Here is a 57,671-nt window from a genome sequence, read left to right as displayed (position 1 = left end):
CGGTCTTCTAAACCGTAGGTCGAGAGTTCGAATCTCTCCCGAATCACTTATTTTAATTTTGAGCCTTAGATGAAAGTTGCCCAGCTTTTATCTAAGGCTTTTTTGTGTTTGCCTGATCTATCAATCCATTCAAGGATTCTTTCTTTTTATACCTATATACAATAATTATTATGACGATTAAATAGGCACTAATATTGATTAAACTACAGTCAATACCGTATTCCCCACCCGTAAGTAACCGATTATTATTTTTTAGGGCCAACTGCATAAACCAATCTGGGCTTATGCGGCTACCTATGGGAACCAAGCTCCCCATCATATTGTACAAAGCATGAACAGTAAAGCTAGTCCAGATGGTTTTTTCTTTGATATATATAGTATTTAGAAGCATTCCCATTACTGTTCCAGCAATGACGAGTTGAATTGCACTTATCCAGTCCAAACTACCATTCATTAGGTGAACTGCTCCAAATATAAGCGCTGAGCCCCACAACCCTACTTTCAAGTTATAGTGCTTAGTGAGCTGTGTGAAAATCACCCCCCGAAAAACCACTTCTTCAATCAATGGTGCAATGATTATCGCGCCTAACAACGATGCCCCATTTTGAGCTAACAGATATCCATCTATTTTTGGAAAAACAAATCGCACTCCTAGTAACAAAAAACCTCCGTAAGATAATCCGAGTAGTAACCCTGCATAGCCAAAGTAATCTTTTCGGAATGCGGGAGGAAATTTAATTGTCTGAAATTCATCATGATACAGCCTTTTTTTCAAAAATTCAGGTAAGAAGTTTCATAACACAAAAAAGCTTTAAGCAAGGAAAGGTTATCCCTGCTTAAAGCTTCTCTATTATCTACTTAATAAATTACTATATTTCCTTCAAACCAGCTTTTTTCCGGCCCCGGTTGAACCATGGGGACACAGTGAAGGCTAAAATATCGTTGGCAACATAGATTAAAGAATTGATTGCCATCGCTAATGTAGCATCTCCTTGGGCAAATGTCACGCCCCATAGAATCAATTGAAAAATCCCCGAAGCTAACCACCAAAAATATTGGTTGCTGTAACGCAAGAAACACATGATACCAGCAGTCAAGGAAATTGCAAAGCTAATCGCATCAATCCATGGACGAGGATCATTGGTATAATGCCCAATCAAGAACCCTGAAACAACATATACGATTACTGTACCGATAATTGCAACCAACCATTCTTTTCCGCCGAACTTCCGTAAATTATTCTTAGTATCATCATTCCATGAATTAATCGCAATGATAACCGGTAAGTCTAAGGTGATAATGTAGGCAACTTGTTCAAAAATTGCAAGATAGTTTTTGGCTGCCCAGCTGGCATAGATGAAGCATGCTGCAGAAATCAATCCTAACCAGCCATTAATTGCCTTAGTAGCATTGATGGCTAGCACACAAGCTGTCCCTAACATTGTCCCAATAAATGTAACCACAGTTACTGTGGTAAATGGTTGGCTAACCAATAACGCCAACTGAAATCCAAAAGCAAAAAACCATAACATGTAGTTTTGGACTGGCCATCCCTTTAACTGATTCCAAAGCCACACAAAATAATTTTCTTGAATATTGCGCTCACTTTTCACAAGTAATCAACCTCTCTCTCTAAAATATGACCTACCTATAATACCACTATATATGGCATTGTCAATACACCGAATCACTATATATTGTTATATAATAAAAATGACGGTCTAATCTAAAGCTGTTAGATCAGTCCCGCCATTAAATATCGTTTACAGATTTTTTAGTCGGTCAAAAAAAGAACCCTTTTCATTTGCTGGCTTAAAACCAGAAGCTTCAGCAAAAGCCTTCAATGCTAACTTTTGCTTCTTGTTTAGTTTCTTTGGTGTCTCAATCGTTACAGTGACTTTTTCATCACCGTTCCCTTTACCACGCAAACGTGGAGCTCCTTTCCCACGTAATCTGAATACAGTTCCTGTCTGTGTCCCCGCAGGGATTTTCATATCGACATCACCATGGACGGTTTTAACTCGAATCTCGTCTCCCAGAGCAGCCTGCACGAAACTGATTGGCTGTTCATAGTAAATATCGGCTCCGTCCCGTTCGAAAATCTTACTTGGTTCAACTACAAAGATGATATAAAGATCACCATAAGGACCACCATTAATTCCTGCTTCACCTTGACCTTGTAACCGCATCTGGTTACCGTTCTCAATCCCAGCAGGAATAGTGACTTCAACTTCATGTTGTTCGGAAACATGTCCAACCCCATGACAAACTTCACATTTTTCTTTGATCTCTTTACCAGTACCATGACAAACATCACATTCCTGTTGTGTCATCACCCGTCCCAACGGTGTTTGCCGTTGTACTTGGATAAAGCCACGACCGCCACACTTAGAACATGTGACAGGTGAAGTGCCTGCCTTAGCACCTGAACCATGACAAGTTTTACATTCTGCTTGGCGGCTATACTTGATAGTTTCTTTTTTACCAAAGATAGCTTCTTCAAACTTTAAATTCAAAGTATATTGGAGATCACGTCCCTGTCGTGGTGCTGTTCGTGATTGCGTCCGGCCACCACCAAAGAATGAACTAAAGATGTCACCCATATCGCCAAAGCCACCAAAGCCGTCAAAACCGCCAGCATTGCCATACCCACCGGCACCACCGAAGCCTTGACCGCCAGTAGAACCGAACTGGTCATACTGAGCTTTCTTTTGTGGATCTTTGAGAATATCATAAGCATCATTAACCTGCTTAAACTTTTCTTCTGCCCCTGCCTCATGGTTAAGATCAGGGTGGTACTTTTTAGATAAGTGCCGATATGCTTTCTTAATATCTGCATCAGACGCATCTTTAGAAACGCCCAAAACTTTATATGGATCAATCTGTTCTGCCATAATTACCCTCCAACCTTACGGACAAAATACTATCAAAAGACTAGCATATTTAAAAATAAAAAGTCAAAGCCCACCGACTGGCCTTGACTTTCTATCAATAATTATTTAACTAATTACTTTTTGTCGTCTGGGTTAACTTCTTTGAAATCACCATCAACAGTATTGTCATCATTATTTGTTGTGTTATTACCATTAGCTTGTGCATCATTTTGTGCTTGTTGAGCTTGTTGGTATAACTTGACGGAGAGTTCTTGAATGACATTGTTCAATTCATCTTTCTTCGTCTTCATTGCTTCAAGATCGTTGGCTTCTTGAGCTTTCTTCAATGCATCCCGTGCATCTTCAGCCTTCTTTACTTCATCAGCTGAAACCTTGCCGTCCAATTCCTTGAGCGTCTTTTCAGTAGTGAAGAGTAATTGATCTACTTCATTGCGCAAATCAACTTCTTCCTTGCGCTTCTTGTCAGAAGCTTCGTTTTCCTTAGCTTCTTTTACCATCCGTTCGATTTCTTCATCTGAAAGACCTGAGGAACTCTTGATAGTAATCTTTTGTTCCTTGTTAGTGCCCATATCCTTAGCTGATACATTAACAATACCATTCTTATCAATATCAAATGTCACTTGAATTTGTGGCACACCACGTGGTGCAGGTGGAATATCCGTCAATTGGAACCGACCCAAAGTCTTGTTATCAGCAGCCATTGGCCGTTCACCCTGGAGAACGTGAATATCCACAGCAGGTTGGTTGTCAGCTGCAGTAGAGAATACTTGGCTCTTAGAAGTTGGGATTGTGGTATTCCGGTCAATCAACTTAGTGAAGACACCACCCATTGTTTCGATCCCTAATGACAATGGTGTAACATCCAACAAGACAACGTCTTTAACATCACCAGTAATCACACCACCTTGAATAGCAGCCCCTAAAGCTACGGCTTCATCAGGGTTAATTGAGTGGTTAGGTTCCTTACCCATTAAGTTCTTAACCATTTCTTGAACAGCAGGAATCCGAGTTGAACCACCATTCAAAATCACTTCATCAATATCAGAAGCAGATAAGCCCGCATCACTTAATGCGTTCATAACTGGTGCCTTAGTCCGTTCAACTAAGTCAGCAGTTAATTCATTGAACTTAGCCCGAGTTAAAGTAGTCTCTAAGTGCAATGGTCCATTAGCACCAGCAGTGATAAATGGTAGTGAGATTTGTGCTGATTGAATCCCAGAAAGATCCTTCTTTGCCTTTTCAGCTGCATCCTTCAACCGTTGCATTGCCATTTTATCTTGAGAAAGATCAATGCCATTATCACGCTTAAACTCAGCAACCAACCAATCAATAATTGCTTGGTCAAAGTCATTACCACCAAGGTGAGTATCCCCATTAGTAGACAATACTTGGAATACACCGTCCCCTAATTCAAGAATAGAAACGTCAAAAGTACCCCCGCCAAGGTCATAAACTAAAATCTTTTCATCTTTATCTTGCTTATCCAAGCCATAAGCCAAAGAAGCTGCAGTTGGTTCGTTAATGATCCGCTTAACATCTAAACCAGCAATCTTCCCAGCATCCTTAGTTGCTTGCCGTTGTGCGTCATTAAAGTAAGCTGGAACAGTAATAACAGCTTCAGTAACTTTTTCTCCCAAATATGATTCTGCATAATCCTTAATGTATTGTAAAATCATTGCAGAAATTTCTTGAGGAGTGTAATCTTTGCCAGCCACATTCACTTTGTAGCCTGCTTCACCCATGTGACTCTTAATGGATGAAACTGTATCGGGGTTAGTGATAGCTTGCCGCTTAGCCACTTCCCCTACTTGGTGTTCACCATTCTTGAAAGAAACAACGGAAGGAGTAGTCCGATTTCCTTCTGGATTAGTAATAATTTTTGGATCCTTACCTTCAAGGACAGCTACTGCAGAGTTAGTTGTCCCTAAGTCAATACCAATAATCTTTGACATATGCTTTCTACCTCTCTCGTAATTTATTGTGCCACAACAACCATTGCTGGTCTCAATACGCGGTCTCTCAGTAAGTAACCTTCTTGATACACTTCAATGACATGATCTTTTTGATCTTCATTTTCAGCCGGAACAGTTTTAACTGCCTGGTGAAATTGTGGATCAAAAGGTTGATTCAAGGCATCAATTTGAGTGATTTTATTATCTTTCAATGCCTTCTCTAAGTCTTTTGCTACCAACTCAATTCCATGCTTAAGTTGGCGCGAAGCATCGTCATCTGCTTCAGTTAAGAGTGCACGTTGCAAGTTATCGACCACAGGAAGAATATCCCGCGCTAGTGCTTGACCCTCGTATCTAAGCAACTGTTCTTGCTCTTTTTTGAAACGCCGGGTCATATTTTGAATCTCCGCAGCTGCACGCAGATACTTATTTTCTAGTTCTTCATTCTTTTGCTGCAATTCTGCTAACAGTTTTGCAGTATCATCTTGCTCTTTCTGTGCAGCAGTAGCAGTTTCTTTTTTCTCATCAACTGTTGTTTCCACTGATTTAGCTTGCTTATCTTTCTCAGTCAAACCAACACCCCTTTTCTAACTATCAAGATTACGATAATAATCGATCAAGCGTTGGGTCAATTCCTGTCTGAACACTCCTAACAAGCCAATCAGCTTCGAGTATGGCATATTAGTTGGCCCCAATAATGCAATGATCCCTTGCCCATGGTTTTCAATATTGTAATGAGCAGAAATCAAACTATAATTCCCTGGTTGGTTCTGTAGCTCGTCACCAAACTTGACAGTAATATCATTCGGTCCAACATCACCTAACAAAGCACTGATATCTTGCGAATGATCAACTAGTGAATATAATGCTTTGACTTGATCAACATTATCACTATCAATAAAGTTCAGTAAGTTCATCTTGCCACCAACATAAAATTGACTTTGGAGCGACTTATCCAAAGCCCGACCAAATACATCAAGAAAGCCTTCTGGTTGCCGTAGATACTTGGTCAGCAAAACGATACTCTCTTGTAAGCGGTCAGCAATCTGACTAAGTGGATAGCCAACTACCTGGTCATTAATAATTCTTATCACTGGTTCCAAAACCTCCCCAGTGATACCTTCAGGTAAGGAGAAAATCTGACTTTCCACCGAACCATCACTCGTGACCAAAATCACCATCACCTGTTGCTCACCAAAAGGAATCATCCGAAAACCTTCCAAACGGACTTCTTTTGAATCCGGCTTCAATGAGATAGCAGTATAATTAGTGATCTCTGATAAAACACGAGCTGAAGTAGCAACAATTTCGTCCACCTTTTGAAATTCACTTCCAAACGATGCTCTAATCCCTTGAATATCCTCTTTGTTAATCTTTTCTGGTTTAACCAGGTGGTCAACATAGAAACGATACCCCTTTAGAGATGGATAACGACCAGAACTAGAATGCTCTTTAATTAAGTATCCTAATTTTTCTAAAGTCGCCATCTCATTACGAATAGTCGCTGAACTTACATGAACTGGTAATTGATTCTGCAACGTCTTTGAGCCAATAGGCTGACCTGCACTTGTGTAATCTCGAATTATTGCTTCCAAAATTAACAACTGCCGTTTCGTTAACATCATCATCACCTCTTTTTAGCACTTAAATAGATCAAGTGCTAAATTACATTATCAAATATACCTTCATTTAGCAGTGTTGTCAAGCGAGTGCTAAGAAATATTCAAACATTCTTCCTAATTAATTTTTCAAAAAAAAACGGTCTGTGCCTAAAAAACACAAACCGTCTTATAAATTCTTAATTAGAACAAGCTTAACTGATTAGCGTCAGGTAAATCTGCTAGAACATTATTGGTATCCATAAAGTCAATCAAAGTTTGCGAAACTTTGCCCCGCTGTGCAAGATCTTCTTTAGATAAGAATGGTTTTTCTTCCCGCGCAGCAACAATTTGCTTAGCTACGTTTAAACCTAAGCCCGGAATAGCTGAGAATGGGGCAATCAAATTTTTACCGTCAATCAACCAATCAGCAGCATCCGACTTATCCAAATCAACCATCTTGAAACTAAAACCGCGTTCAAGCATTTCATTAGCTAGTTCCAACACTGTCAACAGATTTTTCTCTTTAGCAGATGCATCGTTCCCTTTATCATTAATTTCCTTCATTGCTTCTTTAACTGCTTCTTTCCCACGAGACATAGCCACAAGGTCAAAATCGTCAGCCCGAACTGAGAAGTAAGCTGCATAATACACAATTGGGAAATAAACTTTAAAATATGCAATCCGCAAGGCCATCATAATGTACGCTGTCGCATGGGCCTTAGGAAACATGTACTTAATTTTCAAGCAAGCATCAATATACCAATCAGGAACATTCTTCTTCATTTCTTCTTGCCACTCATCTGGAATCCCCCGTCCCTTCCGAACGTGTTCCATGATCTTAAAGGACAAATCATTTGGCATTCCATAGTGAATCAAATCCATCATGATATCATCACGACAACCGATAACATTTTCAATCGTCACTGTCCCGTTTTTAATCAGATCTTGAGCGTTACCTAACCACACATCTGTCCCGTGTGACAAACCAGAGATCTTTAATAAGGAAGCAAAAGTGTCTGGATGCGTTTGATCTAACATTTCACGCACAAATCGTGTTCCAAATTCTGGCACACCGAGTGTTCCTGTCTTTGACTGAATCTGTTCAGGTGTTACCCCCAGAACATCTGTCCCAGAAAAGAGCTTCATCACTCCCGGATCATCCATTGGAATAGTTTTAGGATCAATTCCCGAAAGATCTTGCAACATTCTGATCATCGTCGGATCATCGTGGCCTAAAATATCTAATTTCAGGATATTATCGTGAATAGAGTGGAAGTCAAAGTGCGTTGTCTTCCAAGCTGCTGTCTGATCATCGGCTGGGTATTGGATAGGAGTAAAATCATAAATATCCATATAATCAGGTACAACCAGAATTCCGGCTGGGTGTTGCCCCGTAGTCCGTTTGACCCCTGTTGTTCCTTTGGCCAAACGATCAATCTCCGCATTACGTAAATGCAATCCTTTATCACGCTCATATGCCTTAACATAGCCATATGCTGTTTTATCTGCAATAGTACCGATTGTTCCTGCCCGAAAAACATTGTTTTCTCCGAACAAAACTTTAGTATAATTATGGGCAATCGGCTGGTAATCCCCAGAGAAATTCAAATCGATATCAGGAACCTTATTCCCTTTGAATCCTAAGAAGGTTTCGAAAGGAATATCCTGCCCGTCCTTAATCAAGTGGGCACCACACTCGGGACAATCTTTATCTGGCAAGTCATATCCAGAACCATATTCTCCTTTGACATAGAAATGAGACCACTTACACTGTGGGCACCGGTAATGTGGTGGCAAAGGGTTAACTTCTGTAATCCCTGTCATTGTAGCCACTAGACTTGAACCGACAGATCCCCGTGAACCAACCAGGTATCCATCCTTATTGGATTTAAACACTAACATTTGCGAAATCAGATAAATCACTGAGAACCCATTCCCAATGATCGACTTCAATTCTTTTTGCAGCCGTTGATCTACGATCTCCGGCAAGGGATCACCGTACCATTCATGGGCTGTATTCATTGTCAGATTGCGAATATTGTCTTCCGCTCCCTCCATTTTAGGCGTGTACAATTTATCCTTAACTGGAGAGATCTCATCTACCATATCGGCTACCTTGTTAGGATTATCGATCACTATTTCTTGCGCCGTTTCCTGACCTAAGAAGGCAAAGTCTGCCAGCATTTCATCAGTTGTTCGGAAATGAGCGTCAGGCAATTGTCGTAGCCGATTTAAAGGATTGGCTCCTCCCTGTGAGTTAATCAATACTTCCCGATAAATACTGTCTTCTTTGTTCATGAAATGAACATCACCCGTAGCAACTACTGGTTTTCCTAGTTCGTGCCCCAGTTCTACCATATTAGCAATGATTTCCTCAAGGTTATGCTCATCTCTCACTAATTCTTGTTCAATTAATGGCTGATACAAGGCTTTAGGCTGAACTTCCAAATAGTCATAGAAAGCAGCTTTTTCCTTTGCATCCTGATAACCCTTTTGCATCATCGCAGTAAATACTTCGCCTTCAGCGCATGCACTCCCGACCAAAAGCCCTTCCCGGTATTTCTGCAACAAAGAACGGGGAATGCGTGGCACACGATAAAAATAATTAACCATTGACTCAGAAGCCAATTTAAAGAGGTTTTTCAAACCAGCTTGTGTTTGCGCCAAAATTATGGCATGGCTAGGATGTTCATGCTTATAGGCATCATTTTCACCAATATGTTCATTAAACTGATCATGATACTGAATTTCAAACCTAGTTTCAGCATCTTTAAGCATCGCATAGTAAATGTACCCGGTAGCTTCAGCATCATAAATCGCGCGGTGATGGTGTTCCAAAGTTACATTCAATTTCTTGGCTAAAGTATTTAATCTAAAGCCCCGCATTTCTGGATAAAGGAAACGGGCCAGTGGTAAAGTATCGATCCACGGTTCTGTAATAGGATCCATCCCATGCCGCTGATATCCGACGTTCATGAAATCCACGTCAAAAGTTGCATTATGTCCAACAATCACTGCGTCACGACAGAAGTCTTTAAACATCCGAAAGACTTCTTCTTCCGTTTTTGACCCTCTTACCATCTCATCGGTAATACTTGTCAAATTGATCGTCGTCTGTGATAGCGGATGGCCTGGATCAATAAATTCATCGAAACGGTCAATTACAGTTCCACCCTGCATCTTTACAGCAGCCAATTCAATCACTTTGTCATAGCGTGCAGATAAACCCGTCGTTTCTGTATCAAAGATTACATACGTTGTTTCTTTTAAGTTCCGATGCACCTCATTATATGCAATTGGAATCCCGTCATCTACTAGGTTGGCTTCAACCCCATACAGGATCTTAATATCTTTTCCATTAGCAGCATTATGTGCTTCAGGAAATGCCTGCAGAGTACCATGATCGGTAATTGCAATTGCTTTATGCCCCCATTTGAGTGCTTGTTTGACATAAGCCCCAATGCTAGTAGTGGCATCCATCATACTCATATTGGAGTGGAGGTGAAGCTCGACTCTCTTACCGGTCTGACTTGTATCCTGACGACTAGCATGTTCAACTTGTTGAATTCCTTTAGCGGTAATAGTCAAATCATGGCTATAATCATCTTCTTGCACACTTCCCCGAACTTTGACCCATTGTCCGGTTTCAATCGTAGCAAACAGTGCCTCGTCATCTTCACCCCGTGAAAACATTTTGACGATCATTGACGAGCTATAATCAGTGACTTTTATCAAGAGAAGTTGTCGCCCTGAACGAAACTTTCGAATTTCTTTGTCAAAGATGTATCCCTGAACAACTACCATCCGCTCTTCTTCCTGGATCGTAATCATTTGCCGAATCGGTTCCGTATCTTTTATCTGTGTCCCTAACTGGGTAGGTCCGGAAACACTATTTTGTGGCTTAGCTGCTTTTGGATGTTGCTGATTTTGTTTCTTAATAGCTTCCATCGCTCGGCGCGCCAACTCTTGGTCGTTTTTTGCTTTTTCTGAGCGTAACTGTTGGATCTTCTCTTGCGATTTAGTCTGGTCAACTAAGGTCTTAATAGAAAAGCGCGGAAAGCCCACTCGCTGATATGCTTCTTCAATTGGACCTAAAGCTTGATTCACAAGAAAATTCTTGATCACATCATTTTCAACAGTTATAAATACCCGCTTTTCTTCTAGGTATGGAGCTTGACTTCGACCAATTTCAGCCAGTAATGGGGAATTGAGTCCCGTATTGGCAATGACCCATGGCCAATAATCTCCTAAATCAGGTGTAGTTACCTGCGCACTACGAGCTTGAATGAACAAGCGCACCGGTGCAATATGTGCGAATGCCTTGCTAATACTTTGTTCAAAGCGTAAAAAAGTCGCGTATGGAAGAATATCATCAAGAGTGATATGAAAATCCCAACGTTGCGACTGCGTATGCACATCCACTTCATCAATCGTCGCATCCGCAAATACTCCCCGTTCATCCTGTGACCATGCAATCTGATCTAACAAATTATGAAACAGTGTCTTTTTATCTTCTGCCACAGTCTATCTCCTTTCACTATCATTTTGAGCGTTTAAAAATCCTCTACCACGTATCGTTATACATGATAGAGGACCCTTGTACCAGATTATTGCTTATCTTTTAATAAAATTGCTAATGAGTTGAGTAATTCATCAGTCTTGACTTCTAATGTTTCACCCGTTTTACGCAACTTAATCTCAACGATTCCTTCACTGGCTTTCTTACCAACAGTGATACGCACAGGCAAACCAATCAAGTCAGCATCAGCAAACTTAACTCCTGCCCGTTCCTTACGGTCATCTTCCAATACTCGGTAACCTTGTGCTTCCAAGTCAGCAGTGATTTGTTCCGCTAATTCTCTCTGTTCAGCTTTCTTAACGTTGACTGGAATCACATGAATATCATATGGTGCAATTGATCGTGGCCATGTGATCCCGTTTTCATCACTGTATTGCTCAACAATTGCAGATAGGAGCCGTGAAACCCCAATCCCATATGATCCCATCTTAACTGGCAACTGACGGCCGTTTTCATCCAATACCAATGCCTTCATTGAGTCAGAGTACCTGGTCCCCAGTTCAAAAATGTGTCCAATTTCAATTCCACGAGTGAATTGCAGTTTACCTTCACCATCAGGAGATAATTCTCCCTCTTGAACTGTCCGCAAATCAGCAAATTCATCAACTGTGAAGTCACGGTCAAGGTTGGCATTCAAGTAATGGAATCCATTTTCGTTAGCACCAACGGCAATATTAACCATTTTTTCAATGTCCAAGTCCGCCAAGGTCTTAACTCCTGACACACCTACTGGGCCTAAGGAACCAAAGTCAGCTCCTAAATAAGTAACTGCTTCTTCATCAGTTGCAGGCCGTAAATTATTTGCGTGCAGAGTATTTTTTAATTTAACTTCATTTACTTGATCATTGCCCCGCATCAAAACCAGTACCGGTTCGTCATCAGCTACAAACAATAACGTCTTGATCATGTTTCCCGTATCTAGGTCCAAGAACTGAGCCACTTCATCAATAGTCTTAGCTCCTGGTGTTGGCACCTTCTTTAGCTCACTTGGTTGCTCGTGTGATTGCTGTAATGTCCGCAAGTTCTTAGCCATTTCAATATTAGCAGCATAATCACTCTGGTCAGAATAAACAATAATATCTTCACCAATATCAGCAATTGCTTGGAATTCTTTGGAATGGCTACCACCCATAGCGCCGGCATCGCCAATGATTCCCCGATAATCTAGACCACACCGGTCAAATATTGTTTGATAAGCTTTATCCATTTGCATGAAGATTTGATCTAAACTCTCATCATCTGTACTAAATGAATAAGCATCTTGCATCAGAAATTCACGTCCCCGCAAAAGACCGTTCCGAGGCCGCTTTTCATCCCGGTATTTCATCTGAATTTGATAGAGAACTAATGGCAACTTCTTATAGGATTTAATTGTATCCCGAATTAACGTTGTGAATGTTTCTTCGTGAGTTGGTCCCAAAATAAAGTCCCGGTCATGGCGGTCTTTAAACTTATATAATTCAGGCCCGTATGTATCATATCGTCCTGATTCTTGCCAAAGTTCTGCTGGAATCACATCTGGCATTAGCATTTCAATGGCATCAATCTTTTCCATTTCTTCACGGATAATCTTTTCAATATTCTGTAAAACTTTATACCCTAATGGCAGATATGCATATACACCTGCAGAAACTTGTTTAATATAGCCGGCACGCAACATCAACTGATGGCTGATAGTTTCTGCGTCACTTGGTACCTCTTTCAACGTTGGTATCAGTACTTTGGATTGCTTCATTATCTGAACAAATCCCCTTTCAAATTATCAATTATTTTTTAATGCAGGAAAAACCGTTGGAAATCATTCCATGTAACAAAAATCATCAATAGCAACAAGAACCCAAAGCCAATCATAGTGATTAGGCCTTCTTTTTCCGGATCAAGTGGTTTTCCCCGGACACCTTCAATAATATTCAACAATATTTTACCACCATCTAGTGCTGGAATGGGCAAAAGATTGACTACTCCTAAATTAACTGACAAAACAGCCAACAAACCAACTACACTCAACACCCCATATTGGGCTGCTTCCGAAGTATAGGAATACATTGCGACTGGTCCCCCAAAGTCGTTTAGACTTACTCCATGGGTGAACATCCGCCCCAATGCACTAAAGATTGTTGCAACCATCGTAGCAGTTTCCTTAAAACCATAACCTATAATTGCTCCCGGTGACCGATCATATTCCAGTTTAGCAGTGATTCCAATGATCCCTGTTTTGCGTCCGTTTTCTATTTTAACTTGCGGGGTCATGGCGATTTCATGTGTATCATGCTTGCGCTGAACAGTGATTGTAATTTTTTTACCAGGATGGTTGCCAATAGCTGTGGCCACTTGGTCCCAAGTTGCTGTCCTATCACCATTAATTCTTATAATTCGATCATTGGCCTTAATCCCTGCATCGGCAGCAACCGAATGAGGCATCACCTTAGCGACTTGATTGGTGCTACTAGCTACGCCCCCTTGAAGGACCGCGATTAAAAAGAAAGCAATAATCGCAAGTAAGAAGTTATTAAACGCACCGGCTGCATTGGTGATTATCCGCTTCATGACGCTTGCGGATTGAAACTGCACATCTAATGGTGCAATCTGTAACTCGGTTCCATCAGCTTCAATAATCGTAGCGTCATGATCAACTGATAACCGGCGCAAATCATTTTCTTCACTATCAGTGTACCCCTCAAGCCATAATTCTTTTTCTAAATCCCAAGCAGTCACTTCAAGTGGCATCCCAGTCATCAAGTGGTGCTTCTTTGAAGCATCAATTCGCACAACGTGGTTATTATCGTCCAGTGCCACTACAATCGGCATTCCTTTTTGAAGGTAATCCTGATCATCTTCCAGTCCCGCTAAACGCACATATCCCCCTAGGGGCAAAATCCGAATGGTAAATGTCGTTGAACCACGGCGAAAAGCAAATAACTTCGGTCCCACTCCGATGGAGAATTCACGTACCAAAATACCAGCTCGCCGCGCAAAGAAATAATGCCCAAATTCATGGACAAAGACCAGAACGCCAAAAATAATGATAAATGCAATAACTGTTTTAACCAAACTCTGGCCCCTTTCATTTACATACTAAATTACATTTAGCAAAAACATAATCGGTAAAATAAACATGATCGAGTCAAAACGATCTAAAATCCCCCCGTGGCCAGGAAGAATCTTTCCTGAATCTTTAACTCCATAATGGCGTTTCAAAGCAGATTCTACTAGATCGCCTAACTGTCCACCAACTGAGAAAATCAATGTCAACAACAACATCATTGAATATGAGTACCGTTGTGGGAAGAAATACAAGTAAACAGCTAACACAAGCACTGCTAGTACTGTTCCACCAATTGAACCTTCCCACGTTTTATTGGGGCTAACATGTGGGGCTAATTTATGTTTACCAATTTTTCTTCCAATTAAATAAGCACCTGAATCGGTTAACCAAACAATCAAAAAAGCGTACAAAATTGTCAAAAGACCTGCATCACGCGCCATAATCATATAATGGAAACCCATTCCGACATATAAGGAACCTAAAATCAATACCCCCGCATCATCAAAACTGAAACGATTCTTAGAGGTAACAGTTAACAATAGCATGCATAAAGAACAGATCGATAATACAGCGGTACGATCAATATGTCCCAACATTGGTACGGGCTCTACCAGTGTAAAGGTCATTAAGAAAGCCAAAATCGCTTCTGGCGAAACCAATAACTTCTTTTTCATGACTAAAATTTCTGAAATTCCAATCAACCCTAAAAGAGTTGCTAAAATTGCAAATGGCATTCCGCCTACATACAGTAATGGAATAAAAATAATTAATGCAATTACTGCAGTAATAACTCTTTGTTTCATTTATTCGCTCTCCTTTTCTTGTACACCACCAAAGCGGCGGTCACGTTGCTGGTATTTAATTATAGCGTATTTAAGATCTTCAGCAGAATAGTCTGGCCATAAAACATCAGTGAATACCATCTCACTGTATGCTAATTGCCAGAGCAAAAAGTTAGAAATTCGTTCTTCACCACTCGTACGAATCAAAAGATCAGGATCAGCATATTGGCCCAAACTTCCGGTCATCAATGCCTGACTGACCACTTGTTCGTCAATATCAGCAACATCCATAGTCTTGGCAGCAACTTTTTGGGCAATATTTTGAACAGCTGAAACAATTTCTGCCCTTCCCCCATAATTAAGAGCAAAATTAAGTACCATTCCTGTATTGTTTGCTGTTTTAGCAATCGCATCCTTAACAGCTTGTTGTGTTTTTACAGGTAATTGATCAATATACCCCATAACATTCACACGCACATTTTGAGCGATTAATTCAGGTACAAATTTATTAAAGAAGGTCACGGGCAAACTCATCAAATAGTTGACTTCCTTTGATGGTCTTTTCCAGTTTTCAGTTGAAAATGCATAAAGAGTTAAAACTTTTACACCTAAGTCGTTTGCTGCCCGCGTAATCTTACGTACAGTTTCCATCCCTTCTTTATGACCAGCAATTCGTGGCAGAAATCTTTTTTTGGCCCATCTACCGTTGCCATCCATAATAATAGCCACATGAGCTGGCACTCGGTCCATAATAATTTCTTGATTATTGTCTACCATTATATCTATCCTTGCAATTTCATAAAATAAAAAAAGGCAAAACAGCAGTCAAGCTACCTGGGATTGCCTTTTTATGTCCTCTTTGCTTACTAAATTAGCCTTCCAGAATTTCTTTTTCCTTTTCGGCACGGATGGCATCGATATTCTTAATTGATTGATCAGTAACCTTTTGTGCTACATCTTCTAAATCGTGCAAATCATCCTCAGTTAATTCACCGTCTTTTTCACTCTTCTTCAAAGCATCCATGATATCACGCCGGATATTCCGAATTGCAACCTTAGCTTCTTCGGCCTTGGCTTTAACTTCCTTAGCAATTTCTTTCCGCCGTTCTTCTGTTAATTGTGGAATAACTAGACGAATAACATCACCATCATTCGCTGGGGAAATACCTAAGTTAGCAGCTAACAAAGCATGTTCCACATCTTTCAATGATGACTTGTCGTATGGGTTAACCAATAGCACTCGTGCTTCAGGAACCGTGATCTGTGCCATCTGATTTAATGGAGTTGGAGCTCCATAATAGTTAACCATTACTTGATTTAACAGACTGGCATTAGCCCGTCCAGCACGGATTTTACCTAATTCACGCCGTAAAGCGTCTTCGGTCTTGGCCATGCGTTCTTGGTTTTCTTTAATCATTGGATCATTTACTTGCATAATTATTTTCCTTCCACTGTTGTTCCGATATTCTTACCTTCAACTACTTCTTTAATGTTGCCATGTTGATTCATATTAAAGACAACCAACGGAATATCATTATCCATTGATAATGATGAAGCAGTTGTGTCCATCACTGACAGACCCTTATTAATAATATCCATATGGGTTAATTTATCAAATTTAACCGCTGAAGCATCTTTCTTTGGATCAGCTGAATAAATTCCATCCACACCATTTTTAGCCATTAAAATTACATCAGCATTAATTTCTGAAGCCCGTAATGCTGCTGTGGTATCAGTTGAGAAATATGGTGACCCAGTTCCAGCCGCAAAAATGACAATCCGACCCTTTTCTAAGTGGCGCATTGCCTTTCTTCTAATATATGGTTCAGCGATTTGGCGCATTTCAATCGCTGTCTGTACCCGTGTTGGAGCTCCAATTGCTTCAAGACTATCTTGGAGGGCTAAAGCGTTCATAACTGTCCCTAACATCCCAATGTAGTCAGCTTGGGCTCTTTCCATACCGATCTTAGCACCAGTGACACCCCGCCACATGTTGCCACCGCCAACAACGATTGCAATCTGAACACCTAAATCATGAACTTCTTTAATTTCTTCAGCAACTTTTTTGATTTCTAGGGGGTTAATTCCCTTTTCATTTTCTCCTGCCAATGCTTCCCCACTTAGTTTAAGCAGGACACGTTTGTATTTGATATTATCCGCTACCATAATCTTCCTCCTAAGTTGCTAAGATATTACAGTATCTTATTCTTAACCATTTGGTTTTATAGTACCATAAATTCCCCAGACCTTGGTAGACCAACAGCTAAAATAGCAAAAATTATTTTGCTGTCCAACTTTCAATTAACCCTGGTAACCCAAGTTTGTATAGTAATTCTGTACTTTCATGTCACAATATTCTTTCAAATCATGCACATCACTAATGAAGAATACTGCATTCAATGTTTCTATCCAAAAATCAAGGCAATAGTCTGGTTGAGGATCCTTTACTTGTTGATGTTTCTGCCAACAAATACGATCAATGCGGTCACAGTAATAAATAAAATCGTTCCCCGTAAGATTGGGCATTTTAAATGCTTGGTTGAGCACGCGCCCTAAGCGCTTCGCTTCATTATCAAATAATGGCTGTTGGATATGAAGAATTAGCTCCTCCAGATTGCCAAAAAATTCTGCAACCTGTAACTCATAATCTGGATGGCGCATGGCACTCACCAAAAGATCACTTGCATGAGCAAGAGCATGTCCCCAACCATTGGTCGAATCATAACCGCGAAAATCTTTTTCTGCAAAAATATATGTATTGGCCAGTTTGAAGAAATAAGCTACTTGTTCGTTATTAAAAAAACGTGTCCTTGCATCGTCTTTCAAAATTATACTGATCAAAAGGGCTGTAAAACTGCGCAAATATACTTTGTCTGATTTTTCATTAATTGCTTGAAAAAGACAATTGTTATCAATTAGATACTAAATGATTTGCTTTTTTTGTTTGTCTGTCAGAATATGCTCTTCAAAGCCACGGGCAAATAAAGCTGTGACCAACTCATCACGAACTGCCCCATCCTCATCCCCCAGATGTTTCAGCATCCACATCAGAGCAACTGATGTGAAACCAGCAATATTCTCTTGGAGCCTAAGTGTTTCTAATTCATTCTTCATTTCGCACCTCCTACTCTAAAACTGCTGAATACGATATGTATTAGTTATGTATATTACAGAATACTTTTAAATTTTAGAAAAATAAAAAAGCCTGTGCTTTAAAACACAGACTTTAATATGACATTATTACTTGTCACGACGCTTTTCAGCGATACGAGCAGCCTTACCATTACGTTCACGTAAGTAGTAGAGCTTAGCACGGCGTACACGACCATGGCGTACGACTTCAATCTTTTCAACACGTGGTGTGTGAACAGGGAAAGTACGTTCAACACCAACGCCACTACTCATCTTACGAACTGTATAAGTTTCACTTACACCTTCGCCCCGACGCTTGATAACAACGCCTTCGAAGATCTGAACACGTTCACGCTTACCTTCAACGATTAAAGCGTGAACCCGTACTGTATCACCAGGACGGAAATCTGGAATATCATCACGTAATTGTGATTGGGTAATCTTTTCGATTAATGGATTAACTGACATAAATCTATTTCTTCCTTTCTCCGACATTCTTGTCCAGTTGCAGCGGAATATCGTTTTTGTGGCAATAGCCAAATAATACTTTACAATAACTGCTCAGACTTGTAAAGCAAATCAAGCATTTAATTTTCATCTTTATTAGTCATAGTTGCAAATTCACGCAGCCATTTACGATCCTGATCATCCAATGTTACATTTTTCAATAAATCTGGACGCCGTAAAAATGTCCGCCGCAATGATTCTTTTCGTCGCCATTCAGCAATCTTTTGGTGATTACCACTGGTCAATACTGCTGGTACTTTAAGACCCCGAAAATCAGCCGGACGAGTATACTGTGGATATTCTAATAAACCATTAGAAAAAGAATCTCCTGCAGCTGAAGCGGCGTTACCCAAAACGTTTGGCAATAAGCGCACCGTCGCATCTAACACAACCATCGCTCCAAGCTCGCCCCCTGTTAACACGAAATCACCTAGGGAGATTTCATCTGTTACTCGTGTCCGGATACGTTCATCATAACCTTCATAATGTCCGCAAATAAAGGTTAAATGATCTTCCTGGGATAGTTCTTCCGCTACTTCCTGTGTGAACTGTCTTCCCGCTGGATCTAATAGGATAACTCGTCCCAAACCACCTTTTTTGGCTTCAATCGCATCTAAGGCATCAAAAATTGGTTGAGCTTGTAGCAACATTCCAGCTCCACCACCGTATGGTTCATCATCAACATGGTGCTGTTTGTTAGTTGTGTAATCTCTAAAATCGGTCACTTCGACATCCAACAAGTCTTTTTCAATTGCTTTACCAATAATCGACTCCGTTAGTGTTCCTGAAAACATTTCTGGAAAAAGACTTAAAATATCTATCTGCATTAATCATCCAGTCCTTCCAATAAATCAACCGTAACCTTTTGCGCTGCCAAATCAACCTCTTTCACAACGTCATCAATAACTGGTAATAGTAGATCTTTTTGGCCTATACGTTGCACTACCCATACATCATTTGCTCCGTTAGTAGGGATAATTTCTTTGATTTTTCCTAATTCTTCACCGGCAAGTGTTTCTACTACTAAACCAATGATTTGGTCATAGTAATATGTTCCTTCTTCCAGTTCTTGATGCTGTGTGCTGTCGACTTTAATTGCCGCACCCTTAAATTGTTCGACATCGTTAATATTTTCCATCCCCACAAAAGTTAGCAGTTCAAAATTTTTGTGCCTGCGGTGGCGGGCAATCTCAACTGCAACCGGGCTTGTTGCCCCCTGCGGAAATAAATACACTGTGTTCCCCGGTTGGAAACGTTCATCAGCAAAGTCCGATGTCACCATTACCCTAACTTCGCCTCTAATGCCGTGAGTATTTACAATAGTACCAACATTATAAAATTCCATCGAATTCTCCCTTCTTTTATTAAACTTACAAAAAAGGCTCTTGGCAAACATAAAGTTTACACAAGAGTCTTTTTAATCGTCCACAATATTTAAACGAATCTCTTTTGGTTCGTCCAAACGTACACTATAAATGATGGTCCGAATAGCCGAAGCCACCCGCCCATGCTTTCCAATCACCCGACCAATATCTTCCGGGGCGACAAATAAGTTTAATTTCAGATAAAACTCGTCCTGATCAATAGTAACCTTAACCTGCTCAGGTGCAGTGACTAACGGCTCTACAATGGTTTGTAGCAATTGCTTGACGTCTGCTTGAGTCATCTTAACTTACCTTATTTCTTAGAAAACTTAGCTTCGTGGAACTTCTTCATAACGCCTTGACGAGAAAGAATGTTACGAACTGTATCTGATGGTTGAGCACCGTTGTTCAACCAGCCCAAAATGCTTTCTTCTTCAAGAGTTACTGTTTCTGGTTCTGTTAATGGATTATAAGTACCTACAGATTCGATGAAACGGCCATCACGTGGTGAACGTGAATCAGCAACAACAATACGGTAAAATGGACGCTTCTTAGAACCCATACGCTTTAAACGAATCTTAACTGACATGTGTTTCCACCTCCTATTATTCTTCTCAACGATAAATAATATACCAGGAAATTTATTCGGTGTAAAGGATAAATTCTTGACAGGGTGATTTTTTTATCGCCGTCCCTTACGCCGTAGTTGTTTCATCCGCTTTTGCTTTAACTTTTTTTGTTTTCTTACCATTCTATTCATTGACATCTTAGCTAAGCGGCCACCCATTCCATTACCAAACATCTGCTCCATGCCCCCAAAGTTACCCTTGGAAACTTTACTCATCATATCACGCATCTGTTTGAATTGCTTAATCATTCTGTTTACTTCTTGAATAGGACGTCCTGAACCAGCAGCAATCCGCCGCCGCCGACTTGGGTTCAACAAATCAGGATTTTCCCGTTCTGCTTTTGTCATGGAGTAAACAATTGCTTTTGTCCGCTCCATATCCTTGGGATCGATATTAGCATTCTTCAAGGCCGGATTATTAGCTAACCCCGGGATCATTTTAATAATATCTTGCAGAGATCCCATGTTTTGAATCTGATTCATTTGGTCTAAGAAATCGTTAAAGTCAAAGGTGTTTTCCCGCATCTTTTCTTCTAATTTCTTAGCTTTTTCGGCGTCATAATCACGCTGAGCTTTTTCAATCAAAGTCAGCATATCACCCATCCCGAGAATCCGTGAAGCCATCCGGTCAGGATAGAAGACGTCAAGATCATCCATCTTTTCGCCTTGTCCAATGAACTTAATTGGCTTACCAGTAACCGCGCGAATGGATAAAGCAGCCCCACCACGAGTGTCACCATCCAACTTGGTCAAAACAACCCCAGTGATATTCAACTGATCATTAAAGCCTTGTGCCACTTCCACAGCATTTTGCCCTGTCATAGCATCAACTGTGAGTAGAATTTCATCCGGTTGCGCTAGCTCTTCTATCTGAGCTAACTCTGCCATCAATTTCTCATCAATTTGCAGTCGACCGGCCGTATCAATAAAAACATAGTCATTTTTATTTGCAGTTGCTTGGGCTAAACCTTGCCGAACAATTTCAACCGGTGATACATCCGTTCCCATTTCAAAAACTGGAATATCATTTTCTTTGCCCAAAATCTTTAATTGTTCAATTGCGGCTGGCCGGTACACATCGGCTGCAATCATCAGTGGCCGCGCTTTATTCTCACGTTTCAGTTTGGCAGCCAACTTGCTAGCAGTGGTCGTTTTACCTGCCCCTTGTAAACCCACCATCATAATAATAGTAGGAATCTTCTTAGAGTGATTAAGCGGGACAGCTTCATCCCCCATCACCTTGATCAACTCTTCGTTAACAATTTTAACGATTTGCTGTGCAGGCGTTAATGATTCCAACACTTCCGAACCAACTGCTCGTGTTCGAACTTGTTTTACAAAATCTTTAACAACTTTAAAGTTAACGTCGGCTTCAAGTAGCGCGAGGCGGATTTCCCGCATAACTTCTTTAACATCATTCTCGCTAATTTTTCCTTTCCGCCGTAATTTTGCGATTGCATTTTGTAGTCTTTCGGTCAAGCCTTCAAATGCCATATGGTCTTCACCAACCTATTCTTCTAGTTTTTCTAAATTTTGCACCAAAGTTTGTAATTCCTGGTCTGCAGGATAACGCGTCTGTACGTACTGATTGAGCTTGTCGACGTTGGTACTAATCTTAATAAAATTACTATATAAATGAAGCTTAGCTTCATATTCTTCTAAGATTTTCTCTGTTCGCCGAATATTATCATACACAGCTTGGCGGGAAACAGCATAATTTTCCGCTATTTCTCCCAGTGAATAGTCATCACGATAGTAAAGCGCAACATAATCTGTTTGTTTTTTGGTCAATAACGGCTCATAAAATTCAAACAGCGCATTAATCCGATTTGTTTTCGCAATCTCCATAAGTTTCACCTATTCAGAATCACTATCATCACTTGCTTCTGTTTTACTGTCTACTACTAGACCTTTAAACAAGCCATAAACAAATTCTTCAGGATTAAAGTCACGCAGATCATCCATTTGTTCACCCAAGCCAACTAATTTAACTGGAATATGCAACTCATTTCGAATAGCCAGTACAATGCCTCCCCGAGCCGTACCATCTAACTTAGTCAACACAATTCCCGTCACATTGGTTACTTCTTTAAATTGTTTGGCCTGTGTCAATGCATTTTGACCAGTAGTAGCATCCAAAGCTAATAGAACTTCATGTGGGGCCTCAGGAATCTCCCGCGCGATAACCCGCGCCATTTTTTCTAATTCCTTCATTAAATTAACTTTGTTTTGTAGACGTCCAGCCGTATCTACAAGTAAAATGTCATAATCTTCTTGTTTAGCCTTTTGAACTGCATCATATACTACTGCTGCCGGATCACTATTAGGCCCCTTGCTGACAACTGGAACACCAACTCTTTCGCCCCATTTTTCAAGTTGCTGAATCGCACCAGCACGAAATGTGTCAGCTGCTGCTAGTAAAACTTTTTGTCCTTGTTCTTGATAACGATGTGCTAACTTACCGATCGTTGTCGTTTTACCGACCCCATTAACCCCAACAAAGAAATAGACAGTTGGGCCAGCAGCTGCAGTCTGCAACCGCCGATCTTCATCTTTTCCTTCTTCTTCATAAATCTCTACTAACTTATTGATGATAACGTTAGAAACTTCTTCTTTAGATTTAGCATTTTCCAACTTAACTTCATCACGCAAAGCATCACTGATTTTTAGCGCAATATCATAGCCAACATCAGCTTCAATTAAAGTTTCCTCTAAATCATCAAAGAAATCTTCATCCACAGTTCGAAAATTAGCAAATAAGGCGTTCAGTTTGGCCCCAAAGCCCTGCCGACTCTTCTTCAAGCCATTCTCATAGTGAGTTTCTTCTTTACTAGGCGCTTGTTGTTCACCTGTGAAGGCTCGTTTAATTTTGTCAAATAAGCCCATTCTCAATTCACTCCCGCTTCGTTACATTTACTTATTATTTTAACAAACTTAATCTGCTTTTGGTATTAAACTCCCCAAAGCAAGCGAAACCACTTGGGACACACCTGACTCCTGCATCGTAACTCCATACAAAACATTAGCTTGCAGCATTGTTCCTTTACGGTGCGTGATCACAATAAATTGCGTATCTTTATCTAACTTCTGCAAATAACGCGAGTAGCGTTCAATATTTGCATCATCAAGAGCCGCTTCCGCTTCATCTAAGATTGCAAACGGTACTGGTTTTACCTGTAAGATGGCAAATAATAGTGTAATTGCAACCAGTGACCGTTCACCACCCGATAATAAACTCAACTGGCGAAACTTTTTACCAGGTGGTTGTGCCATGATATCAATGCCAGTATGAAGCATATCCTCAGGATCAGTCAGGATCAGTTCTGCCCTACCACCACCAAAAATTTGTGGGAAAATGGCTGTAAACTTGGCCTGCACTGCTGCAAATGCATCCGCAAACCGCGTAGTCACTTCATCATCCATCTCGGCCATAGTGTTTTCTAACTGGGCTTTAGCCGCTAATAGGTCATCTTGCTGTTCCAGTAAAAATTGATACCGTTTATCGACTTCTTTAAACTCTTCAATTGCGTGGACATTAACAGTCCCTAGTTCAGCTAAGCCACGGTGAAGCATCCGCAATTGACGTTCAACTTCTTCCAGGTTATCCTCCTGGTTGTCGCGAGCTGCTTGCTCATAGCTAATGCTGAACTTTGCTTGTAGTTCTTGCAAGGCGGTATCTAGTTTTTCTTCCGTCCGCTGTTTTTGACTATCAATATCCTTACGGTTCAGTTTAGCTCCATTTAAGCGCTCACTAGCTTGTTGATAATCACGCTCATTTTCATCGCGCTTTTGACGCCAGTTTTGCCGTTGTGCTTGTAATTTCTTTAGTTTCTGCTGTAATTGCTGATAATTTTCCTCAGTTGCAATTTGTTTTTGTTTTAGCTCCTGGGCTTGTTGTGAGCTGACATTTTTCTGTGCTCGAATCTTCTTCAGCGCAGCTTGATCGCTTGCAACCACAGTTTGTAATCTTTCCTGCTGGTTAACAACTTCTTTTTGTTGAACTTTTAACGCTTGGATCCGTTCCGTTAGCGCAACAATTTTTTCATTTAATTGTTGCTTTTGGACTTGCGTTGCTTGTTTGTTTACTTGGTGCGCAGTAATTTGTTTCTCTAACCGCTTTTGAGCTTGTTCATTGACGACAAGTGCTTGCTCAACCTGACGCAACTTCTTTACGATTGTTCCTAATTGGGTGGCAATTTTCCTTTCTTTATCATCAGCTGTTGCATTACGTGCGCGAACCCGTGCTACTTCTTCTTGAATCTGGACAACTTTTGCCGCAAGGATTGCATACTGTCCTCGTTTTTCTTGTTCATCTTGCTGCAGCTCTTGTAGGTCTGTTTGGACTTTAGTTACCTGGGTGGCAACATCTTGGCACTGTTTTTGTGCCTCCGTTTTTTGCTGAACAATTACAGCTAATTTGGCTTGCATATCCTTGATTTGTTGGCTTAAAGCAGTGATTTCTTGACTCTGCCCTAAGACTCCATTATTCTCCTTACGATATGCTCCCCCAGTGAAAGATCCACCAGTGCTAATGACATCGCCAGCTAGGGTGACTATTTTTCTACTATAATGTAACCTCTGTGCGATTACTGTTGCTGCTTCCATCGTAGTTGCAATAATTGTTGTCCCTAACAGGCGTTGAATAATATTAGCATCTTGCTTAGGATAACCAACCAATTCACTAGCAATCCCTACTAAACCTGGCATTTGAGCAATTTGCTGCTTTTGACTAATGGAGAGTTGATAGGGCTGTACTGTTGTTCGGGGAAGAAAAGTTGCTCGCCCTAACCGCTTGGACCGTAAATAGTTGATGCCTCTTTGAGCGGCTTGTTCATCGGTCACAATTATATTTTGAGCCTGACTCCCCAAAGCAGTTGAAATCGCAGTGAGGTATTGCTGTGATACCTCAATTGTTTCTGCCACAGAGCCAATAATTCCTGCTAACTGATTTTTGTTGCGTAATACTTCGCGAGCTCCTTGATAATACCCACTGTATTTAGCATTAATATTTACTAAGGTATCATAGTGAGTCTGTGCCCGCTGCAACACTTGATTTCCCTTTTGCCACTGGTCAGTAGTGTTTTGTACTCGTAACTTTTGCTTTTGATATACAGTCTCTAATTGTTCTAATTGCTCACGGCCGGCCGCAATCGCAGTTTCTAGCTCTTCTATTTTATGCGTGGCTAATTGAGCTTCATGTTGTAATGATTCAAGTTGTCCTATGACAGCTACCTGCTCATCACGATCCTTAGTATGTTGCTGCACACTATCAGTTTGCTCTTGGGTAAGATACTTTTTTTCACTTTGGAGTTGGGCTTGTTGTTGCAACAATTTTACTTGTTGAGCTTGTTGTTGCTTCAATTCTGCCACTACATTATCTTGTTCAGCCACTCCATTAGCTATTTCTTGCTTACTATTTTCAGCAGCTATCAATTGCTTTTGCCACTGGATAATCTGCTGGACTAACTCTTGTGCATGTTCCTTAGTTTCAACCAAAGTTGCTCGATTAGCTGAAATTTGTTGGGCTAATTCATCTTGGCGCACAGCAGTATAGTGTGCTTGCTGATCAATAACTTGTGTTTGCCCCGCAAAATATTCCCTTTGAGTTGCATAGACCTGGACTTGATGTTGCACTTGATCAATCTGCTCATCAAGCTGCTCTTGTTTTTCCTTGGTTGTAGCTAGCAAATTACTTAATTTTTCTACTTGTCCCGCATATTTGATCACAGCCTGTTCACAGAGGGTTAGTTCGTGATCAATATTCTGACTACGCTGCATTCCCGCTTGAATTTGTAATACCAAATGACTCTTTTTGTAATAGTCAAATTTGCGTTTCTGCTCCAAATAGTCACGTGCAATACTTGCTTGTTCTTCTAGCGGATCACGGCGTCGACGTAACTCAATAACAATGTCATTTAACCGCTCTAAGTGAGCAGTAGTATCGACCAATTTATTTTCAGCTTGCTGTTTCTCTTTCTTGTACTTTAAGACACCTGCAACTTCTTCAATGTACATTCGCCGGTCAAGCGGCTTACTATTGAAAATTGCTTCTACTTTGCCTTGCGAAATAATGGAAAAAGATTCTTTTCCTAGACCAGTATCAATAAATAAATCACTGATATCACGCAACCTTACCCGGTTATGATTAATGAGATATTCGCTATCGCCATTCCGGTAAATACGCCTAGTAATAGCCACCTCATCAGTAGCAATTGCCAAAAAACGGTCACTATTATCCAGCACCAGCTCAACTTCTGCACGGTTCAATGGGGACCTTGTCTGCGAACCAGCAAAAATCACATCATTCATCTTGCCTCCCCGCAGGTTCTTGGCAGATTGTTCTCCTAACACCCATTGCAGGGCTTCAATGATATTACTCTTGCCACTCCCATTGGGGCCAACAATTCCAGTGATCCCTTCAAAAAAATCAATCTTGGTTTTGTCGGCAAATGATTTAAAGCCGCTTATGGTCAACGATTTTAATTTCATTGGCTACGCACAATTCCTCTCATCATTATCCTCTTAGCTCTTTTAGTGCCTGGAAGGCAGCTGCTTGTTCCGCAGCTTTCTTAGAATGTCCCTCACCTTTGCCAATCACTTTGCCATCGACACTAACTTCCATAGCATAGTGTTTGTCATTATCTGGGCCAGTTTCACCGATTTCCTTATAAACAATAGTACGTTCCCCGGATTGCTGCAGAAATTCTTGCAGTTCAGTCTTATGATCCAAAAGTTGATCATACCATCCCATATCCAATTTAGGGAAAACTACCCGTTGAATAAACCGTACTACTTCATCTTTACCCTGATCCAGATACAATGCTCCTATAAACGCTTCAAAAATATCACATAATAAAGCTGGCCGTTGCCGTGCATTCGACTTTTCTTCACCTTTACCTAAACGAATATATTCATCAAAATGACATTCCACAGCAAATTTACTAAAACTTTCTTCCCGAACCATTGCTGCCCGCAAACGGGAGAGCTTTCCTTCTGGCATCAGTGGATACCGTTTGAATAAATACTCCGAAACGCACAGTTGCATAACCGCATCACCCAAAAATTCAATTCTTTCATAATATTTCAAGTGTTCACGTTTATGTTCGTTAGCATATGAAGCGTGGGTAAAGGCCTCATCTAACAAATCTGGATTGTGAAAATCAATTCCAAAATCATCATGCAACATCTGTGTTAATCCTATAATCACTGTCTAACCCCTCTTCACTATCAATTTACTTTCGTCAAAAAAAGCCGGCATCTCTGCCAGCCCTAATCATTAGTTTTGGTGCGCTAAAATATATTGAACCGCATCGCCAACTGTGGCAAGCTTTTCTGCATCCTCGTCAGAAATTTCCGCCCCAAACTCATCTTCTAACTCTAACACAAATTCAACTTTATCGATTGAATCCGCATCTAAATCAGTTTGAAAATTAAGCTCGTTGGTAATTTTATCTGTGGCAATATTGAAGTGCTTTTCAATCAATGCCGCGATCTTCGTAAATACTTCTTGTTCAGTCATGTTTCTTTCCTCCACAACTTACAGTTAACATTCCCATTGTAACCGTATTTCATATAAAAGTCTAGCTATCTTCCCGGCTTTGCTGAGTAGCTAAATAAGCTGTAAATTTAGGAATCATCTGCCCTGCTACCATTGCCCGGATCTGCTTTACAGTATAATATACTGTTCGGGCATCACTAGCACCATGTGCTTTAACAACCGGTGCTTTGGCTCCCAAAAGGACTGCTCCACCGTAGGTTGATTGATCCATTCGTTGTTTTAATTTCATGAGACTAGGTTTAAGGAGCAAGGCACCCAACTTTCCTTTAACCCCGCTTGTCATAATGGCATCTTTAAGCATAGTCATAATTCCCTTGGCAGTTCCTTCCATGGACTTAAGGGCCGCATTTCCGGTAAAGCCGTCAGCAACAATTACATCACAGCTTCCATTAGCCATATCACGTGCTTCAACATTCCCTACAAAATTCAAACTTGGATCCGCACTGATCAACTGGTGCGCTGCTACCGTTAACTTGCTCCCCTTATGCGGTTCAGTCCCATTGTTAAGCAACCCAATCCGGGGGTTATCAATTCCCCGAACACTCTCAGCATAATATTTTCCAAGTAGAGCATATTGGTAGAGGTGCTCAGGTTTTCCGTCCGCATTAGCTCCACTATCTAAGAGATTAAAAACTCCTTCTTGTCCAGAAATGATCGGCAAAGTTGACAGTAAGCCTGGGCGAGCAACACCTCGAATTCGTCCAATAATAAACAATCCGGCAGCCAATAAAGCTCCTGTATTGCCACATGAAAATAGCGCATCTGCTACCCCATCTTTAACCGCTTGGGCTGCCCGCACCAATGAGGAATCTTTCTTCTTGCGAATAGCCTTAACTGGTTCATCGTTCATTGTAATTAACTCAGTAGTTGGAATAATCGTAAGCCGTTCTTTGTCTTTGATCAATTCAGTAAGCTGAGCCTGATTTCCAAAGAGTAAAAACTCAACATCCTTAAATTCGTCACGGGCCCGCTCAACCCCTGCTACAACACTTTGTGGCGCATAATCGCCACCCATTGCATCGACTGCAATCTTCATCATCAATCCTTCTTTCTTAACTAGGCTCGAGATCCATTATCAATCTGCTGGTGCAAGTATTCAATTAAGACTCGATTTTCGTTGTTAGTCGTATAATCATCAGCATTTATTATATCATGTGCGGCTTGTTGTGCTACTTGTAATATATTGAGATTAGTTACTGGATCACCAACTTTAAAACTTGGTAATCCTGACTGCTTTTTTCCTAACAGATCACCTTGTCCCCGCAATTCCAGGTCCTTTTGTGCAATGACAAAGCCATTGGTAGTTGCCACCATTGTTTCCATGCGTTTTTTACCAAAATCATTTTTAGGATCTGCTACCAACACACAATATGATTGTTGATCGCCTCGACCAACGCGCCCCCGTAACTGATGCAGTTGTGCTAAGCCAAATCGATCAGCATCTAAAATTACCATCACAGTTGCATTAGGAACATCCACCCCCACTTCGATCACTGTGGTCGAAGCCAGAATTGCTAGTTCACCTGCTTTAAAAGCTTGCATCACTTGATTCTTCTCGTCATTTGTCATGTTACCATGCAACAATCCTACTGAGTAACGTGGTTCAAAATGATCTTTGAGATTTTGATAAACTTCTTCGGCATTTTTGAGATCAATAACGGCGGATTTTTCAATTAATGGCGATATAACGTAAGCTTGAGCACCTTGGTCCAGTTGCTCTCGCAGCAATGACCGCACTTGTCCTACTTGTTTTTTGTTATACCATACAGTTTGGACCTGTTTTCGCCCGGCAGGCAACTCATCAATTACCGATAAGTCCATTTCTCCATATGTTGTAATTGCTAATGTCCGTGGGATTGGTGTAGCAGTCATTGTTAAGACATCTGGGTTACCCCCTTTCGCCAATAACGTTTGCCGCTGCTCTACCCCAAAACGGTGTTGCTCATCGATAATTACCAAGCCCAGCTGTGCAAAGTGCACCCGTTCTTGGATCAATGCCTGAGTTCCAATAATGATGTCCACATCTCCGTGTTCAATGTGGGTCAATAATTCGCGCCGTAGCCGGGGATTACGAACGGTGTTTCCGGTCACCAAAGCAACGTTAACTCCCATAGGACTCAACAATGTAGCCAGCTTATCAGCATGCTGCTCTGCTAAAATTTCCGTTGGCGCCATCAAGACACTTTGCCACCCTGCTGTTACCGCTGCATACATCGCAATTGTAGCCACAATGGTTTTTCCGGAACCAACATCTCCCTGAAGCAACCGATTCATATGTATTGGACGATGCATATCGGAGCAGATTTCATTGACTACACGCTTTTGAGCTTTTGTTAGCTCAAAGGGGATTTGCTGGATAAATTCCCGCAGCTTTTTATTATCATAGTCTATTTTTACCCCTTGCTGCTCTTGGCGACGCAGTTTACGTAATTCTTGTAGTCCGGCTTGAAATAAGAAAAATTCCTCAAAAATAGCTGTTCGCCGTGCCTGAGTTGCTTCTTCCGCATTCACAGGAAAGTGCATTCCTTTAATCATTTGCTCGCGTGAAAGTAAACGGAATTTTCGGCGCAAAGACCCCGGAATAATATCACGAATGCTTCCGTGGTAATTTTCATAAGCTTGATGAACCAATTTTTTAATTGTCCCAGCCTTGATTTCTTTAGATGAATTATATACACCAGTGAAATTATTCCGCTGGCTTGTATCTTCAGCAATGATCTTGATCCCTGAGAGACTTTGCCGAGCAACATCATACGTGCCGTATAAAATCACTTCTTCTCCCCGTTGTAATTTTTTACTTAAATACGGTTGGTTGAAAAAAGTTACCCGTACTACATTATGATCAATCAATAAATTAAAATTGAGCCGGCTCTTGTAGCGACCAAATCTGATCACCGTTGGATCAGTCGCCACTATACCTTTCAAAGCCACTTTTTGATGATCCTGAACTGCCGTCAAATCCTTGACACCAACATCCTCATAACGAAAGGGAAAATATGTCAGTAGATCATTAATTGTATTAATCCCTAATTTATTGAGCGCACTAGCTTTTCTTGGACCCACACCCTTAAGTTCTGTCACTGGTGTTGTTAAAATGTCTACCACTGTGCTACCTCCCTAACAAAAAAGACTGGTTCATAACCAGCCTTTAATATTATTCAACAGAAACCATGTATTGGTATACCGGTTGGTCTCCTTCGTATATTTCTACTTCTAAATCTTCATCAATAGCTAAAACTGCATCCTTGATTGCTTCAGCCTCTTGTTGACTGCCGTCAGCACCAAAGAGAATAGTAACTATTTCACTATCTTCATCAACCATCTTTTCAATCATTTTGACAGTTGCTTGTTGGACATTTTCAGCCACAATCTCGATTTTCTTGCCAATTATGCCCATAAACTGGCCATTTTTGATCTCTTTACCTTCAATCGTGGTATCACGCACGGCATTTGTTACTTTACCGAAAGTAACATCTTGCAAGCTATCGGTCATATCCTGGCGGTTCTCAGCCAGAGTTTTGGTCTTTTCAAAGGCTAACAGTGCTGTCATTGCTTCTGAAATGGAAGCTGTTGGTACCACAGCTACTTCAGCATCAACAACCGTTGCTGCTTGGTCAGCCGCTAACAAGATGTTCTTGTTATTTGGTAAGACAATTACTTTTTCAGCTTGAGTACTATTGATAGCATCAACAATATCCTTAGTAGATGGGTTCATAGTTTGCCCACCACTAAGAATGTAAGTCGCTCCAAGACTCTTGAGAATATCAGTGATCCCTGCACCTGAAGCAACCGCAACGATGCCATAGTCGCCAGCAATATCATTAGTAACCGGCTGCGCAGCTTCTGCTTCTTCCTTCTTATCATTGATGATAATTTCTTCTTGTTGCCAACGCATATTGTCAACTTTAACAGTTTGGAGGTCACCAAATTGTTGCCCCCATGACAACACTTTACCTGGGTATTCGGTGTGAACGTGAACTTTAACTACTTCATCATCGTTGATTACCAAAAGGCTGTCACCTAGGTCAGCCAAATAATTGTAGAAAGTATCATAGTCAAATTTCTGGGTTACTTGCTTTCCGCGTCCGATACGCACCATAATTTGTGTACAGTAACCATTTTTAATATCTTCAACGTTCAACTTAGATTGTGCATGTTCGGCCCCTACCATTTCTGGCATCTCACCTAGTGATGGGGTGTGTTTTTGTTCATCTTCTGGCCGAACATTACCAGAAAGAGCATCATAGAATCCTTGGTAAACAAAGACTAGCCCTTGACCACCCGAATCAACAACGCCTACTTCTTTCAAAACAGGCAGCAATTCTGGTGTCATTTTGAGGGCTTCTTCAGCCGCCTCATAAGCGACCTTCATAATTGCTACACAATCGTCCGTTTTTTTGACTTCTTTTCGCACTGCTTCAGCTGCTTTCCGAGCAACCGTCAAGATTGTCCCTTCTTGTGGCTTCATCACGGCCTTATAAGCCATTTTTACCCCAGAAGAAATCGCATCAGTCAGGTCTTGAGCTGATAACTGTTGCTTATCCCCAACTGACTTATGAAAACCACGGAAAATCTGTGAGAGAATAACACCAGAATTCCCCCGTGCTCCCATTAACAACCCCTTGGCTAATGCTGAAGCTAATTCACCAGTGCTTTCCGAATTAACATCACTCAGATATTTATATCCACTAGCGAAGGATAAACTCATATTTGTTCCCGTATCACCATCAGGCACGGGGAAAACATTCAGTCTGTTAATAAAATCCGCATTATCATTTAAGCGTTGAGAACTGACGCGGACCATCTTTTGAAATTCCGCTCCAGTAATCGTTGTAACTTTCACCTTGAAACTTCCTCCTTAGACCGCAGTCAGCTTAGTCAGCTGTCACTCGAACGCCTTGAACATAAACGTTCACGGAATGTGCGGTTACTCCTAACATGGATTTCAAATTATATTTAACTTTATCCTGTACATTATGGCAAACTTCAGAAATCTTTGTCCCATAACTAACAATTATGTAAAGATCAATCGCTACGCCTTCATCTTCTTGACGTACGACAACACCCTTAGAATAATTGTCACGCTTTAAAATTTCATTTAAATTGTCTTTAATTTGATTTTTGCTAGCCATACCAACGATTCCGAAAATTTCAGTTGCGGCACCACCGACAACAGTTGCAATAACTTCATTACTAATATCGATGTTACCGAACTTGCTTTGCATTTTTACAGCCATTTAATACAGCCTCCTTGAGTAATTACGACAATCTTATTGTAATTATAGCAAACAATGCTAGCAAAACAAAATACGCTTGTCAATTTCTTTCTCTACTGTTCCATTTAGTTTGGCTTAATTCGTTCAATTTAAGCTGTGAAGGAAAATTACTTTACAGATTATTCTTGCATTCTCTAAATAACTATGCTAATTTAATATAGTGAATTAGCGTAAGTGCTTGAAGTTTTTTGTTAAAGGAGGGTTTATTGAGATGGCAAAAGATTATATTACAGGCCGTAAGACATCCTTCGGTAAGAAGCGTTCTCACGCTTTGAACTCATCTAACCGTAGCTGGAAGCCAAACTTGCAAAAAGTTCGCATCCTGGTCGATGGTAAGCCAAAGAAGGTTTGGGTTTCTGCTAGAGCATTGAAGTCTGGTAAAGTTACTCGGGTCTAATAACCATTAAAACCAACTCGTTCCATTACGGTACGAGTTTTTTTATACAAAAATTAAAGAGGGAGAGTAACCTTCACTGACTTTCAGTGGGTTTACTCTCCCTCTTTTTAGTATATCAATCACAACTTTGAATCACCGCAACAACGCCACGGCTAAAAGTAAAATGCCCCTTATCCCCAATGAACTCATTGCTAGATAGTGATATTGGTAATAAAAAATCCGTTTTGGGTAACCGATATTTCTCATCCGGTAACTCTAAACCTTGCACTGGTGTTAAAGGAACAAATGCCAAATATTTCATCCCTTGTTCTTTTACCAAGGTGTACTGACCAGGACGGTAAAAAGAAACTGTATTATTCCGATCGTAGAGTTTTACCTTATCTAAAAAATACTCAAACTCTGGCTTTAAAACGAATAGAAGATTAGCTAATAGTTGATCCATCCGTGCTCCAGTCGCCCCAAATATATTAACTTGAGTCACCCCAGGAAAATAGTGACGAATATAACGCAAGGCCATTTCCGTATCCGTAATGTCATCCTTTTGGGGATCAATAACAGTCCGTTTAATCTGTTGTTGGACCATGGCTATTTCTTGCGCTGTCGATGAATCAAAATCCCCCACAGCAAGGCATGGTGTAATACCATGAGCCAGCAAGCGCACTGCTCCTTGGTCAGCTCCGACCCAATTGGGTTGGGTTTGTGCCCATTCATAGAAACCTGATGGCAAAACAGCCTCGGGTCCTCCAACCAATAAATTGATTAGCATTTATAGCGCTTCCTCAACTGTTGCTTGGCGTAACTTTTCAACTTGGACAGCTGGGTCACCCTTAAAAACAAAGGAGCCTGCTACTGCCACTGTAGCCCCTGCTTGTGCACACTGCTTAATTGTTTGGTCATTTACACCACCGTCAACTTGAATTTCATAATGGTAACCTTTTTCCTGCTTAATTTGAGCTAATTCGGCTACTTTATCCAACATCTCAGGCATGAATTTTTGTCCGCCAAAACCGGGATCAACAGTCATAACCAACACTTGGTCAACCATTGCCAATAATGAGCTAATTGCACTCACTGGTGTTCCGGGATTAATAACGATTTCAGCCAACTTGCCCTTTTTCTTGATCATGTCCAAAGCCCGATGAATATTAGGTGTTGATTCATACTGGACTCCAATTAAATCAGCCCCTGCGTCAGCGAATGCTTCTACATAGTTTTCTGGGTTTTCAATCATTAAATGGCAATCAAAAACAAGTTGTGAATGTGGGCGCAATGCTGCCACGACATTGGGTCCAAAAGTCAAATTAGGAACAAAGTGTCCATCCATCACATCAATGTGGAGCATATCCACCTGAGCTTGTTCAACTTTTTCAACGTCTGTTTGTAAATTTGCAAAATCAGCACTTAAAATCGATGGTGCTATCTTCATAATTTCCACCTCAAATATTAGCGATACTTCTTTTTCTCATCATCAACTACCATTTTATAGAATTGTAGGTAGTTTTCATAGCGACTGGACCATATTTTTTCACTTGCCACTGCATCCCGAACCGCACATTGTGGTTCTTTAATGTGAGAACATCCGCGGAACTTGCATGCGGTGGCATACTCTTGAAAATCTGGGTATAAACGTGGTAAGTCTTCTTTGGTTAAATTGCTAAGTTCAAATGATGAAAAGCCTGGTGTATCAGCAATTAAAGCTCCATGGATGTCCAATAGACTTACCTTTCTGGTAGTATGTTTCCCTCGGCTCAACGCTTTGGAAACTTCCCCAGTTTCAAGTTGGAGAGCTGGGTCAAGTTGGTTCAATAAAGTTGATTTTCCCGCACCAGTTTGCCCCATGACAACGCACACCTGTCCTTGAAGCTCAGAGAGAAGCTCCGCTTGCACTTGCTTTTGCTCTGCCGGTGTCTGAGGAATAAAAGTCGGATAATATTGACGATAGTATGTAGCGATCTCCGCCAATACTTGGCGCTGATCCGCTGTGCTGACTAAATCATATTTAGAAAAATAAATTAACGGTTCAATACCATTGGAAGCCAACATTACCAACTGGCGATCTAACAAGTTGGCCGAAAAATCTGGTTCAACACACGCTGTCACAACTACAGCCTTATCAACGTTGGCAACTGGTGGGCGCACCAACTGGTTCTTTCGCGATTGAATGCCTAAAATATAGCCTTCATCTGCTTTTTCAGCTTTAAAATCAACAAAATCCCCCACTAAAGGTGTCTGCTTTTTCTTACGAAAATTTCCCCGCGCCCGTGTCCGATACTCTTGGCCATCACTTGTCATCACATCATAATAGCCACTCAAAGATTGTCTAATCTGTCCGCGCATCATTCACCATCCTTTTCTGGAGCATACTTGCGCACATTATCATTCTTAAATAACAGTTTTCCATCTCTAACAAATTTAAATTTTCCAATATCATCAGGATGTAACACAAAGGGTAAAGTTACTGTCGTATCATGCTTGATATGCAAAGTTTTATACACTTCACTATAACTATGCTTAGAATCTCCCAAATAAACTTCTACCTTATTACTAGCTTTACTATTATCGTATGGGACTGTCACTGGAACACTGAATTCTATCAATTGCTCTGACGGATCTGTATTCCGGCCTTGACTCACCGTGAACATCACTGACGTTTGTTTGAAGGCCACTTTTTTATCCTGCATGATACTTTGATCAATGATCAGTCCTGGAGCATATTCCGTAGACATTCCCTTTTTCTGGTAGACTGTCACCCCTTGGGCTTCTAGCTTTCTTTTGACCGTTTGAAAATCCTGACCAACATAATTGCCAAAACGTTTCTTAGGTAATCCTTGCGAAACTGTTATGTTAATCGTTGATCTAGTCTGCGTTTTAGCACCCCCATTCGGGGTTGACTTGGTTACTTGGCCAGCCGTGTATTTATCACTATGCTCTTTGTTGATCTGTCCGATTTCTAGGTGGTTTTGCTTCAATAAACTGACCGCATCCGCCTTCGACATCCCTCTAACATCTGGAACCGTGATTACCCGTGGTGTGTGCAACACGGCAAAAATTGCCACACAAATCACTACTACTACAAAAACAATTGATCCAATAATAATTTCTTTTCGGCGTAAACTACCACGTTGGGCAGTCCGTAATCCCAATGCGGGTGCTGGTTGAGTCGCCTGGTGCTGATCAACATCCCGCTCATCTAACTGGCGCAAATCGGGCAGTTCTTTGGTCTTTTCCAGCTCATCTTTTTCAGCCAAAATTGGTCGGATATCTGGTAAAACCTTAGTCACTTCTTTTTCTTGTTCTGCTTCTGGCTCCCATTTTGGTTCTTGCATCCGTTCTGATGATAAAGCTGTCGTCAAATCTGCGATCATCTCATCAATGTTGCGATAACGCATATGTGGATCCTTGGCCGTTGCATGATAGACTACATTGGCCAGCGCCTGCGGAATATCTCGCTTATAGTTTTCTAATGCTGGAATATGTTCGGAGTAGTGCTTTAGTGCAATCACAACCGCCGTTTCGCCTTGGTAGGGCACTTCACCGGTTAATAATTCAAATAAAATAATCCCCAGTGAATAAATATCTGATTGTTTGGTGACTACACTCCCCCGTGCCTGTTCTGGCGAAATATAGTGGACTGATCCCAGTAAGGTGTTGGTTCGGGTCATAGTTGTTTCAGCTGTCATAACGGAGATTCCAAAATCAGTAATCTTCACACGCCCATTTTGATCAATCAAAATATTTTGCGGTTTAAGATCCCGATGAATAATGCCATGCAGGTGAGCTTCTTTTACTGCTTGGAGCACCTGGGTCATAATTGCTACTATGTGTTCAAAGCTCAAAGGATAGTTTTGCTTTAAATATTTTTTCAAATCCATCCCTTCAACATATTCCATTACTAAATACTGCATCCCATCGCTTTGGTCCACATCATAGATTTGAACAATATTGGGACTATGCAGTTCTGTTAATGAAATTGCTTCCCGTTTAAAGCGTCTGATAGCAGCTGGATCATCCCGCCAATCCAATCGCAACATTTTCAACGTTACCGGACGCTTTAAGATAAGGTCATATGCCTCATAAACATTGGCCATCCCCCCTTCTCCCAGGGGACGGACAAATTTATACCGTCCGTTTAAGATAAAACCTGTTTTCATCGTACTCCCTCCATGTCCTGTTGAACTAAGAGGGCAGTAATATTATCTGGTCCCCCAGCTGCATTGGCTTGGGCAACCAATAACTGACATTTTTCTTTCAAAGAGGTAGTTACATCGTTAAGAATATGCACGATTTGTGCTGTCGACACCATATTAGTTAATCCGTCTGAACACAACATGAATAAATCATCGTTCCGATATGTGGCGCGACTAATATCCAAAACTACTTCCTTTTCGATGCCTAATGTGCGCGTAATAATATTCTTTTGGGGGTGATTTTGCGCCTCAGACGCACTAATTTTACCCTGCTTCACCATTTCATTGACCAATGAATGGTCTTCAGTTAGTTGACACAGGCTTCCGACATGAAATACATAAGCACGACTATCACCAAGGTGAGCCACCAGGTATTGATCATTAAAGAAGAGTATGCATACTAACGTAGTTCCCATTCCGTTTAAGTCTGAAAATTGTTGGGCACGCTTGTTGATCAAACTGTTTTCAGCGGCCACGGTTGTCTCTAACCATGCTTGCCCTTCGGTAACAGTAGTAAAGCTACTCTCAGAAAAATAGTGTCCCAAATGTGAAACAACCATTTCTGAAGCCACTTCGCCTCCTTGATGACCACCAATACCATCAGCCACAATTGCTAAATGCAGACCTGACTTACTAGTAAAAAAGCCCACTTGGTCCTCATTATTTAAGCGTACTTTCCCCTTGTCAGTCACATATGCATAGTTCATCTTCTTCTCACCTACTTTTCTTGATCAACGTTGCAATAAAGAACCCGTCCGATTTAAAGTCATCCGGATAAATTGTCAAACTTAATTCTTCCCGTTCATCTTTGATTCCATAGTGTGTTTTGGTTTTAATTTGTTCAAACTCTGAATGTTGGGCTAAGAAACGGTCGACCACATCTTGATTTTCCCCTTGCAAAATGGTGCACGTGCTGTATGTCAATTGTCCGCCCTCTTTCAATGTAGGCGCAACTGCATTTAAGATTGCCAATTGAATTTGTTGGAGCTTTTGTGAGTCCGCTAACCGTTTGTCGTATTTGATTTCTGGCTTGCGCCGTAACAATCCCAATCCTGAACAAGGTGCATCCACTAATATCTTATCAAAGCTAGCCACTGCAAATTTCTTAGCAACTTCACGCGCATCTAACTGCTGGGCCTGAACATAGTCAGCCACTCCAATTCGCTTTGCATTTACTTCAATTAGTTTAACTTTATGGGCATGAATATCTAAAGCGGTAACACGACCACTTTCATTTAATTCAATAGCGATCTGGGTGGTCTTCCCTCCTGGAGCAGCACAGGCATCTAAAACTTGGTCACCCGGTTTAATTTGCATAGACTCAACCGCTAACATCGCACTTTCATCTTGAACCGATAGCTCTCCGCGCTGATAAGCAAGGCTAGTTGGCGCAAAACCCGCAGTCACTGTTCCGGCACGGAAAGCAACTTGACTTCGTTCCACTTCTAATCCTTCTGCCTGAAGGCCTTTGATCGTTTGCGCCAGCTTATCTTCTGTTGGTTGGCTCATATTAAAACGAATGCTATTTTTAGAGGGTTCGTTGGTTGTAGCTAAAATAGCTGCTGTCTTCTTCAACCCCAGTTCAGCCGTTAGTTCTTTTACCAACCAAAGTGGTGTACTTGTTTCTATACTCAAGCGTTTAGTTGTGTCTTTTATTTCTTTGACTGCACGCACACCCTGTCTTTGAATTGAACGTAAAACAGCCGTTACAAACCGACGTGTACCTGCATGGCCCTTGACCTTAGCAATATCAATTGCTTCATTAAAAATCGCCCATTCCGGAACAGCAGTGAGATACTGCATTTGATACAAAGACAGCAATAATAACTCATGGACCCAAGGAGCCACCTTTTGTGGTTGCTTAATAAAGGGTTGCAACCAATACTCCAAGGTCAACCGGTGCTGCAATGTCCCATATACTAAATTAGTAAAAAAATGGGCGTCTTTTTCATCTAACTGGTGTTTTTTAATAACTTGATTGATTCCTAAATTTGAGTATGTTCCCTGTTGATTAATTCTGGTCAACAACTCGACAGCTAAATAACGGGGAGTTTCACGTAACTTATTGCTCATCGGTAATTAACTTTTGTCCTTCCTTGATTCCTTGACCCATTCCATTGAGATAAGCAGTGATGTCCATCTGGGCTTTCCCCGCTGGTTGGAGGCGGTTCACCTGGTAGACTGTTCCCGCTGCTGCAGCAATTTTCAATTGGTGTTTTCCCACTGCAACAACTTCTCCGGCTGCCAAAGTGGTCTTTTCTGATAATGGTGTTACATCCCAAATCTTAGTCCGCTTACCATTAAATGCTTTAAAATACGTACCTGGGTTAGGACGTAAAGCTCTGACTTTCCAATCAACTTCTTGGGCAGTAAGTGCTAGTGTCAACGGTTCTTGATCGGCCTTAATGATCGGGGCAAAAGTGGCTTGTGCCTCGTCTTGAGCCTGACCACTGATCGTCCCCTGAACTAACTGGGGTAACACTTCATGGAGTAGTTCAATTCCCACTTGGCTCATCTTAGTAAAGATGCTAGCAGTGTCATCCGTCGCTGTGATGGGAATCACACGTTTCGCAAGCATGTCCCCTGCATCCATCTGCTTAACCATGTACATGATTGTAACTCCGGTTTCTTGCTCCCCATTCATGATGGCATACTGCACCGGCGCCCCACCACGATATTTAGGTAGCAAAGAGCCATGCACATTGATCGCGGCAATTTGCGCTGAATCTAGTAACTTTGTTGGTAAAAATTGTCCGTAAGCAGCTGTTACAATAAAATCAGGTTTCAAAGCACATAACTGCTCTAATTCTGGACTCCCACTTAGCTTAGCTGGCTGTAATACTGGAATATCATGCTTCAACGCTACTTCTTTCACCGGAGAAGGAGTTAACTTTCTTTTCCGGCCTACCGCCTTGTCTGGTTGAGTAACCACTGCTACTAATTCATAATCAGTAGTCACTAAGTCTTCAAGAATAGTTGCCGCAAACTGTGGTGTACCCATAAATACCATTTTTGCCATATTTCTCACTCTTTTCTATATATTGTTGATTGGATCGCGATCAATAATAATGCGAACCCCGTTTCTTTCGTCATTTTGACTTTGTTGCAGCAATGTTTGCAAAAAAGCATCCAATGCTGGTTCTTTTTTATATTTAATTATCAGTTGAAAATAATACCGTTTCTTGATCCGCAAAATTGATTGCGGACTAGGTCCAACTAACCGTGCTTGTGGAGACAAAATTTGTTTAACTTCGTCATTAAGTTGGTAGATGCGTTTCGCTGCAGCTCTCTCGGTCGCTGCACTCACTGTAATCTTAATACTATAATAATACGGTGAATACCCCATTTGACGTCTAATCTGCATTTCTGTCCGGTAAAACTGTTCATAATTTTGGTGACTTGCATCTTGAATTGCGTAGTGTTCAGGATTGTATGTTTGAATTATAACTAGCCCTTCCTTGTCAGCTCGTCCAGCCCGTCCGCTTACCTGGGTTAACAACTGGAAAGTCCGCTCACTTGACCTGAAATTGGGTAAACTCAATGCCGTATCAGCATTAAGTACCCCCACCAAAGTAACATTGGGAAAGTCCAATCCCTTAGCAATCATCTGCGTTCCTAACAAAATATCTGCTTGTTGGTCACCAAATTTTTGCAACAAGCGCTCATGAGCGCCCTTTTTACGCGTCGTATCCACATCCATCCGCAATACCCGAGCTTGGGGAAACAACCGCGCTAATTCTTCTTGAACTTTCTCAGTTCCCGTTCCGTAATAACGAATTTTCGTACTCCGACAATTGGGACAGAAATGCGGAATATCCTCAATGTGCCCACAATAATGACATTTCATATTATTGGTGTCCATATGAAGCGTCAGTGAAATATCACAATTTGGACATTTCAAAACAAAACCACATTCTCGGCACATCAAAAAAGATGAATATCCCCGGCGATTTAACATCAACACTACTTGTTCATGTTTCAATAAGCGCTGCTCAATCGCCTGTACCATTGGGCGCGAAAAATCTGCCTCCTGTGACTGCTTATACTCTTTACGCATATCCACAAGCTGCACTCGTGGTAACCCTTTACCATTAATTCGCCGTGGCATCGCAATTCCCTGATAAACCCCCTTTTGAGCCCGGGCCCGGGTTTCAAGAGATGGAGTAGCACTTCCCAAAATTAACGGGCAATGATGCCAAGCCGCCCGCCATTTGGCAACATCACGGGTATGATAACGAGGCATTTCCTCCTGTTTGTAACTAGCTTCATGTTCTTCATCAATTATAATGATGCCAATATTATCTAACGGAGCAAAAATAGCTGAGCGGACCCCCACTACAACTTGCGCTTCGTGCCGCTCAATGCGGCGCCATTCATCATATTTTTCACCATCTGACAAACCACTATGTAAAACGGCTACTTGCTTACCAAAACGGGCCCGCACCCGCTGGACCATTTGTGGTGTCAATGCTATTTCTGGAACCAACATCAAAGCAGTTTTACCTTGCATTAGGGCCTGCGCAATACATTGTAAATAAACTTCCGTTTTCCCGCTTCCAGTAACTCCTTGTAACAAAAAGACTTGGTTTTGATTATCGGTAATTGTGGGAGTAATCATCTGCACAGCCCGTAACTGATCCGGGGTGAGTTGGGGCGGTTGGCTTGCAGAAATATTCGTTTCCCGATACGGATCGCGGTAAACTTCTTTAGCTACCCGTGTCAACCACCCATGTTTTTCTGCTTGAATAAAAGTTGCTGCTGGAATTGGCACATCTTTTTGCCAAAAACCAGCCATAGATTCCAACATCGCAGTTATTAAGCGGCGCTGATTAACGGCATTTTTTCGTAGTCTTTGGGCAATCTCTGTCAATTTGTCTTTCCCTACCGCAGGTTCAATCCAGATTGCTGTTTTCACCTTTGCCTGATCTTGCACCAAATAAGTTATTGCTAACTCACCCTGTCTTTGCAAAGTTGCTAGCTGAGCCCGCATACTGGGCGTGATGCGCTCATCATAGTAATCCAAAGCTGTTTGTGTTTGAAAAAGTGCCCTAATTTCCGCGGGTAAAGTACACTTGTCGCCTGTTATTACAATTTGTTTGCCATATTTTGCTCGTAAGACACGCGGGAGCATCGTTTGAAGACAACTAATCGTAAATGAAAATGTATATCCTGCCATCCACTGGGCCAGGTGTAAAGCTTCTTTATTCAAAACCGGTGTCAGATCCATTAGATCGTGAACTGCTTTTAAAGCATATGTTGTCTTGGCTTCCTGTTTTGTTCCCACAACAAATCCTTGCACCAACCGGTCACCCTTACCAAAGGGTACCACCACCCGCATTCCCACTTGAATTCGCTTGCTAAAGACCGCAGGAACACGGTATGTGTATGGCTGATTGGTTTGCATGGTGGGAACGTCCACAATTACATCCACAAAGTTAATCGGTGGTGTTAAAGTTTCCATCTTCGATAATCACCTTAAATATCTCTTTTGCTACTTCAATTTTATCAGCTTTAGCTACCACACGGGGAGGTTTTTGCCGTCTGAGAATTTGGACCTCATTTTGTTCACTATTAAATCCAATATCCCGCCGCGAAACATCATTAGCTACAATTAGATCGGCATTCTTCCGTTCCATTTTCTGTTGTGCATTAGCCACCAAATTTTCAGTTTCTGCTGCAAAACCAACTAAAAATTGGTGCTGTTTCCGTGCACCTAGATTGGCCAAGATATCAACATTTTTTTGAAGTTTCAATACCATTTCTGCTTGCTTCTTGATCTTTTGCGGTGCTACCTCGGCTACTCGATAATCAGCTACTGCAGCAGCCATGATTACAATATCAGCTGTGATATATTCCTGGTTCAAAGCCTGATTCATCTCAGCAACCGTTGTTACATCGACACGACGCACAGTAGTTGGCAACGCCACCTGCATCTGTCCAGCTACAACCACCGTTTCAGCCCCTAACATGGTCGCAACTTGTGCCAAAGCAGCACCCATTTTCCCACTGGAACGATTGGTAATATAACGGACCGGATCGATCGGCTCGCTGGTCGCACCAGCACTAATTACCACTTTCCGCCCTGCTAATGGTAAGTTGCCGTCAACTTTGTTTACTTGTTTGCAAAACCATTTCCATATTGCTTCAGGTTCAGGCATTCTTCCTTTACCAGCATATCCTTCAGCTAGTGGCCCACTTACGGGAGTAAGAACTCTAACCCCATCTTTTTTTAGTAGGGCAATATTACGTTGGGTAGCGGGATTAGTCCACATCTTGGTGTTCATTGCTGGAACCACCAATTTCATGGTAGCCGTCGCTAGCAAAGCAGTTGAAACTAAATCATCAGCTATTCCTTGAGCCATTTTAGCTAAGATATTGGCTGTGGCCGGCACTACTAATGACACATCAGCCCAGTCCGCCAATTCAATATGTGGAATTTCTCCTTGAATAAAAAGGTCAGTTACTACTTTTTCTTTCAGTAATGCTGCAAAAGTTGTGGTGCTAACGAATTTTTGGGCTGCATCTGTCATGGCAACCCGTACTTCATGCCCATTTTTCTGGAGAAGACGCACAACATTAACTGCTTTGTAAGCAGCAATTCCTCCGGTAACATAGACAACCACTTTCATTTTATTCGCCTCCCATATATTTCAACAGCTTTCTAGTAAAAAGACTGTGACAAGCAATTCTGTCACAGTCTTTTTAACTCATTCGTTAGTCTTTAATTTTCAAATCGCCAGCCGCAATTTCTTCTAACGCTTTTCCGACACTCTTTTCGGATTGATATTCATTTAACATCGGTAATTCGCCAGCCTCTAACTCATGGGCCCGCTTGGAAGCCAAAGCACACAGTGAGTACCGGGAGTTAACATGTTCTAATAATTTATCTACTGAAGGATATAAAATCATTTCAAAGCATCTCCTAACTGTTTCTTGTAATCAGGTAAGAAGCGTTTTACTCGCCACCGTTCTGCACGAATGATCGTCTTGATCTTTTCAGCAGCACGAGGAACTTCATCGTTAACGACTGCATAGTCATAATTTTGCATCATTTCAATTTCTTCAACAGCTGTCTTCATGCGCTTATTGATTTTGGCAATGTCATCTGTCCCCCGATTGATCAAACGTTGCCGCAGTTCCATCAAATCTGGTGGAGTTAAGAAAATGAACAAACCATCAGGACACTTCTTGCGAACTTGCATGGCGCCTTTAACTTCGATCTCAAGGAAAACGTCTTTCCCACTATCTAACATCTCATTAACATATTTTAATGGCGTCCCATAATAGTTGTCAACATATTGCGCATATTCCAACATTCCGCCGTTAGCAATTTCGTTTTCAAACTCTTCCTTGGTCACAAAATAATAGTCTTTTCCATCCACTTCACCAGGTCGCTTTTCCCGGGTCGTCATAGAAATAGAGTAGTCAAATTTATTACCTTCCTGAGAAAAAATCTCTTTCCGTACTGTACCTTTACCTACACCAGACGGACCGGAAAGTACAATCAACATTCCTCTTTTTGCCATGCTCAAAAATCCTCTCATTTTAATGTCTTTATTTAAATATTATGTCACTATCCCCCCTTCTTTTTCAAGCTCTATCACAAAATTATAATTTGACATAGCGAACAAAAGTTCGTATAATACTTGTTGCAAACAAATGTTCGAAAGGTGGGTACAATATGTTCGCACGTCTCAAAGAAACTCCACTTTATCAAAATATCAAACAATATTATAGTAATTTTATTAATAAACCCGACTTATCTAATACAGAAACGTATCATCTCGATCCCGTTCTAATTGAAAAATATCTACGGACCGCATACGTCAACGATACCCCTATTAGAGTCACTATCAAACATCAGAATGATTTCTTTACTAGCCATGGTCAAGTTGAATTTATCCCTGCCAATTATGATGCTTTTTTGGTCTTAGATCAGCAACCAACGCTCCTCTTTAAGCACCAAGTGACTAATATTCAAATGGAGCATGCATAAAATTCACTATCATTAATAAATCATAACCACCCGTAAAACGGGTGGTTTGCACATCGGCTATAAGCCGATAAGTTAAGCCAGCGTCTCAAGGCGCTGGCTTTTCCTTCGTCCAAGCCAAAATGCTCTGACTACTTCGCTACTGCTTTAAGCAGTGTTGGTATTACTTCACCTAACCCTTAAAAGGGTCTCTATATTCAACCGTTGTTAATTTATCCATCACCATATCATGTTTTTCTTGATCGTGAATATATTTCTTGATAGTGGATTCATTCAATCCTACTGTGCTAACATAATATCCTTCTGCCCAAAAATGACGGTTTCCAAACTTGTACTTTAAATTGGCATGATGTTCAAACATCATCAATGCACTCTTACCTTTTAAATATCCCATAAATTGCGATACGCTTAACTTTGGGGGAATACTTACTAGCAAATGAACATGATCAGGCATCAAGTGTCCTTCAATAATTTCTACTCCTTTATATCGACACAGTAGTCTTAAATAGTCACGCAAATCTCTGCGATATTGATTGTAAATCATTTTCCGTCTATACTTTGGAGTAAATACGATATGGTACTTACATAACCATTTCGTATGGGCTAAACTATTCAATTTATTAGCCATTTTGTATAACCTCTTTTCCTTTTTGATTTTGGCTTGGACACCTTTATCTTAAAGCAAAAGAGGTTTTTATTTATATAATTTTTATCTTCCACCTGCATAGCAGGTGGTTTTTTGTTTCGCACACTCACTTTGTTCGCGTGCTCAACCAGGTCTAAAGACACTAATAAAAAGCGTTGGATGCACATTCGGCATCCAACGCTTTATTTTTGTTGTTAGTATTTAGCTTTGTTTTTTGTAGTTGTTAGAGAGTTGAATTAATACATTTCCATGTAGTGGTCGCGTTCCCATTCAAAAACCTGTTCCCGATAAGCATCCCATTCGATGCCCTTAGCAGTCATAAAGTTCTTGTACAGGTGCGTACCCAATGCATCTTTCATCACTTGATCGTTTCTTAGTTCCTTCAGTGCATTATGCAGTGTTGATGGAAGGTCTGCGATTTGGTTAGCTTTGCGCTCATCTTCACCCATTGAATAGATGTTACGATCAACTGCCTTTGGTGGCATGATCTTGTTCTTCAAACCATCTAAACCAGCGGCTAAAACAGCGGCTACGGCCAAATATGGATTAGCCGCTGGGTCGACACTCCGTAATTCCAGCCGTGTGGATACTCCCCGGGCAATTGGCACACGAACTAATGGTGAACGGTTACGACCAGACCAAGCAACATAAACCGGTGCTTCATACCCTGGTACTAACCGCTTGTATGAGTTAACAATTGGGTTCATAATCGCTGTGTAATTCCGTGCATGCTTGAGCAAACCGCCCAAGAAGTACATTGCTTGTTCAGAAAGTTGTTCCGGAGCTTTTTCATCAAAGAATACATTACCATCCTTGTTAAATAAGGACATATTCAAGTGCATCCCTGATCCGTTGATTCCGTTTAATGGCTTAGGCATGAAAGTTGCGTGTAAGCCATGCTTCCGTGCAACGGTCTTAACTACCAACTTGAAGGTTTGAATGTTGTCACAGGCATGTAAGGCATCAGCATATTTGAAGTCAATTTCGTGTTGCCCAGGGGCCACTTCATGGTGTGATGCCTCAATGTCGAAGCCCATGTTTTCAAGTTCCAAAACAATATCACGCCGACAATTTTCGCCCAAATCAACTGGAGCTAAGTCAAAGTAACTTCCCTTATCATTCAAGTTAACTGTTGGTGTTCCTTTTTCAGGATCCAACTTAAAGAGGAAGAATTCTGGTTCTGGTCCGATATTGAAATCAGTAAAGCCTAATTCCCGCATTTCATCCAAAATCCGGATAAGGTTATTCCGTGGGTCACCTAAGAATGGTGTCCGATCAGCATTGTACACTTCACAGATCAACCGAGCTACCTTTCCATGTTCACTTCCCCATGGGAAGATCATCCATGTTGATAAATCAGGATACAACCACATGTCACTTTCTTCAATTCTGACGAAACCATCAATAGAGGAACCGTCAAACATCATCTTGTTATCCAGTACCTTATCTAATTGACTAATAGGAACTTCAACATTTTTGATTGTTCCATATAAATCAGTAAACATTAACCGTAAAAACTGAACGTTTTCTTCTTTGGCAATGCGCCGAATGTCATCTTTAGTATAGTTTACTTTAGCCATTTTTTTGCTCCTTGTTTTTAAAATTGGAAATGCCGCTTATTATCTTTGAAAGAAAATCCCGAGTGATTATTATCCATCCCACTCGCAGAGATAAATTCTTCACGTAGTAACCGTCGCAAATCATCATCACTGATCTTTTTCGGCTTCTTTTGGCCGATTTTTTTGATTTCAGCAATGGTCATTCCCTCTGCAAGATAGTCCTTGATCTCAAGCAACTTATCGATATCATCCAGCGAATACATCCGGCGGTTGGTATCGTTACGCTTAGGCACAACCAGCTCATTCTTTTCATAATAGCGAATCTGGCGCGCCGACAATCCTGTTAGGGACATGGCCGTTCCGATGGGCAAAACAGCCAGGGAGCGACGAAATTCTTTCTCCTTCATAATGACCTCCCTTTTATGCTCATAATAATAGCAAGCCCCTTTATACATGTCAACAATCCATGTCATAAAATGTAACACGGGAATTATTTTCGATAGAAAATCTCATTCACCGCGTTAGTTATTGCGATCTTAACGTGTTCTGTCGATAACCCACCTTGGATATAAAGGCTGTATGGTTCACGTAATGGTCCATCAGAAGATAATTCAATCGTCGAGCCTTCGGTAAATGCCCCCGAAGCCATAATTACTTCGTCAGCATAGTTATCCATAGTACTTGGGATTGGCGCAACAAAAGAATTAAGCGGTGAATAGTGCTGAATTGTCTGGCAGAACTTAATCATGGGCTCCCTTTTGCCAAAGGTTACTGCCTGAACCACATCGGTCCGCGGTTCGTTCCATTTTGGCGAAACATCCATTCCCATTTCTTCGAGTAAGGCACTGGTAAAAATCATTCCTTTAATCGCCTGTCCAGTCGTATGTGGTGCCATAAAGAAGCCTTCATAGAAATCACGCATGTGATAATATGTAGCACCTTCATCATGTCCCCCTGGCATCAATAAACGGTTGGCTGCATTCTCTACCAGCTGTTTTTTACCAACAATATATGCCCCGGTCTTAGCAAAGCCTGCGCCTGCATTCTTAAAGAGGGAACCCGCCATGATGTCTGCCCCATAGAAAGTTGCCTCTTCTGCTTCAGAAAATTCGCCATAGCAATTATCAATAAAAACGATCACTTCCGGTCGAATCCCCCGTACGAATGTAATCATGTCTTTAATTTCTGCAACCGTAAAACTATTGCGACTAGCATATCCCCGTGAGCGCTGAATCGCCACAATTTTAATATTATCGTTGGCCGCTAACTTTGCTTGGGCTTCTTCGTAATCGACTTTTCCGTGGTCGGTCAGTGGGACATAGTCAAAATCAATTCCCCATTCCTTCATGGTATTGGTATTATTACCCGCAATCCCGATAACTTGTTGGATAGTATCATACGGCATCCCTGTTAAATACAACAGTTGGTCACCAGGACGGAGTTGTCCCATTAACGAAGTCGTGATGGCATGAGTACCTGATGCTAGTTGGGGCCGAACCAATGCTGCTTCTGCTTTAAAATAGTCAGCGTAAATATTTTCTAATTTGTCACGACCAACATCGTCATACCCATAGCCTGTCGATCCGACCAAATCTTCTTCTGCCACATGAAACTTGCGAAAGGCATCTAATACCCGCGCCTGATTGTTGAGAACTTGTTGATCAATCTTATCTAACTGTGGTTGAATCTTTTTTTCAACCTTTGCTACTTTATCCTGCAATTCCTGCGGAAATTTTTGTAACCATTGAGTCATTAATTTACTCCTTTAACCATTTATTAATCAGCTGGCGAATTTCGGCCAACTCAGCTGGATGTTCAACAATATTAAACCACTTAACATTCATTTTATTACGGAACCAGGTTAATTGACGCTTAGCATAGTGCCGAGAATTCTTTTTGATTGTCATCACTGCTTCATCTAAGCTAATTTCCCCTGCAAAATATGGGTATAATTCCTTATAACCAATCCCTCTACCAGCAGGCAAGCTCAAACCACCCCGTTCATATAACCAGCGTGCTTCATTCACCAGCCCTGCAACCACCATCTGATCTACTCGTTGGTTGATCCGTTCGTAGACCAGACTACGTTTTGCGTTCAATCCAATAATTAGTGGGTCAAATTCACCACTAACTTGGTCTTGTTGCGCAGAAAATAGTTTTCCGGTTTTTTGATATACTTCTAACGCCCGAATCACCCGCCGGGAATTACCAACGGGAATCTTAGCAGCTGCCTGCGGATCAACTTGAGCGAGCCGATCCCACAGGGCTTTAGGACCGTGAATATGCAAAAATTGCTGCCACTGTTTTCGTTCTTTTTCACTGGCATCATAATCATCAGTTCCTAATTGGAAATTATCAAACAGTGCCTGGAGATAAAAACCTGTTCCTCCAGCAATAATAGGTAATTGTGCTTGGGCGGCAATTTGTCCAATATATTTACGACTTTGCTGCACAAAATCAGCCACTGAAAAACGTTCATCTACTTGGTTAGTATCGATAAGGTAATGGGGGACCCCCTGCATCTCTTGTGGCGTCACCTTGGCTGTTCCAATGTCTAACCCTTGGTAAACTTGCATTGAATCGCCAGAAATCACTTGCCCTGCAAATTCCTGGGCCAAGGTAACTGCTAACGCCGACTTTCCGACAGCAGTTGGACCAACAATTGCTAAAACTTTTTGTGTCACTGCTTTACCTACCTCCCAGTTGTACATTATACCTATGAATCTATAAAACTGATACACTTATTCCCTGGTATTTTTTCCTAAAATCATTCATAATAAAAATAGTTAGTTAATGATTGGAGGAATTAACATGAAAAATTTTGGTAAAGGCTTTTTCATCGGCGTTTTAACAACTATCGGTGCGGTAGCTGGTAGTGTTTATGCTTTCAAGAAGACTGTTGTTGATCCAATTGAAGAACGTGAAGCAATCTTAGAAGAACACAAGCGGCGGGCTCTCCGGAAGAGCATGTCTGCTCACCAAGGTTAAGCATTAAAAAAGCGGGTTGGAAGAAATTCCGACCCGCTTTTTTTCGTTTATAATTTAGCTTTCTTTTTCTTGCCATCCCAGTTGGTGAAGCCACCCTTGAGAATCCCGATTTGCTTATACCCAGCCTTATGCAGTTGAACTGCTGCTCTTGTACTCAATGCCTTACCATCATCATATAAGTATACTGGTAAATCTTTACTCAAAGATTGCATATAAAACTTAAATTGGCCATAAGGAATGTTGCGTGCACCCAAAATATGACTAGCATCAAAACTATTCTTTTCCCGCACATCAATAATTTGTGCCTTACGCATTCCCGCCTTAAATTCATCATTGGTCATCAGCTTGGCAACCGACCGCCCCCGAAAGTAAGTATACAGTGTAGAGCCACCGATATAGGCTAAGAAGATGATCAAAACAATGTTGATCCAACCTAAAACGCTGATTTTTAATAACATAATTGTTCGCCCCTTAATTCCTAGTCAGCAAACTGTAAAGCAAGTGAAGCAGCACCAATGACCCCTGCCTCATTACCTAATTCTGCCAACTTCAATTTCGTCGATGTCTTAACGGTTGGGAAAGCAAAGTTCTTGAAGTACTTATCAACCCGTGTCAACAGGAAGTCACCGGCAGCAGAAACACCACCACCGATTACAATGTAAGTTGGGTTTAACATACTACCAATATTAGCTAATGCCAAACCTAAGTAGTAACATACCCGATCTACTACCATTAAGGCCAGGACATCGTTTTCTTTAGCTAAGTCAAATACAATCTTAGAAGAAATGTCATCTCCATCATCAAGCATCTGCTTTAGCTGTGAGTCACCAGCAAACTGTTCGGCCATTTTCCGGGCTACTCGAACCACACCAGTAGCAGAAGCATATGATTCTAAGCAACCATTATTTCCACAAGTACATGCTAAGCCACCTGGTTCAACGTTGATATGTCCTAATTCACCACCGGCACCTAATCCGTGAACTAACTTGCCATCGACGATGACACCGCCACCAACACCAGTCCCTAAGGTAACAAAAGTAACATCCTTGGCACTATTTCCAGCGCCCTTCCATTGTTCACCCAATGCAGCCACATTGGCATCATTATCTAAGGCAAACTTCATCCCAGTTCCTTGTTCGATCTGTTCTTTGATCTTTTGGGTCGTCTTCCAGTTCAAGTTGTAGGCACCAACAACAGTTCCCTTATCCCGGTCGATCGTCCCCGGCGTTCCCATTCCGATACCGATAAACTGTTCTGGCTTCATGTTGTAAATGTCTAAGTGGTGGTTGATTGACTCAATAATGTCAGGTACAATGTGTGATCCTTCATCAAGAACATTGGTTTCAACACTCCATTTTTGTTGGATTTCACCTTCTGGGGTCAAAATTGCAAACTTGATAGTTGTTCCACCTAAGTCAACCCCAATAAGTTTCTTGTCTGTCATATTCTTATTCCTCCAAACTTCTCCGCTTTCCCATCTCTCTTTTCTTCGATACGATGCTCACGCGTTAAGACTATTTTAGCATTCGTAAACTCTTTTTTGGTAATCAAATTCGCCCGAAATAAATTATCCAGCTCAATTGCCATCAATTCAATATCCCACTTGCGTTTACCAACATAAACAAAGATTCCAAAACGTTTCAATAATTGTTGTACATCATATAACGTTTGCATTTCTGGTCCAAATTTCATCACAACTACTCCTTTACTTGGCACTTACAAATTAAAAATCAGCCAACATGCACTACCCACCGTTAATAAACCCGCTAGTAGCTGCTTGCGAGTGGCAAAAGTAGTATCCAGGCTAATCGTTACCAAACAGCCGGCAATCAGACCACCTACGTGCCCTGCCAGGTCAGTGTTACCACTAAAACCTAAAACTACATTTAGTATAACAAAAAGAAGAAATTGCCGCGCCTGGGCTTGAATTTGAGCGTCAGTCGATTGGTGTCCTAAAATTAAGTAGGCACCAAAAAGACCAAACAAGGCTCCACTAGCACCCACGGCTAAAGTTGTTGGCGCCCAAAAGGCACTCAATAAGTTTCCGTATAGCCCGCTAAGTAAATAAATTACTAGCATACGGGCATGTCCATAATAATCCTCGATTTCGGGTCCGATAAAGTACAACGTTACCATGTTAATAAATAAATGCCCGATTCCATCATGTAAAAACATGGCCGTAATTAACCGCCACCACTCTCCTTGAAGGAGTGCCGGGGTAAACTTGGCACCAAACATATATAAAACACGGATATCCGTACTACCACCAGCGAATACCGTCCCCATAAATACCACAAGGTTAAATCCAATTAAGATATATGTTACCAACGGACGCTGAACCAGATTGCTAACAGTCATTTTTGTTCTGTTCACTTTGTCACCTAACTTCATATGTGAGCGCTTTGCAATCTACGCATAAAAAAACAACAGGTGTTTTTTACCCCTGTTGTTATTTTGTTTCGCGATGTAAAGTAACTTTGTGATCACGTGGGCAATATTTCTTTAACTCAAGGCGATCAGGGTTATTACGCTTATTCTTGCTAGTCAGATATGTCTGTTCATGGCATTCTGTGCATTCTAATGTAATATTTTCACGCATGCTCTTAACCTCCAAACATGTTTCAATTTCGATATAATGCATATGCATTATCAACGAATAGTATCATATCATGTTTTAAACTGTATTTCCAGTCTTTTTTACTTAAATGTTAAGTAAAACACCTTGACAGACATTATAACCTAGCAATTAAAAATAGAACTGCGCCTATCCCTAGTTTGCAGTCCCATTGTTATATGGCTACTGAGTTGGCCATATTCATTATTCAACTTACTTTTTCTTACTAACAGTCACTTATTTGTAACTATCGCTTGATTGCACCATCTTCCAGTATTCTTCGTAAATCTGGTGTGCTACATTCAGATTAATAGCAGATTCACTACCACTATTCAAACCTGGGAAAGCTACGGCAACAACCACTTGTGGGTCATTATAAGGTGCATAGGAAATTACACTTAACATAGTAGTTGGCGTTGTACCGTGGAATGTATCGGCGGTACCACTCTTGGCAGCTACTTCCGGTTTTAGGTCTTGCAATTTTCTCCCCGTCCGGTAATTACTTGTTCCGTGAACCACTTTATAGAAACCAGTCTTTACAACATTCCATTGGGCTGATGTTGCCGGAACTACGTTTAACACTTTCGGCTGTGCCTCATATTCGGTTGCCCCTAGTGTCCCATCTGGATTGGTTTGGCGAATAGACTGCAAAATATGCGGCTGTAACCGATAACCGCCATTGGCCACCGTTGACATATACTGGGCTAATTGAATTGTTGTATATGAATCATACTGTCCAAATGACAAGTCAAGTGCCTTACCAATATCTGACTTGGTTGATGGCCCTTCGTACCCAGCTGATTCACCAGGAATATCGACCCCTGTTTTGACCCCTAAACCAAATTGCCGGAAATGAGCTCGTAAGGTATTGAAGACCGTCGGTGACATAGTCAAACTCTTGCCCGGTGCGTAGTTGAAATGTCCTTCTAACATCGCTAATTTCATCATATAAGCGTTAGAAGATACCATCAGCGCATCTGAAGCCGTCAAAGCCATGTTAGTTCCACCAGACCGGTTGAACCACGATGACTTGGTTGGCGTGCCTGCAATTTTAATTGGCTCATCGACCAAAGTACTGTTAGATGGAGTGATAACTCCTTGTTGCAGGGCCCCCATAACAGTTGCCCCTTTAACAACGGACCCCATAACAAATGACTGGTTAATCGCACCTAAGGCATTTTCGGTAACTTTTCCAGTGGAAAGGTTACGTGAAGCACCACCCATAGCCAAGATTGCCCCTGTATTAGGGTTCATAACCACTGCGTAAGCACCAGGTGAATATGCATTGCCAGCACCAGCGGATCTAGCAGCACTGTAAACAATATCCTGAACTTTCTTTTGGAAAGCAGCGTTGATCGTCAGAACGACACTATCACCTTGCTTACCACCGTACTCTTTAATTTCCTTAGTGATTTTCCCATTCTGGGTTTCAACCTTAACGATTGATTTCGAACCCTTTAAGACATTTTCATATTCGGATTCGATATAACTTGAACCAACTCGGTCGTTGCGTGAGTAACCTGCTGCCAGCAATTGGTTAATCTTATCAGAAGGTAACCCTTGCTTTTCAGTTGTTACCGTCCCAATTACAGACTTGATTGAACTCCCATCTGGATAACTCCGTGACCACGCTGTCCCAATCTTGATTCCAGGGAGCGATGACAAATGCGATCCAACATCAGCCATTTCTTGGTCTGATACGCCCGATGATTTCAAATACACCGTTGACAGTGAGTAAGCCCCACTCATTTTGGAATAGAGCACTGCTGCCTGCTTCTGACGGGAAGTGTAATTAGCTGTCAACTTATGGCGTTTAATATAAGCAATTTCTTCCTTATACAAAGTTGACTTATCTAGCTTAGTCGCCCCCGAAATGTGCTTGTCAACAGCAACCTGGTGCTTGTTAACAGCTAAATAATAATCAGCTTCGTTGGTAGCGGTTAACTGGGATGTGCTTACCTTAATGTAGCCAACTAATTTATTGGCTAGATGATACATCTCTCCGTTGGTTACCGTTAATGGCTTGGTATAAGTGATGGCCCGTGAAGTATTATTAGCAGCCACCAGCTTGCCCGTCGAGTCGTAAATCATCCCTCTTTCAACATCCCGCAACTCTGTCCGGGTATTGCCACTGTTGGCCTCAGCTTCATACTTATCCCCGTTGATAATTTGGAGCTGGGCTAAGCGACCAATTAAAGCAGCGAACAGCAAGAAGACAATAAAAAACAAAAAATTCAGACGAAATGGGATGTCTGAATTGCTCCCTGCTGTATTTCGTTTATTTCTTTTGATAAATTTCAATTTCATAACTCCTTACGGTTACTTGAAAGTATCAATAATCCTCTTTAATAACTACATAATAATACCATAAACCCCCTAGCAAAAACAGGCACAACCCGGCGACAAATATCAATTTTTCGTTAAGTTTAACCTAAGTTTATTACTTTTTTTACTATATTATTTATCTTTAAAATATATTCTATTCTCGGACCAATCATCTCGTCCTTAACCTAGCCAAGATGGGAACAATCCACTATCATTAAGGATGACATTACATTTGAGGTGACATTTTATGATTGCAGACATCAAGAAAAAATTACACAATACGTATCCCTACTGGTTGAGTTTTCTTTTACCAGTCGGGCTGATGCTTGCATACTTCATTTCACGTTCGATGTATCCATTTGGACCCTCCAGTCTATTAACCGTAGACCTGGGCCAACAATATATTGATTTCTTTGCTTTTTATCGGCACGCTTTATTACATTCACCCACTAGCTTTTTCTACTCTTTTTCTAAAGCTATCGGGGGCAACATGCTGGGCGAATGGGCATACTATCTTTTAAGCCCCTTCAACCTTATCTTCTTATTTTTCCCTGACAAACAGCTCCTAACTGGTGTCATGCTCGTCACTCTGCTTAAATACGGCTGTGCTGGTCTTTCATTTGCCTACCTTCTTACCCGGTTACGGCTTGGAAAACGCCCCCTGATCCCTGCTTTTGCAACTTGTTATGCCCTAATGGGGTGGGGAATTGCCAATCAACTTAACCTTTTATGGCTTGATGTCTTGGTCTTTCTTCCCTTAGTGGTTACCTATTTCATACTCCTCTTGCAAGAAAAGCAGCACCTAGCTTATAGTCTTTGGTTAGCGCTGTTAATTATTAGCAATTACTACATGGGATATATGGTATGTATCTTTTTAGTCCTATTTTTTGCTTGGTACGAATTAACCTACACCCACCACTGGCAAAAATTGGCGCGTGAGCTCTGGCTATTTACATCCCGCTCTCTCTTAGGCGCTGGCCTTGCCGGAGTGATCTTACTACCTACCCTTTATTCCCTCACAACAAGTAAAGGGACTTATACTGAAACCACTATCCACTGGACGCTGGAATATCAGCCCCTCAAAATGATTACCAAGTTCATCATTGGTGCGTTTAACTTCAACCAGATGCCCAAGGGCTTACCTAATCTTTTTGTTGGAAGCTGCGCCCTATTTGGCTTCATTCTGTATTTTTGCCTTCGGCATATCAGTTGGCGCGAAAAATTGGCTACTGGTCTAGTATCGACATTTTTAATATTATCATTGTGCTTTGAACCCCTTGATCTGCTCTGGCATGGGATGCAGTTTCCTGTTTGGTACCCTTATCGCTTCTCTTACCTTGTTAGCTTCTGGATTATCTTCATTGCTTGCCGGGCTTTTTCACAAGCGCAACTCAATCTTACCTGGAGTGCTTCTGCCCTGATTATTATCCTCTATGGTGGGATGATCGCCTATACTTGGTTGCACAAAGCCAAATTTGATTACTTGACTGCTAGCAATATTATCATCACGGGGCTGTTGGGTGTGGTCACTTTGATGATCCTTTGGCTCGACAACCATTCCCAACTACTGGACAGAATTAAATGTGGTTTATTGTTTTTAGTCATGGTAGTAGAAATATTTGTTAACGCCACTAATTCATTGA

The 57,671-nt window shown here is 41.2% G+C and carries 56 protein-coding genes and 1 tRNA gene (2 of these 57 only partly in view); 5 read left to right on the top strand and 52 right to left on the bottom strand.

The window, feature by feature from the left end:
* Positions 1-46 (top strand) — tRNA-Arg (locus V3C97_RS03135); it begins 28 nt to the left of the window's first position.
* Positions 47-91: 45 nt separating this feature from the next.
* Here V3C97_RS03135 and V3C97_RS03130 read toward each other — a convergent pair.
* From V3C97_RS03130 to V3C97_RS02985, 30 genes are all read right to left on the bottom strand, one after another.
* Entirely contained in the window at positions 92-661 is a 570-nt protein-coding gene (locus V3C97_RS03130; protein ID WP_338434427.1) for a CPBP family intramembrane glutamic endopeptidase, read from the bottom strand.
* A gap of 208 nt (positions 662-869) precedes the next feature.
* Complete coding sequence (gene pnuC, locus V3C97_RS03125) at positions 870-1,613, bottom strand: nicotinamide riboside transporter PnuC (RefSeq protein ID WP_009554649.1); 744 nt, start codon at positions 1,611-1,613, stop codon at positions 870-872.
* A gap of 150 nt (positions 1,614-1,763) precedes the next feature.
* Entirely contained in the window at positions 1,764-2,894 is a 1,131-nt protein-coding gene (gene dnaJ / locus V3C97_RS03120) for a molecular chaperone DnaJ (protein ID WP_027826103.1), read from the bottom strand.
* 113 nt (positions 2,895-3,007) lie between these two features.
* The gene (dnaK, locus tag V3C97_RS03115) at positions 3,008-4,846 is read right to left on the bottom strand and encodes a molecular chaperone DnaK (protein ID WP_027826104.1); all 1,839 of its coding nucleotides are present in this window, start codon (positions 4,844-4,846) and stop codon (positions 3,008-3,010) included.
* Positions 4,847-4,869: 23 nt separating this feature from the next.
* Positions 4,870-5,418 carry a nucleotide exchange factor GrpE gene (grpE, locus tag V3C97_RS03110; RefSeq protein ID WP_338434426.1) on the bottom strand — a complete coding sequence of 183 codons (549 nt, stop codon included), beginning with the start codon at positions 5,416-5,418 and terminating at the stop codon, positions 4,870-4,872.
* A 15-nt stretch (positions 5,419-5,433) separates the two neighbouring features.
* Complete coding sequence (gene hrcA / locus V3C97_RS03105; RefSeq protein ID WP_338434538.1) at positions 5,434-6,468, bottom strand: heat-inducible transcriptional repressor HrcA; 1,035 nt, start codon at positions 6,466-6,468, stop codon at positions 5,434-5,436.
* Positions 6,469-6,648: 180 nt separating this feature from the next.
* Positions 6,649-10,968 (bottom strand): PolC-type DNA polymerase III, encoded by a 4,320-nt coding sequence (locus V3C97_RS03100; protein WP_338434425.1) that lies wholly within the window; start codon positions 10,966-10,968, stop codon positions 6,649-6,651.
* An 86-nt stretch (positions 10,969-11,054) separates the two neighbouring features.
* Positions 11,055-12,761, bottom strand: a complete 1,707-nt coding sequence (locus V3C97_RS03095; protein ID WP_009554659.1) for a proline--tRNA ligase — start codon at positions 12,759-12,761, stop codon at positions 11,055-11,057.
* Between the two features lie 38 nt (positions 12,762-12,799).
* Entirely contained in the window at positions 12,800-14,077 is a 1,278-nt protein-coding gene (gene rseP / locus V3C97_RS03090; protein WP_338434424.1) for an RIP metalloprotease RseP, read from the bottom strand.
* A 24-nt stretch (positions 14,078-14,101) separates the two neighbouring features.
* On the bottom strand, positions 14,102-14,875 hold the full coding sequence (locus V3C97_RS03085) for a phosphatidate cytidylyltransferase (RefSeq protein ID WP_009554663.1): 774 nt from the start codon (positions 14,873-14,875) through the stop codon (positions 14,102-14,104).
* A complete protein-coding gene (locus V3C97_RS03080; protein WP_216542293.1) occupies positions 14,876-15,631 on the bottom strand; it encodes an isoprenyl transferase in 756 nt (251 codons plus the stop codon).
* A 94-nt stretch (positions 15,632-15,725) separates the two neighbouring features.
* Entirely contained in the window at positions 15,726-16,289 is a 564-nt protein-coding gene (gene frr, locus V3C97_RS03075; protein WP_009554672.1) for a ribosome recycling factor, read from the bottom strand.
* A gap of 2 nt (positions 16,290-16,291) precedes the next feature.
* Positions 16,292-17,020, bottom strand: a complete 729-nt coding sequence (gene pyrH, locus V3C97_RS03070) for a UMP kinase (protein ID WP_009554674.1) — start codon at positions 17,018-17,020, stop codon at positions 16,292-16,294.
* A 135-nt stretch (positions 17,021-17,155) separates the two neighbouring features.
* Positions 17,156-17,743, bottom strand: a complete 588-nt coding sequence (locus V3C97_RS03065; protein ID WP_338434537.1) for a DUF2785 domain-containing protein — start codon at positions 17,741-17,743, stop codon at positions 17,156-17,158.
* A 33-nt stretch (positions 17,744-17,776) separates the two neighbouring features.
* Positions 17,777-17,968 carry a hypothetical protein gene (locus tag V3C97_RS03060; RefSeq protein ID WP_338434423.1) on the bottom strand — a complete coding sequence of 64 codons (192 nt, stop codon included), beginning with the start codon at positions 17,966-17,968 and terminating at the stop codon, positions 17,777-17,779.
* Positions 17,969-18,094: 126 nt separating this feature from the next.
* Entirely contained in the window at positions 18,095-18,454 is a 360-nt protein-coding gene (gene rplS, locus V3C97_RS03055) for a 50S ribosomal protein L19 (RefSeq protein WP_009554678.1), read from the bottom strand.
* Positions 18,455-18,573: 119 nt separating this feature from the next.
* Complete coding sequence (trmD, locus tag V3C97_RS03050) at positions 18,574-19,320, bottom strand: tRNA (guanosine(37)-N1)-methyltransferase TrmD (RefSeq protein WP_180849586.1); 747 nt, start codon at positions 19,318-19,320, stop codon at positions 18,574-18,576.
* Positions 19,320-19,838, bottom strand: coding sequence for a ribosome maturation factor RimM (gene rimM, locus V3C97_RS03045; RefSeq protein WP_009554681.1), 519 nt, complete (start codon positions 19,836-19,838; stop codon positions 19,320-19,322). Before rimM ends, trmD begins: the two co-directional genes overlap by 1 nt.
* Positions 19,839-19,910: 72 nt before the next feature.
* On the bottom strand, positions 19,911-20,159 hold the full coding sequence (locus tag V3C97_RS03040; RefSeq protein ID WP_009554683.1) for a KH domain-containing protein: 249 nt from the start codon (positions 20,157-20,159) through the stop codon (positions 19,911-19,913).
* 11 nt (positions 20,160-20,170) lie between these two features.
* Positions 20,171-20,446 (bottom strand): 30S ribosomal protein S16, encoded by a 276-nt coding sequence (gene rpsP / locus V3C97_RS03035; protein WP_009554686.1) that lies wholly within the window; start codon positions 20,444-20,446, stop codon positions 20,171-20,173.
* Between the two features lie 93 nt (positions 20,447-20,539).
* Complete coding sequence (gene ffh, locus V3C97_RS03030; protein WP_009554690.1) at positions 20,540-21,979, bottom strand: signal recognition particle protein; 1,440 nt, start codon at positions 21,977-21,979, stop codon at positions 20,540-20,542.
* A 15-nt stretch (positions 21,980-21,994) separates the two neighbouring features.
* Complete coding sequence (locus V3C97_RS03025) at positions 21,995-22,333, bottom strand: putative DNA-binding protein (protein ID WP_009554692.1); 339 nt, start codon at positions 22,331-22,333, stop codon at positions 21,995-21,997.
* A 9-nt stretch (positions 22,334-22,342) separates the two neighbouring features.
* The gene (gene ftsY / locus V3C97_RS03020) at positions 22,343-23,371 is read right to left on the bottom strand and encodes a signal recognition particle-docking protein FtsY (RefSeq protein WP_009554695.1); all 1,029 of its coding nucleotides are present in this window, start codon (positions 23,369-23,371) and stop codon (positions 22,343-22,345) included.
* Positions 23,372-23,419: 48 nt separating this feature from the next.
* Positions 23,420-26,974, bottom strand: a complete 3,555-nt coding sequence (smc, locus tag V3C97_RS03015; protein ID WP_338434422.1) for a chromosome segregation protein SMC — start codon at positions 26,972-26,974, stop codon at positions 23,420-23,422.
* A gap of 25 nt (positions 26,975-26,999) precedes the next feature.
* Positions 27,000-27,692 (bottom strand): ribonuclease III, encoded by a 693-nt coding sequence (rnc, locus tag V3C97_RS03010; protein WP_009554699.1) that lies wholly within the window; start codon positions 27,690-27,692, stop codon positions 27,000-27,002.
* Positions 27,693-27,761: 69 nt separating this feature from the next.
* Entirely contained in the window at positions 27,762-28,004 is a 243-nt protein-coding gene (gene acpP / locus V3C97_RS03005; protein ID WP_009554701.1) for an acyl carrier protein, read from the bottom strand.
* Between the two features lie 61 nt (positions 28,005-28,065).
* A complete protein-coding gene (plsX, locus tag V3C97_RS03000) occupies positions 28,066-29,079 on the bottom strand; it encodes a phosphate acyltransferase PlsX (RefSeq protein ID WP_278838260.1) in 1,014 nt (337 codons plus the stop codon).
* 20 nt (positions 29,080-29,099) lie between these two features.
* On the bottom strand, positions 29,100-31,148 hold the full coding sequence (gene recG, locus V3C97_RS02995; RefSeq protein ID WP_283146636.1) for an ATP-dependent DNA helicase RecG: 2,049 nt from the start codon (positions 31,146-31,148) through the stop codon (positions 29,100-29,102).
* Between the two features lie 49 nt (positions 31,149-31,197).
* On the bottom strand, positions 31,198-32,886 hold the full coding sequence (locus V3C97_RS02990; protein WP_338434421.1) for a DAK2 domain-containing protein: 1,689 nt from the start codon (positions 32,884-32,886) through the stop codon (positions 31,198-31,200).
* Positions 32,887-32,917: 31 nt separating this feature from the next.
* Positions 32,918-33,280: an Asp23/Gls24 family envelope stress response protein gene (locus V3C97_RS02985; RefSeq protein WP_009554712.1), complete on the bottom strand. Its 363-nt coding sequence runs from the start codon at positions 33,278-33,280 to the stop codon at positions 32,918-32,920.
* 250 nt (positions 33,281-33,530) lie between these two features.
* Here V3C97_RS02985 and rpmB point away from each other — a divergent pair, with 250 nt between their 5' ends.
* Positions 33,531-33,716 (top strand): 50S ribosomal protein L28, encoded by a 186-nt coding sequence (gene rpmB, locus V3C97_RS02980; RefSeq protein WP_009554714.1) that lies wholly within the window; start codon positions 33,531-33,533, stop codon positions 33,714-33,716.
* 115 nt (positions 33,717-33,831) lie between these two features.
* Here rpmB and V3C97_RS02975 read toward each other — a convergent pair whose 3' ends face one another.
* The 11 genes from V3C97_RS02975 to gmk form a co-directional block, all read right to left on the bottom strand.
* Entirely contained in the window at positions 33,832-34,482 is a 651-nt protein-coding gene (locus tag V3C97_RS02975; protein WP_027826118.1) for a thiamine diphosphokinase, read from the bottom strand.
* Complete coding sequence (gene rpe, locus V3C97_RS02970) at positions 34,483-35,142, bottom strand: ribulose-phosphate 3-epimerase (RefSeq protein ID WP_009554719.1); 660 nt, start codon at positions 35,140-35,142, stop codon at positions 34,483-34,485. It lies immediately after the preceding gene.
* 17 nt (positions 35,143-35,159) lie between these two features.
* The gene (gene rsgA / locus V3C97_RS02965) at positions 35,160-36,056 is read right to left on the bottom strand and encodes a ribosome small subunit-dependent GTPase A (protein ID WP_268889367.1); all 897 of its coding nucleotides are present in this window, start codon (positions 36,054-36,056) and stop codon (positions 35,160-35,162) included.
* A complete protein-coding gene (gene pknB / locus V3C97_RS02960; RefSeq protein ID WP_338434420.1) occupies positions 36,053-37,867 on the bottom strand; it encodes a Stk1 family PASTA domain-containing Ser/Thr kinase in 1,815 nt (604 codons plus the stop codon). Before pknB ends, rsgA begins: the two co-directional genes overlap by 4 nt.
* On the bottom strand, positions 37,864-38,610 hold the full coding sequence (locus V3C97_RS02955) for a Stp1/IreP family PP2C-type Ser/Thr phosphatase (RefSeq protein ID WP_027826122.1): 747 nt from the start codon (positions 38,608-38,610) through the stop codon (positions 37,864-37,866). The genes pknB and V3C97_RS02955 overlap by 4 nt, the downstream gene beginning before the upstream one ends.
* Positions 38,611-38,617: 7 nt before the next feature.
* Positions 38,618-39,976 (bottom strand): 16S rRNA (cytosine(967)-C(5))-methyltransferase RsmB, encoded by a 1,359-nt coding sequence (gene rsmB / locus V3C97_RS02950; RefSeq protein WP_009554733.1) that lies wholly within the window; start codon positions 39,974-39,976, stop codon positions 38,618-38,620.
* A complete protein-coding gene (fmt, locus tag V3C97_RS02945) occupies positions 39,966-40,922 on the bottom strand; it encodes a methionyl-tRNA formyltransferase (RefSeq protein ID WP_338434419.1) in 957 nt (318 codons plus the stop codon). Before fmt ends, rsmB begins: the two co-directional genes overlap by 11 nt.
* Before the next feature lie 15 nt (positions 40,923-40,937).
* Entirely contained in the window at positions 40,938-43,364 is a 2,427-nt protein-coding gene (gene priA, locus V3C97_RS02940) for a primosomal protein N' (protein WP_338434418.1), read from the bottom strand.
* The gene (gene coaBC, locus V3C97_RS02935; protein WP_338434417.1) at positions 43,339-44,532 is read right to left on the bottom strand and encodes a bifunctional phosphopantothenoylcysteine decarboxylase/phosphopantothenate--cysteine ligase CoaBC; all 1,194 of its coding nucleotides are present in this window, start codon (positions 44,530-44,532) and stop codon (positions 43,339-43,341) included. Before coaBC ends, priA begins: the two co-directional genes overlap by 26 nt.
* A gap of 85 nt (positions 44,533-44,617) precedes the next feature.
* A complete protein-coding gene (gene rpoZ, locus V3C97_RS02930) occupies positions 44,618-44,812 on the bottom strand; it encodes a DNA-directed RNA polymerase subunit omega (RefSeq protein ID WP_009554740.1) in 195 nt (64 codons plus the stop codon).
* Entirely contained in the window at positions 44,809-45,429 is a 621-nt protein-coding gene (gene gmk, locus V3C97_RS02925; RefSeq protein WP_009554742.1) for a guanylate kinase, read from the bottom strand. The genes rpoZ and gmk overlap by 4 nt, the downstream gene beginning before the upstream one ends.
* Positions 45,430-45,584: 155 nt before the next feature.
* On the opposite strand from gmk, the gene V3C97_RS02920 reads away from it, so the two are divergent.
* Positions 45,585-45,899, top strand: coding sequence for a hypothetical protein (locus tag V3C97_RS02920; RefSeq protein ID WP_338434416.1), 315 nt, complete (start codon positions 45,585-45,587; stop codon positions 45,897-45,899).
* A gap of 169 nt (positions 45,900-46,068) precedes the next feature.
* Here V3C97_RS02920 and tnpA read toward each other — a convergent pair whose 3' ends face one another.
* From tnpA to miaA, 5 genes are all read right to left on the bottom strand, one after another.
* On the bottom strand, positions 46,069-46,524 hold the full coding sequence (gene tnpA / locus V3C97_RS02915) for an IS200/IS605 family transposase (protein ID WP_338434415.1): 456 nt from the start codon (positions 46,522-46,524) through the stop codon (positions 46,069-46,071).
* 254 nt (positions 46,525-46,778) lie between these two features.
* Positions 46,779-48,122, bottom strand: coding sequence for a type I glutamate--ammonia ligase (gene glnA, locus V3C97_RS02910; protein ID WP_338434414.1), 1,344 nt, complete (start codon positions 48,120-48,122; stop codon positions 46,779-46,781).
* A gap of 17 nt (positions 48,123-48,139) precedes the next feature.
* Positions 48,140-48,508, bottom strand: coding sequence for a MerR family transcriptional regulator (locus V3C97_RS02905; protein WP_317294109.1), 369 nt, complete (start codon positions 48,506-48,508; stop codon positions 48,140-48,142).
* Between the two features lie 83 nt (positions 48,509-48,591).
* On the bottom strand, positions 48,592-49,854 hold the full coding sequence (locus V3C97_RS02900) for an aminotransferase class I/II-fold pyridoxal phosphate-dependent enzyme (protein WP_338434413.1): 1,263 nt from the start codon (positions 49,852-49,854) through the stop codon (positions 48,592-48,594).
* A gap of 4 nt (positions 49,855-49,858) precedes the next feature.
* Positions 49,859-50,785, bottom strand: coding sequence for a tRNA (adenosine(37)-N6)-dimethylallyltransferase MiaA (gene miaA / locus V3C97_RS02895; RefSeq protein WP_338434412.1), 927 nt, complete (start codon positions 50,783-50,785; stop codon positions 49,859-49,861).
* Between the two features lie 127 nt (positions 50,786-50,912).
* On the opposite strand from miaA, the gene V3C97_RS02890 reads away from it, so the two are divergent.
* Positions 50,913-51,089 carry a DUF3042 family protein gene (locus tag V3C97_RS02890; RefSeq protein ID WP_009554752.1) on the top strand — a complete coding sequence of 59 codons (177 nt, stop codon included), beginning with the start codon at positions 50,913-50,915 and terminating at the stop codon, positions 51,087-51,089.
* Positions 51,090-51,136: 47 nt separating this feature from the next.
* Here the strand turns inward: V3C97_RS02890 and V3C97_RS02885 are convergent, their stop codons facing one another.
* The 6 genes from V3C97_RS02885 to V3C97_RS02860 form a co-directional block, all read right to left on the bottom strand.
* Entirely contained in the window at positions 51,137-51,547 is a 411-nt protein-coding gene (locus V3C97_RS02885) for a rhodanese-like domain-containing protein (RefSeq protein ID WP_009554754.1), read from the bottom strand.
* A 20-nt stretch (positions 51,548-51,567) separates the two neighbouring features.
* Positions 51,568-52,533: an ROK family glucokinase gene (locus V3C97_RS02880; protein WP_027826131.1), complete on the bottom strand. Its 966-nt coding sequence runs from the start codon at positions 52,531-52,533 to the stop codon at positions 51,568-51,570.
* Positions 52,530-52,763, bottom strand: a complete 234-nt coding sequence (locus tag V3C97_RS02875; protein ID WP_027826132.1) for a YqgQ family protein — start codon at positions 52,761-52,763, stop codon at positions 52,530-52,532. The genes V3C97_RS02880 and V3C97_RS02875 overlap by 4 nt, the downstream gene beginning before the upstream one ends.
* 42 nt (positions 52,764-52,805) lie before the next feature.
* On the bottom strand, positions 52,806-53,462 hold the full coding sequence (locus V3C97_RS02870; RefSeq protein ID WP_338434411.1) for a rhomboid family intramembrane serine protease: 657 nt from the start codon (positions 53,460-53,462) through the stop codon (positions 52,806-52,808).
* Between the two features lie 76 nt (positions 53,463-53,538).
* A complete protein-coding gene (rpmG, locus tag V3C97_RS02865) occupies positions 53,539-53,688 on the bottom strand; it encodes a 50S ribosomal protein L33 (protein ID WP_081581146.1) in 150 nt (49 codons plus the stop codon).
* A gap of 252 nt (positions 53,689-53,940) precedes the next feature.
* Complete coding sequence (locus tag V3C97_RS02860; RefSeq protein ID WP_422392855.1) at positions 53,941-56,004, bottom strand: peptidoglycan D,D-transpeptidase FtsI family protein; 2,064 nt, start codon at positions 56,002-56,004, stop codon at positions 53,941-53,943.
* A 271-nt stretch (positions 56,005-56,275) separates the two neighbouring features.
* Here V3C97_RS02860 and V3C97_RS02855 point away from each other — a divergent pair, with 271 nt between their 5' ends.
* Positions 56,276-57,671, top strand: the 5' portion of a protein-coding gene (locus V3C97_RS02855) for a YfhO family protein (protein ID WP_338434409.1). 1,220 nt of this gene lie beyond the right edge of the window; 1,396 of the gene's 2,616 nt are visible here — the first part of the coding sequence; it begins with the start codon at positions 56,276-56,278; its stop codon lies beyond the right edge, outside the window.

It is taken from the genome of Ligilactobacillus saerimneri, assembly GCF_036689625.1.
Classification (GTDB): Bacteria; Bacillota; Bacilli; order Lactobacillales; family Lactobacillaceae; genus Ligilactobacillus; species Ligilactobacillus saerimneri.
This window is presented reverse-complemented; position numbering and strand designations above follow the sequence as displayed.

Excerpts from the sequence above, each read along its gene's own strand:
- rsmB (WP_009554733.1), bottom strand. The coding sequence starts at position 39,976 with ATGAGCAATAAGTTACGTGAAACTCCCCGTTATTTAGCTGTCGAGTTG.
- rpoZ (WP_009554740.1), bottom strand. The coding sequence starts at position 44,812 with ATGATTTTATATCCTTCAGTAGATAAATTATTAGAACATGTTAACTCC.
- acpP (WP_009554701.1), bottom strand. The coding sequence starts at position 28,004 with ATGACTGAACAAGAAGTATTTACGAAGATCGCGGCATTGATTGAAAAG.
- V3C97_RS02875 (WP_027826132.1), bottom strand. The coding sequence starts at position 52,763 with ATGCAAACGTTATATGATGTACAACAATTATTGAAACGTTTTGGAATC.
- V3C97_RS02900 (WP_338434413.1), bottom strand. The coding sequence starts at position 49,854 with ATGACTCAATGGTTACAAAAATTTCCGCAGGAATTGCAGGATAAAGTA.
- V3C97_RS03040 (WP_009554683.1), bottom strand. The coding sequence starts at position 20,159 with ATGACTCAAGCAGACGTCAAGCAATTGCTACAAACCATTGTAGAGCCG.
- V3C97_RS02905 (WP_317294109.1), bottom strand. The coding sequence starts at position 48,508 with ATGAAGGAGAAAGAATTTCGTCGCTCCCTGGCTGTTTTGCCCATCGGA.
- pknB (WP_338434420.1), bottom strand. The coding sequence starts at position 37,867 with ATGAAAACAGGTTTTATCTTAAACGGACGGTATAAATTTGTCCGTCCC.
- tnpA (WP_338434415.1), bottom strand. The coding sequence starts at position 46,524 with ATGGCTAATAAATTGAATAGTTTAGCCCATACGAAATGGTTATGTAAG.
- gmk (WP_009554742.1), bottom strand. The coding sequence starts at position 45,429 with ATGGCAAAAAGAGGAATGTTGATTGTACTTTCCGGTCCGTCTGGTGTA.
- dnaK (WP_027826104.1), bottom strand. The coding sequence starts at position 4,846 with ATGTCAAAGATTATTGGTATTGACTTAGGGACAACTAACTCTGCAGTA.
- trmD (WP_180849586.1), bottom strand. The coding sequence starts at position 19,320 with ATGCAGATAGATATTTTAAGTCTTTTTCCAGAAATGTTTTCAGGAACA.
- rpmG (WP_081581146.1), bottom strand. The coding sequence starts at position 53,688 with ATGCGTGAAAATATTACATTAGAATGCACAGAATGCCATGAACAGACA.
- V3C97_RS03085 (WP_009554663.1), bottom strand. The coding sequence starts at position 14,875 with ATGAAACAAAGAGTTATTACTGCAGTAATTGCATTAATTATTTTTATT.
- fmt (WP_338434419.1), bottom strand. The coding sequence starts at position 40,922 with ATGGCAAAAATGGTATTTATGGGTACACCACAGTTTGCGGCAACTATT.
- ftsY (WP_009554695.1), bottom strand. The coding sequence starts at position 23,371 with ATGGGCTTATTTGACAAAATTAAACGAGCCTTCACAGGTGAACAACAA.
- glnA (WP_338434414.1), bottom strand. The coding sequence starts at position 48,122 with ATGGCTAAAGTAAACTATACTAAAGATGACATTCGGCGCATTGCCAAA.
- smc (WP_338434422.1), bottom strand. The coding sequence starts at position 26,974 with ATGAAATTAAAATCGTTGACCATAAGCGGCTTTAAATCATTTGCCGAC.
- priA (WP_338434418.1), bottom strand. The coding sequence starts at position 43,364 with ATGGAAACTTTAACACCACCGATTAACTTTGTGGATGTAATTGTGGAC.
- rpe (WP_009554719.1), bottom strand. The coding sequence starts at position 35,142 with ATGAAGATAGCACCATCGATTTTAAGTGCTGATTTTGCAAATTTACAA.
- rpmB (WP_009554714.1), top strand. The coding sequence starts at position 33,531 with ATGGCAAAAGATTATATTACAGGCCGTAAGACATCCTTCGGTAAGAAG.
- V3C97_RS02920 (WP_338434416.1), top strand. The coding sequence starts at position 45,585 with ATGTTCGCACGTCTCAAAGAAACTCCACTTTATCAAAATATCAAACAA.
- frr (WP_009554672.1), bottom strand. The coding sequence starts at position 16,289 with ATGCAAGTAAATGATCCAATGATTAAAGAAAACCAAGAACGCATGGCC.
- V3C97_RS03060 (WP_338434423.1), bottom strand. The coding sequence starts at position 17,968 with ATGAAGAATGAATTAGAAACACTTAGGCTCCAAGAGAATATTGCTGGT.
- plsX (WP_278838260.1), bottom strand. The coding sequence starts at position 29,079 with ATGAAGATTGCAGTCGATGCAATGGGTGGCGATTATGCGCCACAAAGT.
- rplS (WP_009554678.1), bottom strand. The coding sequence starts at position 18,454 with ATGTCAGTTAATCCATTAATCGAAAAGATTACCCAATCACAATTACGT.
- V3C97_RS02885 (WP_009554754.1), bottom strand. The coding sequence starts at position 51,547 with ATGTTATTAAAAATCAGCGTTTTAGGTTGGATCAACATTGTTTTGATC.
- rimM (WP_009554681.1), bottom strand. The coding sequence starts at position 19,838 with ATGGAATTTTATAATGTTGGTACTATTGTAAATACTCACGGCATTAGA.
- V3C97_RS03025 (WP_009554692.1), bottom strand. The coding sequence starts at position 22,333 with ATGGAGATTGCGAAAACAAATCGGATTAATGCGCTGTTTGAATTTTAT.
- V3C97_RS02955 (WP_027826122.1), bottom strand. The coding sequence starts at position 38,610 with ATGAACTATGCATATGTGACTGACAAGGGGAAAGTACGCTTAAATAAT.
- V3C97_RS02880 (WP_027826131.1), bottom strand. The coding sequence starts at position 52,533 with ATGACAGACAAGAAACTTATTGGGGTTGACTTAGGTGGAACAACTATC.
- pyrH (WP_009554674.1), bottom strand. The coding sequence starts at position 17,020 with ATGGTAGCGGATAATATCAAATACAAACGTGTCCTGCTTAAACTAAGT.
- V3C97_RS02890 (WP_009554752.1), top strand. The coding sequence starts at position 50,913 with ATGAAAAATTTTGGTAAAGGCTTTTTCATCGGCGTTTTAACAACTATC.
- V3C97_RS02975 (WP_027826118.1), bottom strand. The coding sequence starts at position 34,482 with ATGCTAATCAATTTATTGGTTGGAGGACCCGAGGCTGTTTTGCCATCA.
- dnaJ (WP_027826103.1), bottom strand. The coding sequence starts at position 2,894 with ATGGCAGAACAGATTGATCCATATAAAGTTTTGGGCGTTTCTAAAGAT.
- ffh (WP_009554690.1), bottom strand. The coding sequence starts at position 21,979 with ATGGCATTTGAAGGCTTGACCGAAAGACTACAAAATGCAATCGCAAAA.
- hrcA (WP_338434538.1), bottom strand. The coding sequence starts at position 6,468 with ATGTTAACGAAACGGCAGTTGTTAATTTTGGAAGCAATAATTCGAGAT.
- rpsP (WP_009554686.1), bottom strand. The coding sequence starts at position 20,446 with ATGTCAGTTAAGATTCGTTTAAAGCGTATGGGTTCTAAGAAGCGTCCA.
- rsgA (WP_268889367.1), bottom strand. The coding sequence starts at position 36,056 with ATGATGCGCGGACAGATTAGACAATCTTTGAGTGGCTATTATGATGTG.
- V3C97_RS02985 (WP_009554712.1), bottom strand. The coding sequence starts at position 33,280 with ATGGCTGTAAAAATGCAAAGCAAGTTCGGTAACATCGATATTAGTAAT.
- V3C97_RS03080 (WP_216542293.1), bottom strand. The coding sequence starts at position 15,631 with ATGGTAGACAATAATCAAGAAATTATTATGGACCGAGTGCCAGCTCAT.
- coaBC (WP_338434417.1), bottom strand. The coding sequence starts at position 44,532 with ATGAAAGTGGTTGTCTATGTTACCGGAGGAATTGCTGCTTACAAAGCA.
- V3C97_RS03095 (WP_009554659.1), bottom strand. The coding sequence starts at position 12,761 with ATGAAGCAATCCAAAGTACTGATACCAACGTTGAAAGAGGTACCAAGT.